Origin of the sequence: Clostridium sp. CCUG 7971 (genome assembly GCF_017590215.1) — a bacterium.
Classification (GTDB): domain Bacteria; phylum Bacillota; class Clostridia; order Peptostreptococcales; family Peptostreptococcaceae; genus Faecalimicrobium.
In genome coordinates this window covers 1-42,341 of sequence record NZ_JAFFPK010000012.1, presented here as the reverse complement: position 1 = coordinate 42,341, position 42,341 = coordinate 1, and the positions used below count along the sequence as shown (strand labels likewise).

Genomic DNA, 42,341 nt, shown 5'->3' with positions numbered 1-42,341 from the left:
AAACCATAAAGCTATTTTTTTATACAAATGGATAAAAAAATATTATATTGGACATACTACAAAAGAATTAGATTATAGGGAGGATTACATATGTCAACAGTAAACTTTGAAGAAGTAAAAACTAAATTTATAAATGCTGATTTAGACGAAAAAATACGCATATATACTACAACAGAAGGATTAACAGTACCTCAATTTAGAGAGTTACTAAAATATTATCCAATACAACATTTATCAAAATTAGAAAAAGCATTAGGATAATAGCTTATAATAAAAAATTATTAGATTAATATAAAAATAAAAGGAAGTCAAACTGACTTCCTTTTATTTTTGTTAACTTTTAATATTTTTATTAACATAATTATAAATTCTTTCATTTCCTAAATCTATAAATCCAGTACTTATATATTTTATTATATTCTCAACATCTATGGCATTAAGGTATTCATAGGGAATTGATAAACTATATCCTGTAGAAGACAGTAGATTTTTTAATTTGATTTTTTGGCTTATAGGTGGCTTTTCTGGCACGACCTTATGCTTTCTTTTCTTACTGTTATGTAAGTTTTCATTTTGAATGTCAATTAAAGTTTCTATATAACTAATGTAAGATTCTTTAAAATCTTTACCATCTAAAGTTTTTTGGTCTAATATATCATTTATATCACCATTAGATAAAATATTATCTGCAAACTTATCTGCGGTTAACTTACCAGTTATAATTCCTTTTTGGTATTTTCTAAGTACTTTCTTTGTGTAGCTATAAACTTTGCTACGAGTTTCTAGGTCAAGCTGCTCGATTTGCATAAAAACACTCCTTCTATTTGAACATCAAGATAATTTGATAAACATTTGTTTAAAAGATTTGATATTTTTATTATTGACAAGTATAAAAAATATTATAATTGTAAAAATTACAAATATATGTAAAAGGAGTGATAAGATATGATAAATGGCATAATAAAGCTATTTTATTCAGAGGTCGTAAAGACTAAAATGAAGGGGATGTCATCTAGTGATTATAAAATAAGGGATGAGTATAAAGAAATTAAAAATATAAGTTTGAAAATAGATAGTATGTTTTTTAAATGCTTAAAATTTATAATGGGTTCAATAATTCTTATATTATCATTTAATATAAATGTTATATTTGGTATAGGTACATTTTTAGTTGAGGTTGCTTACATTGTTTACAAAAAAATGTTAGAACAACAAGTAAAGATGAGTATAGATACTTTAAAAAATAATATAAATAGTATAGAACTTCCAAAAGTAAACGGTGTTACAGAGAGAAGTAAATCCCAAATTAATATACTAATAACACTTTTAGTAATTGGACTTTTAACTAGTTTTAATTGGTCTGTGGTCATTAGTTTTATAGTTGTTTTTATATTTACTATAAAAGACATATATAGTAATATTAAATAGACCAATAAATTAGGGGGGAGGCGCTAACATGAGTAATACTAATAATGATAATTATAAAATGAAAAATATAGTAGAAATATCAGCCATGGTAACGGAATCCTCAGATTTTTTGCTATAAAAGATAAAATAGTGGAAAAGATGCTTGAAGTTGTTCATCCAACTAAGGCATGTGTTAATTTATTTTACAAAAATAACTATCAACATGCCTATTTAGTGTGTTCTGAAACATTAGAATATATACCGCAGGTTTTTCCTGTTAATAGTCCAAGAGGGGTAAGGATAGATTTCTCAGAATATCCTGTATATGTACAAGAATCAGTTAAAGAAAAGAAAATAATATATATAAAAAATGTATTTGAAGATAATCGAGCTATAAATGAAAGAAAATTAGCAAAATCCGAAGGATATATAGGAAGAATAGTTTTTCCGTTTATAATAAATAAAGCAGTCGTAGGATTTATGACTTGTTTTTTAACTGAAGAAGATCATATAACTGAAGCAGATGTAGACTTTATATCATCAGTTGCATCTTTAATAGCGCTATCAATAGAAATAACGACTAAAAATAATTCTACATTATTATTAGTACACAAGTTAAGAGGAGCAATAGCATCTATAAATGAAGCTACAAAAAAGCTTTATCTTAACAATAATATAAATGGATTCTTAGAACACTTAAGTAAACAAGCATGTAATATAACTAATAGTAAAGAAGCTTTAATAATTATAGATGAAAAAGAGTTTAAGCATAAAGTATGTAATTATTATAGTATTGAAGGTAAAAATGAAACTAATATATATCCAATAATTGATGAAATATTATCACAAGATTCTATGGGGTATTACAGAAATAATATAAAATCTAAAAATGATTCTAAAATTAAAAGTTATATATTTGCTAAATTAAAAAATAAAGATGAAATTATAGGATGTATAGTTTGTGCAAATAGCCAAAACTATACTAGTGATGATTTAAATATACTAGGAGTACTAGCAAAGCAAATATCAGTTGGTGTACAACTTTATGAATATAATATAGAAGAAGTTAAACACAAAGTACTTGCAAATGAATTAAATTTATTGAATAGACAGCAAAAACTTATAATGGATAAAAGTGAAATGGATGTTACAAATGAAAAAGAATTAAACTTTTATCATAATCCAGCAAGAGTAGTAGGAGGAGATTTCTACTATGCAATGAGAGTTGACGAACATAATGTATTTTATATAGTAGCAGACGTTATGGGACATGGTATAGTCTCAAATTACGTTGTAGCTATGATAAAGGGAGCATTTAAAGTATTATGCTATCAATATAAAAAAGCATCAGATGTAATGACAAATTTAAATAAAATATTATATGATGAATTTGATAAGATGGGTGTATTTACAACCTGTTTAATAACTTTATTAAATACAAAAGAAAATACAATAACTGTATCGAATGCAGGGCATTATAGCCCTATAATTATAAAAAATGATGGCTCTATAGTTAGAGATATAAAATGTCAAAAGGGTATACCAATTGGAATAATGGATGATGCACACTATAGTGATAATGTTATAAAAATAGATGATTATCCAATGGTTTGTATGTATACAGATGGGGTATTAGAAATAAATAATTCATCAAAGGAAGAATACTCTATATTTAGACTTGAAAAGTTTATGCAAAATAATTTTAAATACAGTAAAGATGTTATAGTAGAAAAATTAAAAAAAGAACTAAAAGAGTTTTCTAATAAAGATCATTATGATGATGATATACTAATAGTAATGCTAAAAGATAAATAGGGGGAAAATACCTATGGATACAGAGATACTTTTAATAAATGCAAGTCCAAGAAAAAATAGCAACTGCTTTTCAATAGCAGATAGAATAAGTAAAGAATTAGAGAAAAACAATATAAGTTATAAAATATTTAATATATATGATATGGATATTGAATATTGCACAGCTTGTGGTTTTTGTGACAAAAAAGGATATTGTAAATTCAAAGATGATATGACACCAATGTATGGTATGTTTGATAAAGCAAAAGGAGTTATAGTTATAAGTCCTGTACATTTTGATAGCGTATCAGCAAAGTTAAAAACAGTAGTAGATAGAACTCAAGCTATATATGCAAGTAAATATATACTAAATAATTCTATGATAGATAGAAGTAAAAAACGTATAGGAATGTATATAGCTGTCGGTGGAAGTAAGCCTTACGAAAGTCAGTTTTTAGGTGGACAAATAGTAATGGACTTTTTCTTTAAAAGTGTAAATAATAAGTTATTATATAAACTTTATTTAAATGATACAGATAAACTAGGATATAAAGAGAATAATGAATTTAAAACAAAATTAGATGAAAATATAAGTAAATATATAAAAGACATAAAAGAGCTTGATTAATCAGGCTCTTTTAGATATTAGGAAATTTAGATATAAGGAGAAATTATGCTTAGATATTTAACTAGTGGAGAATCACATGGAAAAAGTTTAATTTCAATATTGGATGGAGTTCCATCAAATATTGAGTTAAACATAGATGAAATAAACCGTGAACTTCAAAAAAGACAATGTGGATATGGTCGCGGCGGTAGAATGAAGATAGAAAAAGATAAAATAAATATATTAGGTGGAGTTAGAGGTAAAATAACTTTAGGAGGTCCTATTTCTATAGAAGTAAAGAATAAGGACTATGAAAACTGGATAAAGTTTATGAATCCAATGGATAAAGTAGATTTTGAAAGTAGAAAAGTAAGTAATGTAAGACCAGGACATGCAGATTTAACTGGATGTTTAAAGTATGATTTTGATGATGCAAGAAATGTACTAGAAAGATCTAGTGCTAGAGAAACTGCTAGTAAAGTTTCTGTTGGAGCAATATGTAAGCAAATACTTAAAAATTTTGATATAGATTTTGCTTCTCATGTTGTTCAAATAGGTAATGCTAGAAATAATAATATATATGATTTTGAGTATATAAAAAATAATGTAGATAACAGCGAAGTAAGATGTGTAAATAAAGATATAGAATTAAAAATGATAGATGAAATAACTAAAGTTAAATCTGAAGGTGATACTTTAGGTGGAGTTATAGAAATAAGAGTTAAAAATTTAATACCAGGACTAGGATCTTATACTCAATTTGATAAAAAGATTGATGGAGAACTAGCTATGCACTTAATGAGTATACAAGCTATTAAAGGTGTTGAAATTGGTATTGGATTTGACGTGGCATCATTACCTGGTTCAAATGTAATGGATGAGATATATCACAATAAAGAAGAAGGAATAAAAAGAAAAACAAATAGATTAGGTGGAATCGAAGGCGGAATGACAACTGGAGAAGAAATAGTAATAAGATGTGCTATGAAGCCTATTCCAACATTATATAAACCACTTGATTCAATAGATATAAATTCACTTGAAAGCTATAAGGCAAGTACAGAAAGATCTGATAATTGCGCAGTTCCTGCATGCAGTGTTGTTTGTGAAAATGTTGTAGCTTTTGTCATTTGTAAATATTTTTTAGATAAAATAGGTGGAGATAACTTAGCAGATTTAAAAGCAAATTATAATTCATATATAAAAAGGCTAGGTGAAAGAGGATGGAAAAAATAACAAACTCTGTTTGTAATGTAGCAATAGATAACAGTTATAAATATTTTAATGAAGTAGTATGCTATTTTAATGAAAAAAATAATTGCAGTATTAATGATATATATGACAATATATTGATAATAACTGACCAAAATGTATATAATCATCAATTGGATAAATTAATAGATAATATAAATGCTAAATCAATATACGAATATATAATTCCATCAGGTGAAGATTCAAAATCATTATCAATGTATGAAGAAATAATGAAATATTGTGTAAGAATGAATTTATCAAGAAAGTCAGTTATAGTAGCTTTAGGTGGAGGAGTAGTTGGTGATTTAGCAGGATACGTTGCATCTACTTATATGAGAGGAATAGATGTAATTCAGATTCCAACTAGTTTACTTGCACAAGTTGACTCATCAATTGGTGGAAAAACAGGAATAAACTTAGATAATTTTAAAAATATAATAGGAACTTTTTATCAACCTAAACTTACATATATAAATGTAGATGCTTTAAAAACTTTAAACGAAGAAGAGTTTTTAAGTGGAATGGCTGAAGTTATAAAATATGCAGTAATTTATGATTATAAATTTTTAGATTACTTAATAGAAAATAGCAAATCAATACTAAATAGAGAAAGTGAACACTTATATTATATAGTTAAAAAATGTGCAAGTATAAAAGTAGATGTAGTAGGAATCGATGAAAAAGAAGGTGGACTTAGAAAAATATTAAACTTTGGTCATACATTTGGTCATGGAGTAGAGAAACTTTGTAAAATAAGTCATGGTTATGCAGTAAGTATAGGCATGAATATGGCTTTTAAATTATCACTAAAAGAAAGTATTATATCAAATGATTATTATGAGTTATTTGTAAAAGTATGCAATAAGTACGATTTACCTTTAACTTTTAAAATGGAAGATGGTATTGATTCATCAAATAATATAGAAGAAGAAATATTAAATATAATGAAAAGCGATAAGAAAAATAGTTTTGGTAAAATTAATTTAGTTTTACCTATAGATTTAGGTAAAGTAGAAGTAATAGATAGTATAGAAGAAGATAAAATACTACAAATAATAAAGGAGTGCCATAATGCTTAAAGGAAGTTTTGAACTTATAGGGGATAAGTCTATATCTCATAGAGCTATAATGTTTTCTTCAATATCAAAAGGACACAATAGAATAAGTAACTTCTTAATGGGACAAGATTGCTTAAGCACAATATCTTGTTTTAGAAAAATGGGAGTAGGTATAAATTTTGAAGGAAAAGATGTAATAGTAAAAGGAAATGGACTTTATGGACTTAAAAAGCCAATAGATATTTTAGATGTAGGAAATTCAGGTACTACAATAAGACTTATAATGGGTATACTTGCAGGTAATGAATTTGACGCAACTTTAGTAGGTGATGAATCTATAGGTAAAAGGCCTATGAAAAGAGTAACAGATCCACTTAAGAGTATGGGGTGTAAAATAGAAGGAAGAGATGATGGAAATTTAACTCCTATAAAAATATATGGAGGAAACCTAAATTGTATAGATTATAAAATGCCAGTTGCATCAGCACAAGTAAAGTCAGCTATAATACTTGCAAGTCTTTATGCAAATGGACAAAGTATTATACATGAAAAAGCAAGAAGTAGAAATCATAGTGAAATAATGCTTAAATCATTTGGTGCAAATATAAGTGTAGAGGATTTAAAAATAAATATTAACCCAGTTGAGGAACTATATAGCCAAGATATTTATGTTCCAGGTGATATTTCATCAGCAGCATTTATAATAGTTGGAGCATTAATAACTAAAGGTTCAGAGGTATTAATAAAAAATATTGGCCTAAATGAAACTAGAACAGGGATAATTGATGTAGTAAAATCAATGAATGGTAATATAGAAATATTAAACAAAAGATTAGTAGGCGGAGAAGTCGTTGGAGACTTATTAGTAAAATATAGTGATGAACTACAGTCAACTACAATAGATAAAAATATAATACCAAAATTAATAGATGAAATCCCAATAATAGCAGTACTAGCAAGCCAAGCTGAAGGAAGTACTATAATAAAAGATGCAAAAGAATTAAAAGTAAAAGAAAGTAATAGAATAAAAGCTACAGTAGATAACTTAAAGAAAATGGGCTGTAATATAGAAGAATTAGAAGATGGAATGGTTATAAATGGAAAATGCTCTTTAAAAGGAGCGAAAATAGAAACATTTAAAGATCATAGAATAGCTATGGCATTTTCAATTGCAAATTTAATATCTGATGGAGAAGTTAAGTTAGATAATAAAGAATGCATTGATATATCATTCCCAGGATATTTTAATTTATTAAAAGAATTATGCAAGTAAAAATAAATTATATAAAGAATAAAATTAAATACTAATTAACAAAATAGTATAAAAGGATTTTTTATAATGCAATAGAAATGTTTTAATAGAGAAATGATTTTTAATATACAAAAGTGTAGAAAATAATTTGATTTAGTAAGAACTTTTATGTATAATTGTATAGTGTATACAATAATTAACAAATTAACAAATTAACAGGAGGAATTTATTATGAAATTACCAATAGCATTATCAAATAGACATGTTCATTTATCTCAAGCAGATATAGAAGCTTTATTTGGAGCAGGTCATGAGTTAACTCACTTTAAGCCATTATCTCAACCAGGTCAATTTGCATGTGACGAAAAAGTTGATTTAGTGGGGCCAAAAGGAACTTTAAAAGGTGTTAGAGTTTTAGGTCCAGCTAGACCTAATACACAAGTTGAAATATCATTAGCAGATGGATTCGCTTTAGGAGTAAAAGCTCCAATAAAAGAATCTGGAGATATAGCAGGAACTCCTGGAGTTAAATTAGTAGGACCAGCTGGAGAAGTTGAATTAACAGAAGGTGTAATAGTAGCATCTAGACATATACATATGAGTGATGAAGATGCTAAAGCTTTCGGTGTAACTGACAAGCAAATAGTAAAAGTAAGAACTTTCGGACCAAGAGCTGTAGTATTTGAAAACGTGTTAGTAAGAGCTAATCCTAACTTTGCGTTAGAAATGCACGTAGACGTTGAAGAAGGAAATGCTGCTGGTGTTAGAAATGGTGAAGAAGTAGAATTAATAGCTGAATAATTATAAATAAAAGGTATGTGAATTTCACATACCTTTTTTAATTTATTTTACTTTTTTAAGGTGTCTCCATATTCAATCCCGTAGTTATACATTTGTTCAAGTAAAGGAATCATTTTTTCACCTATTTCAGTTAAGCTGTATTCAACTTTAGGTGGAACAACGGGATATACCTCTCGATGAACCAAACCATCATCTTCAAGACTTCTTAATTGATTTGTTAACATTCTTTGAGTTACATCAGGTAACTTTCTTTTAAGTTCGCTGAACCTAAGACGTCCATTACTTAGGTACCATAATATTAATAATTTCCATTTACCAGAAACTAGCTTATGAAATAAAATCATTGGGCATGTAGCATACTTTGCACAGCGATTATTCATATGGCATTTATGATGAAAAGCTAAAGATTTATTCATGAACATATACCTCACTTAAAAATACATATAATTATATTGAATATGTAAATGCTTTACCATATTATAGCACAAAATAAGTATACAGTATACTTTTATATACTATATATACAAAATGTTTCTATATATAAAAAAAGTACCTACTTGTAATAGTAAAACATGAAGATTATTATAAGAGTATGAATACCAACAAAATATAAAATCTAATTAATTTATGAATGTTAAAGATTCTCAAGGAAAAATAAGTTTATATACTTTTCGTAATATGATAACATATTATGGAATAATATAAACTTTAATGTAGAAAAAAGGAGAACATAACAATGAATAAAAAGATAGCAAATATGATAGATCATACAATACTAAAGGCAACAACTACAAAAGAAGAAGTTGTTAAGATATGTAGTGAAGCAAAAGAATATGGATTTTTCTCAGTTTGTATAAACCCAACTCAAATAAAACTTGCAAAAGAAGAATTACAAGGAAGTGATGTAAAGGTTTGTACAGTAATAGGGTTCCCTTTAGGAGCTAATACTCCAGCTGTTAAGGCTTTTGAAACTAAAGATGCAATAACTAATGGTGCAGATGAAGTAGATATGGTTATAAACATAGGTGCTTTAAAAGATAAAAACTACGATTTAGTTTATGAAGATATAAAAGCAGTTGTAGATGCAGCTGATAAAAAAGCTTTAGTAAAAGTAATAATAGAAACTTGTTATTTAACTGATGAAGAAAAAGTAAAAGCTTGTGAATTAGCTGTAAAAGCAGGAACTGACTATGTAAAAACTTCAACAGGATTTGGAACAGGTGGATCAACTCCAGCTGATATAAAACTTATGAGAGATACAGTAGGTTCAGAAATAGGTGTTAAAGCGTCTGGTGGAGTAAGATGTGAAAAAGATGCAATAGCTGTAATAGAAGCTGGAGCAAGTAGAATAGGAGCAAGTGCATCTATAGCTATAGTAAGTGGAGATAATGCATCTGGAAGTGATTATTAAGAAATTTGATGAAAAATGTAAAAAAACATAATTAATTTGGTTTAGCTTAAAATTTTGTGGGTATATATGATAACATAACAGGAAAAGTGTTAAAATATAAATTTTTTTTAAAATTAACTTAAATATATTATTTATACTAATAAATAAGAAGGATTTTCTCCAAAAGTATAGAATTTTTTTGTATAAAATATTTATGTATTGGGGGATTAATGTGCTTTGAAGTACGTTATATCTAAAGTGCAAAAGTATTTATAATTACCACTTAATTTATTTAAGTACAATTGGAGTAATATAAGGAGGATACATAATTATGGCTAAATTTATGAAAACAGTTGATGGAAATACAGCTGCTGCTCACGTATCTTATGCGTTTACAGACGTGGCTGCTATATACCCAATAACTCCATCTTCAACTATGGCTGAAGTAGTTGACGAATGGGCAGCACAAGGAAGAAAAAATATATTTGGACAAAAAGTTAAGGTAGTTGAAATGCAATCAGAAGCAGGAGCTGCTGGAGCATTCCATGGTTCATTACAAGCTGGTGCTTTAACTACTACATTCACAGCATCACAAGGTTTATTATTAATGTTACCAAATATGTATAAAGTTGCAGGGGAATTACTTCCCGGAGTATTCCACGTAAGTGCTCGTGCTCTTGCATCTCAAGCATTATCTATATTCGGTGATCATCAAGACGTTATGAGTGCTAGATCAACGGGATGTGTATTATTAGCGTCTGGATCAGTTCAAGAAGTTGCAGATATAGCGCCTGTTGCTCACTTAGCAGCTATAGAAGGTAAATTACCTTTCATACATTTCTTCGATGGATTTAGAACATCACATGAAATTCAAAAAGTTGAATTATTTGAAAACGAAGATTATGCAAAATTATTAAATATGGAAGCTGTTGAAGCGTTTAGAAATAAAGCTTTATCTCCAAACCACCCAGTTACTCGTGGTACTGCACAAAATGATGATATATACTTCCAAACAAGAGAAGCTTCAAACAAATACTACAATGATATAGTAGGAATCGTTGAAAAGTACATGAATCAAATGAGTGAATTAACTGGTAGAAAACATGGATTATTTGACTACTACGGAGCAGAAGATGCTAAGTATGTATTAGTAGCTATGGGTTCTGTAACAGAAGCGATAGAAGAAACAATAGATTACTTAAATGCAAAAGGAGAAAAAATAGGTTTAGTTAAGGTTCACTTATACAGACCATTCTCAACTAAGCATTTATTAGAAGCGATACCAGCTTCAACTGAAAGAATCTGTGTACTTGATAGAACTAAGGAACCAGGTTCAATTGGTGAGCCATTATACTTAGATGTACGTTCTGCATACTATGAAGTAGAAAATGCACCAAAGATAATTGGTGGAAGATATGGATTAGGATCAAAAGACGTTACTCCAACAGATATAAAAACTGTAATAGAAAACTTACAAGCAGATGCTCCTAAGAATCAATTTACAGTAGGTATAGTTGATGATGTAACTAATACATCATTAGAACAAGCTGAATCTATAAAGATAGCTTCAGAAGGAACTGTAAGATGTAAGTTCTGGGGATTAGGATCTGATGGTACAGTTGGAGCTAATAAGCAAGCTATAAAAATAATAGGGGACCACACAGACAAATATGCACAAGCTTACTTTGCATATGACTCTAAAAAATCTGGTGGTATAACTATGTCTCACTTAAGATTTGGGAATGAACCAATAAGAGCGACATACTTAATAGATGAAGCTGACTATATAGCATGTCATAATCAATCATATGTTAACCAATATGATTTATTAAAAGGACTTAAAAAAGGTGGTACATTCGTACTTAACACTATATGGGATGCTCAGCAATTAGAAGAACATTTACCAGCAAAAATGAAGAAATTCATAGCTGAAAATGAAATAAACTTCTACACTGTAAATGCTGTTAAAATAGCACAAGAAATAGGTCTTGGAAATAGAATAAACATGATAATGCAATCAGCATTCTTCAAGTTAGCTAATATAATACCTCAAGAACAAGCTGTAGAATACTTAAAAGATTCTATAAACAAAGCTTACGGTAAAAAAGGTGAAAAAATAGTTAACATGAACTATCAAGCAGTTGAACAAGGAGCTGACTCTATAGTTAAAATAGACGTACCGGCATCTTGGTCACAAGCAACAGATGAAAAGAAAGATGAAGTAATTGAACCTGACTTCATTAAGAATATATTAAGACCAATGAATGCACAAGAAGGTAATAATCTACCAGTAAGTGCTTTCAATGGAATGGAAGATGGTACATTCCCAAGCGGAACTGCAGCTTATGAAAAACGTGGAGTTGCTGTAAACGTACCAGAATGGATAGTGGATAATTGTATTCAATGTAACCAATGTGCTTATGTATGTCCACATGCATGTATAAGACCAGTATTAGTTAATGAAGAAGAATTATCTAATGCACCAGAACACTTCAATACTAAGAAGGCTATGGGTAAAGGATTAGAAGGATTACAATACAGAATTCAAGTAAGTCCAATGGATTGTACAGGATGCGGAAACTGTGCTGACGTTTGTCCAGCTAAAGGTAAAGCATTAGTTATGGAACCACTTGGAAGCCAAGAAGTTGAAGTTGAAAACTGGGCATTTGGTGTAGACCCAACTAAGGTAGCTCCAAAAGGAGACGTAATGAATGTAAACACTGTTAAGGGAAGTCAGTTCAGACAACCATTAATGGAATTCTCAGGCGCTTGTGCTGGATGTGGAGAAACTCCATACATCAAGCTAGTTACTCAATTATTTGGAGATAGAATGATGATAGCAAATGCTACTGGATGTTCATCAATCTGGGGAGGATCAGCTCCAGCAACTCCATATACAGTTAACCATGAAGGTAAAGGTCCATCTTGGGCAAACTCATTATTCGAAGACAATGCTGAATTCGGATATGGTATGAAAATAGCAGTTGAACAAATAAGAAATAAAATAGCTGACGTTATGGAAGAGCTATTAACTATGGATATATGTGAAGAGTCTAAAGCAGCATTTACTAGCTGGTTAGAAAATAAAGAAGATTCACAAGGGTCTTCAGTTGCTAGCAAGAAAGTAGAAGCATTATTAGCAGATGCTCATCATATACAAAATGAAGAAGTTAGAGCTTTAGTTAAAGAAATAGAAAGTAGAAAAGATTACTTAGTTAAGAGATCTCAATGGATACTTGGAGGAGACGGATGGGCTTATGACATCGGATACGGTGGATTAGATCACGTTCTTGCAAGTGGTGAAAATGTAAACGTACTAGTATTTGATACAGAAATCTACTCAAATACAGGAGGTCAAGCTTCTAAATCAACTCCAGTTGCTGCAATGGCTAAGTTCGCTGCTGCTGGTAAGAGATCTAAGAAGAAAGATTTAGGTATGATGGCTATGAGTTACGGAAACGTATATGTAGCACAAGTAGGTATGGGTGCAGATAAGAACCAATTAATGAAGGCTGTAATAGAGGCTGAGGCTTATGATGGACCATCATTAATAATAGCTTATTCTCCATGTATATCTCATGGATTAAAAGAAGGTATGGGAAGAGCTCAAGCAAACATAGAGCAAGCTGTTAAAGCTGGATACTGGCATTTATACAGATACAACCCAACATTAAAAGCACAAGATAAGAATCCATTTACTTTAGATTCTAAAGAACCGACTGAAAGCTTCAAAGATTTCTTAATGGGACAAGTAAGATACTCTGCAATAGCTAAACAATTCCCAGATATAGCTGAAGAATTATTCACAGCTGCTGAAGAAAACTCTAAAGAAAGATACAACAACTATAAGAGATTAGCCGAAAATTTCTAATAAATAATAGTTTAATATAAAGAGTGGGATATTAAGCCCACTCTAAATAAAAATAAAAAACACTAGCCTTAATAGGTTAGTGTTTTTTATTTTTATTTGGAAAAGTTATTATCTATAACATAAATATAATAAGAAATAATAATTGACTTATCAACTATAGTGCACTACTATTATAGTGTAAATTGATAAGTCAATTATTAAAGGAGAATATTATGGTTTCAACATTAGGAAGTTATATCTCTATATTAAACAGACAAAAAAAAATATATGTTAATTCTATTTTTAAGCACTATGGACTTGGATATTCCTCCTGTGTGTTTTTAATTTTTATTTCTACAAATGAAGGCATAAATCAGAAAGAACTTTGTAAGAGGTTAGTAATTGATGAGGCTCTTGCAACTAGAACTGTGCGTGATTTAGAAAAACAAGGGATGATTCTAAAAAGGAAAGATCCAGAAAAACCACGTTCAAATACTTTATATATTACAGAAAAGGGATGGGAATTAGTTCCAAAACTCAAAGAAGTTTTTTATAACTGGTGGTTAAGTATAACCGACAACATTGATGAACAGCAAGTTGAATGGCTAGTTTCACAAATACAGTATATGTCTGAAAAAGCGAGGGAGATTAATAGAACTAATTGCAATAAGGATTATAAAGGGGATGAGTAAAGATTGCATTTAACAATTAGAGAACAAGAAAAGCTGATGATTGTTGTAGCAGCAGAAGTTGCAAGAAGAAGAATGAAAAAGGGAATAAAGTTAAATTATCCAGAAGCAGTAGCTTTAATAACTGATGAGATACTAGAGGGAGCAAGGGAAGGTAAAACAGTAACAGATTTAATGAATTTTGGTACGACTATTTTATGTAGAAGTGATGTAATGGAGGGGATACCTGAAATGATTTCTACAGTTCAAGTTGAAGCGACATTTCCTGATGGAACTAAGCTAGTTACAGTACATAATCCAATACAATAATGGAAAGGAGTGTAAATATATATGGTACCAGGAGAATTAATAATAAAAGAAGGAAAAATAGAGTATAACAAAGGCAAGAATGCAATAGCAATTGAAGTTATTAATACTGGTGATAGGCCAATACAAATAGGATCTCACTATCATTTTTATGAGGTAAATGAATTTTTAAAATTTGATAGAGAAAATTCATATGGTAAAAGATTAGATATACCTTCAGGAACAGCTGTAAGATTTGAACCAGGAGATAAAAAAGAAGTATACCTAATTAATATAGGGGGATCTAGAATGATTTATGGTCTACGAAACCTAGTTGATGGATCTTTAGATGGGAAAGGAGAAAGAAAATGAGCTTTAAAATAGATAGAAAGCACTATTCAGATTTATTTGGACCAACTAAAGGTGATAAGATAAGGCTTGGAGACACAAATTTGATTATTGAAATAGAAAAAGACTTTACAGGATATGGAGATGAATGTAAGTTTGGTGGAGGTAAAGTTTTAAGGGATGGAATGGGACAAAGTGCAACTGAAGGTAGAGAAAATCCAATGGTTGCAGACCTTATAATCACGGGTGCCATTATTGTAGACTATACTGGAATATACAAGGCAGATATAGGTATTAGAGATGGAAAAATATTTGCTATTGGTAAGGGTGGAAATCCACATACCATGGATAATATTGACTTTATAGTTGGAGCAAGTACAGAAGCTATGGCAGGTGAAGGAAGAATTATTACAGCGGGAGCTATAGATACCCATGTACATTATATAAGCCCAAATGAAATTAATGTAGCATTAGAAGGTGGTATTACAACGCTTATAGGTGGTGGAACTGGACCTGTAGATGGATCTAATGCTGTTACATCTACACCAGGAGCATGGAATATTTATCGTATGCTACAGGCAGCAGAAGCTTTTCCTATAAATTTAGGTTTTTTAGGAAAAGGAAGTGGAGCAAATATAAAAGTTACTGCTGAACAAGTAGAAGCGGGAGCTTGTGGTATTAAGGTTCATGAAGATTGGGGAGCAACAAGGTCGGCGATAGATTATTCATTAAAAACAGCTGATAAATATGATGTGCAAGTGGCAATACATACAGATACATTAAATGAAGGTGGTTTTGTAGAACATACAATTGAAGCTATAGCAGGAAGAACTATTCATACTTATCATACTGAAGGTGCAGGTGGAGGACATGCACCAGATTTATTAAAGGTTGCATCACAATTAAATGTAATACCAGCTTCAACAAATCCTACAAAGCCTTATACAATAAATACTATAGCTGAACATTTAGATATGCTAATGGTTTGTCATCATCTAGATCCTAAAGTACCAGAAGATATTGCATTTGCAGACTCAAGAATAAGACAGCAAACTATTGCAGCAGAAGATATATTACAAGATATGGGCGTATTTAGCATTATGAGCTCAGATTCAATGGCTATGGGAAGAATAGGCGAAGTTGTAACTAGAACATGGCAAACAGCTAGTAAGATGAAACTGCAAAGAGGAATTCTTCAAAATGATTCAGAAGAAAATGATAACAATCGAGTTAGAAGATATATAGCAAAGTATACAATTAATCCAGCATTAGCTCAAGGTATAAGTAAGTATGTTGGTTCTGTAGAAGTTGGTAAAATGGCAGACTTAGTTATTTGGGAACCTCAATTTTTCGGAGTTAAACCTCATTTAGTATTAAAAGGTGGAATGGTAAATAGAGCTATAATTGGAGAAAGTAACGCATCAATTCCAACATGTCAGCCTGAAATTTACAGAGAATGCTTTGCTGCAAATGGAAGAGCTAAGTATTCAACATGTGCTACATTTGTTTCTAAGTATGCTTTTGAAAATGGAATAAAAGAAAAATTAGGGTTGCAAAAACTAGTATTACCGGTTGAAGGAATAAGAAATTTAACTAAAAAAGATATGAAGTTAAATAATGAAACTCCAAAGCTTGAGGTAGATCCACAAACATATGAGGTAACTGTGAATGGAGAGTTAATAACCTGTGATCCTGTAAAGGAAGCACCTTTAGCACAAAGATACTTTTTATTTTAGAGGGGGAAAATGATAATGATTTTTAATGAAATAGTAGGTAATATTAATAAAATATCTAATTTAGAAGACTTTCATATGGAAATGATATATTTAAATAGTGAAGATTTACTTAAAAGGATATTAAGAGTAAAATCTGATCATAATCGAGAATACGGAATATCGTTAAAAAAAGGGAAAAATCTAAAGGATGGAGACTTGCTTTATAACGAAAATAATAAACTTATTGTTGTAAAAGTAAATAGTGAAGATGTTTTAATTATTAAACCATCTAATATTACTGAAATGGGAATCATAGCACATAATCTAGGCAATAGGCATTTGCAAGCACAATTTGAAGATGGAAAGATGATAGTACAGTATGATAGTTTAGTTGAAGAAAAGTTAAAGAAAGATAATCTAAATTATTCAAGAGAAAAAATTAAGTTAAAGAAGGCATTTAGACATGTTGAATTTGGACATACACACTAATATGCAATCAAAAGATATTATAGATATGCTAAGAATCGTGCAAATGTGTGACTCAAACTTTCCAATCGGATCATTTAATCATTCTTTTGGAATGGAAACTTATTTAAGAAGCGGTAAGATAAATGATATAAATACAATGAGAGAATGGCTTGATATATTTTTAAGTAATCAGCTTGTATATAGTGATGCATTAGCAATTAGAATGTTATATGAATATTTGAAAAAAAATGAATTAGATGAAATTTGGAAATTGGATAGGCTTATAACAGTCCAAAGTATTAGTAAGGAAACTAGAAATGGATCTAAGTTAATAGCAAGTAGAATGACTAAAATTTTTCTAGAACTATATGAATCAGAATTTGTAAGAAATTATGAAAATAAGATTATTAATGGGGAAGTTTTCGGACATCCTGCAATAGTATTTGGATTGGCCATGTATACTTTGAAAGCGTCAGAAGAAGAAGCTATTATTTTCTACATGTATAGTACTGTTTCGACGCTTATTCAAAATGCAGTCAGGGCTATACCAATAGGGCAAAAGGACGGACAATTATTGATTAAAGAATTTAGTGAAAAATTTAAAATTTTATATAAGAAAGTAGAGAATATGGATTATAGCTTTTTTGGATGTAGCACTCCTGGAATAGAGTTATCTCAAATAAATCATGAAGTATTAGACTTTAGGTTGTTTATGTCATAAAAGAAAGTTATGGATAGTATGAAAGGGTGGGAGATAAATGAAACCAGTAATAATAGGAGTTGGTGGACCGGTAGGTAGTGGAAAAACATTACTAATAGAAAGACTTACTAGAGTAATGAATTACAAATATAATTGTGCGGTTATAACTAATGATATCTATACAAAGGAAGATGCAAGATTCTTAGTTAAAAATTCTGTTTTACCTGAAGAAAAAGTTATAGGAGTAGAAACAGGAGGATGCCCACACACCGCGATTAGAGAAGATGCTTCTATGAACTTTGCAGCGATAGAAGAACTAAAAAATAAATTTAATGATTTGGATATTATTTTTTTAGAAAGTGGTGGAGATAACCTAGCGGCTACGTTTAGCCCAGATTTAGTTGATTTTTCCATTTATATAATAGATGTTGCCCAAGGTGAAAAGATTCCAAAAAAAGCAGGTCAAGGAATGATTAAAAGCGATTTGTTTGTTATAAACAAAATAGATTTAGCTACATACGTTGGAGCAGATTTGGAAGTTATGAGAAAAGATACATTAGTTTTTAGATCTGAAAATAGTTTTATATTTACCAACTTAAAGACAGATAACGGATTAGATAAAGTTTTAAGTTGGATTAAGAACAATTGTTTATTAGAAGGAATAGATTAATATGAGTGATAGTGAGTATGCTGGAGAATTAGAAATAATACTTAAGAAGAGAGATAATGAAATAGTATTAGCTAAGAGATATTTTAATGGTTTAGTAAAAGTATCTCCTACTATTTATCTTGATAGAGAAAAAATACCTACATATTTTCTACTTCAACTGGGAGGAGGCTATGTAGAAGGGGAAAAATATAAGAATGTAATTACTTTAAAAAAAGGTGCCAGGGGAATCATAACAACTCAAGCACCCACAAAAGTATATAAGTGTCCAAATGACATAAAAACAGAACAAGATACAGTAATTAAATTAGAAGAAGATAGTATTTTAGAATATATTACAGATACAGTAATATTGTACAAGGATTCTATATATAGACAAATAAATAATATATATATGAATGAAAGTTCAACCCTTATATATACAGATGGGATTACTTCAGGATGGTCGCCACAAGGAGAATTATTTCAATATAGTAGTTTACAGCTAAAGACACAAGTATATGTAGATAATAAAATTGTTTTATTAGATAATTTATTGGTAAATCCAAAAGAAAATGATGTTACTCAATTAGGGTTCTTTGAAGGATATCCAAACTTTGGTACATTACTTGTAATTAATAAATATATAACAGAAAATATAATTGAAGAGTTGAGAGAAAAGGTTAAGCAATTAGATTTAAATATTAGTTTTGGTATATCAAAATTAGAGGTGAATGGATTTATATTAAGAGTATTGGGAAATTTAACTCAAAATATTGAGTCTGTAATAAAAACATGCCATGACTATATAAGAGAAAAACTCTTAGACTCTAATGAATTTATTATTCGTAAATACTAGTATAGATATGGGGTGCATTAAATGTTAGGGATAGTATTATTATATGTAGGGATTGTTTTGATAAATAATGGTATGACAAGAATATATAATGTAGATGAAAAATCAGCATCAATAATGAATATTTTCATAGGTTTATTAGCAGTAATAATTGATGTCATATTTGTAATTCAAGGTGACTATTTTGCTGCTGGTACTGGGTTGCTATTTGCATTTACATATTTGTTTACAGGCATTAATGGTATATTTGATTTGGATAAAAGACCATATGGTTGGTATAGTCTGTTTGTAGCAATAAATGCAATATCATGTGCACTTTTAAGTTTATCTGATGGAGATTTGAGATTCTTTATAATTTGGATATTATGGGGAATACTATGGTCAACTACCTTTATAGAAATAATACTAAAAAAGAATTTAGGTAAACTTGTTTCTTATTTAGCTATATTTGAAGGAATATTCACAGCATGGATACCAGGATTTTTAATGTTAATTAATAATGGTAGTTAAGTTGATGAATTATGATATAAATTGGAATAGAGTTTAAATGAATTTACTTTAAAAATTTAAATAAACAAGAGAAATCTAGTTTGAAAGTTTATATTGTAGAAGCTTTCAGACTAGATTTTTTATTATAAAAAACTTTATTAATTTACAAAGTAGGGTATATAGTATATGATAAATTATATTATTGAAGTAAATTAAATATAACAAAATAGTATACAATATATTGCTATATTTATAAACTGGAGGAATTAATATGAGCAAAAAGCATAGTATATATGTAGTCTTAATAGTGATACTATTAATTATGATAGCATCTTTTGTAAATAATAAAAATAATGAAAATAATGAAAATACTAACGAAAAAAATAGAGCAGAAGATATAGAACCATTATCTAAAAAGCACGCTATAAATATATTAAAAGCTGAATATGGAGACTATATATTAGCTAACGAAGATGATATAAAAATAAAAGGCGATGAATATATTATAGATGTTTCTGTTTACATAGAAGATGATGAACCACATGAAGATTTAGGAGAACATGAACATGAGCAAAGCTTAGGTGTTCATAAAATTAATATGTACACAGGAGAATTAATAATACCAGATGAAAGTACAGAAAATAAGTAAAATAAGTGTGTATCAAATGTGGAAGTTTTTATAATTAATGTACACTAAAACTAAATATGATATAATAAATGACATATATAAGTAGTTTGGAGGTATATAGTTGAAAACTTTAGAAAATGAAATGAAGTACTTACAATTGTTATCAAAACAGTATCCTAGCATATCAAAAGCTAGTACTGAAATTATAAATTTAGAAGCAATATTAAATCTGCCAAAAGGAACAGAACATTTTTTAACAGACATACATGGAGAATATGAGCCATTTGTACATGTTCTAAAAAATGGTTCAGGTGTTGTAAAAAGAAAGATAGAAGAGTTATTTTCAAATACTATGAGAGAAAGTGAAAAAAAAGCTTTAGCGACACTTGTATATTATCCAGAACAAAAACTAGAATTAATAGTAAAAGAAGAAGAAAATATAGATGATTTTTATAGAATAAATATATACAGACTTATAGAATTATGTAGGTATGCATCTAGTAAATATACAAGATCTAAGGTTAGGAAACTTCTACCTAATGATTTTAAATATATAATAGAAGAACTTCTACATGAAAATATCGATAGTAAGCACAAGCAAGAGTATTATAAGAGTATAGTAGAGACAATTATAGAAATAGATAGAGCTAAGGAATTTATAATAGCTGTATCAAAAGTAATACAAAAGCTAGTAGTAGATAGATTACACATACTAGGAGATATATATGATAGAGGTCCAAGACCAGATATAGTTATGGATACATTAATGGATTACCATAGTGTTGATATACAATGGGGGAATCATGATATATTATGGATGGGAGCAGCAGCAGGACAAAAAACTTGTATAGCAAATGCTCTTAGAATATCTGCAAGATATGCAAATTTAGATATAATAGAAGATATTTATGGAATAAACCTATTACCACTAGCTACTTTTGCAATGGATGTTTACAAAGATGATCCTTGTAATAACTTTATGCCTAAAATAAGTGATGAAGATGTATCAAGTACAGAAAAATCGTTAATAGCAAAAATGCACAAGGCAATAAGTATAATTCAATTTAAGCTTGAAGGACTAGTTATAAATGAAAGACCAGAGTTTGACATGAAACATAGACTGCTTCTTAATAATATAAACTATGATGAAGGAACAATATCATTGAAAGGAAAAGTTTATAAATTGAAAGATTCTAATCTTCCAACAATAGATAAGAATAATCCATATAAGCTTACAGAAAAAGAAAGTTTAGTTATTGAAAAATTAGTATCATCATTTAAAAATAGTGAAAAACTTCAGAAACATGCTTCTTTCTTATTCTCAAAAGGAAGTATATATTTAACTGCTAATTCAAATTTATTATTTCATGGATGCATACCTTTAAATGAAGATGAAAGTTTTAAACGTATGACTCTACAAGGACAAGAGTATAGTGGTAAGGCGTTAATGGATAAAATGGAAGCTTTAGCAAGAGAAGGGTACTTCTTTAAAGAAAAAACAGAACAAAAACAGTATGGTATGGATATAATGTGGTATCTATGGACTGGTAAATGTTCATCTTTATTTGGAAAAGATGATATGACAACTTTTGAAAGATACTTTATTAATGAAAAAGAAACTCATAAAGAGAATAAAAATCCATATTTTAAGTTAAGAGAAGATGAGAATATGTGTAGAAAGATATTTAACGAGTTTAATTTAGACTTTGAAGAATCTCATATTATAAATGGTCATGTTCCTGTAGAAAGTAAAAATGGAGAAAGTCCGATAAAAGCTAATGGAAAAATTCTTGTTATAGATGGAGGATTTTCAAGAGCTTATCAAAATAAAACAGGAATAGCTGGCTATACATTAATATATAACTCTAAAACTTTACAGCTGGTATCTCATGAGCCATTTACATGTGCAGAAGAAGCTATAGTAAATGAAAGTGATATATTATCAACAACAATAGTTGTAGAGCATAAAGTAAATAGAAAAACTGTAAGAGATACAGATGCTGGTAAAAAATTAGAAGAAGAGGTAAAAGATTTAAAATTACTTTTAATGGCATATAAAAAAGGTTTAATAAAAGAAATTCAGTAAATAGGAGTCGAAAGGCTTCTATTTTTTATGCAAAAATCACAATAGTAGTATGAAGTTGTAAAATTAAGGGAAAAATTAATAATAATCTAAGATGGAGGTAGCTTATGAATTTATTAAAAGATAGTAAAACTAAAGATAATTTAATGAGAGCTTTTGCAGGAGAAAGCCAAGCGAGAAACAGATACACTTTTGGAGCAAGCCAAGCCAAGGGCCAAAATTTAGCATTAATAGGACAGGCATTTACTTATACTGCAGATCAAGAAAGGGCACATGCTAAAGTATTTTATAATCATTTAAAAGATCTTTCTGGTCAAACAATATTTATAGACGGTGGTTATCCAATAGATATATATGATAATATATCTCAAACTCTAAGAGCAGCTCAACATAATGAATATGAAGAATGGGAAGATGTTTATAAAGAATTTGCTAAGGTTGCAATGGAAGAAGGATTTACAAATGTAGCAAATTCTTTTAACAAAATAGCAGAAATAGAAAAGATACATGGAGACAGATTTGGTAATTTTGCTGATAAGTTAGAGTCAAACACGCTTTTTAAAAGTGATAAAGAAGAACAATGGATATGTTTAAACTGCGGCCATGTACATACAGGTAAAGAGGCTCCAGGAGTATGTCCTGTATGTTCTCATCCACAAGGATATTTTATATTATACTCAAACTCTCCATTTGAAAATTAACATTACAAATTATGGTATGAAAAAGTTTTCAAAACTATTGACATAGATTTATTAATATTATAAAATTAAATTTATAAAATACGAAATGAATTTAATTAAAATAAATCGATAAAATGGATTGTTACTGATTGAGCAGGCAATACCTAAGTTAGGACACGAAGTTTTTGTGTCTTGATTTAGGTATTTTATTTTTAAAAGATTGAAATTATGGGTATAAATAATAGAAATTCAATTAAAAGAGGTGAGTAAATATCTATGATTATTGAAAAAATTTATAACAACAATGTAGTATTGGTTATAGATAAGGAAAGTAAAAAAGAACTAGTGCTCACTGGATGTGGAATAGGGTTTCAAAAAAAGATAGGACAAGAAATTGATAAAAGTAAAATAGAAAAAAAGTTTATTACAGAGGATGATACCTTTAAACAAAAGATAATAAAATTAGCAAGTGAAGTAGATGAAAAAGTATTTGATACTAGTTCTAATATAATAGAATATGCAGAGAAATTTTTAAATACTGAGTTAGATGATTATATATACGCATCATTAACAGATCATATATCATTTGCTCTTAAAAGATTTGAAGAAAATATAGAGATAAAAAATGATTTACTATATGAAATAAGAAGAATTCATAAAAGAGAGTTTGAAGTTGGAAAATGGGCAATAGATTATATTAATAAACAACTTAATGTGAAATTTCCAATAGATGAAGCTGGATTTATAGCAATGCATATAGTTAATGCAAATTATAAAGAAAGTACAAGTGAATCATTTTTAATGACTAAAATAGTTAAGGATATACTTAATATAATAAGGTATTATTATTCAGTTGAATTTGAAGAAGATGATTATAACTATGATAGATTAATAACTCATTTAAAGTTTTTTGCAACAAGACTAATTAAAAAAGAAATATTAGATAACAAGAATAATGAACTTATAGATGTAATAAAATTAAAATATGAAAGTGCATATAATTGTGCATGCAAAATAAAACAATTTATAGAACAAAATCATGAGTATATTGTAAGTGAAGATGAAATACTTTACCTTACATTGCATATAAATAGAGTTATATCAGCAATAAAAGATAATGAAAATTAAATACTTAAACTAATATAGTAAACAATAAAAGATTGTTACTGGTTAAGCAGGCAAGACTTAAGTTTATAAATATGTATTTAATAGTTTAGGAATAGTGTTATTAATTAAGGAGAATATTACATAGTAATATTATCTTTAATTAATAGCGTAAATTCCAGCTATTTATACTTATTATAAATTTAAGTCTTTTTATATTTAAAAAAATTATAGGAGGATAACTATGAAAAAATTATTTGGTGTTTTACAAAAAGTAGGAAAAGCATTAATGTTACCAGTTGCATTACTTCCAGCAGCGGGTATACTTCTAGGTGTTAGTAATGCGCTAGCAAACCCACAACTAATACAAATGATGCCTTTTCTAGACAATACAACTTTCCAACTTATAATTAAAATAATGGAAAAGTCAGGTGGAATAGTATTTGATAATTTACCTTTATTATTTGCAGTAGGTACTGCAGTTGGTTTAACTGAAGGTGAAGGTGTTGCAGGATTAGCTGCAATTGTTGGTTTATTAATAATGAATACATCTATGGGAATTATGGCTGGAGTAACTCCAGAATTAGCTGGGGCTGTTCCTGGCTTAAAAGGAAACCCAATGTATACAATGGCTCTTGGAGTTCCAACTCTTCAAACTGGAGTTTTTGGCGGTATTATAATAGGTATAATTGCTGCAGGACTTTATAAAAAGTTCTACAAAATTGATTTACCTCAATATTTAGGATTCTTTGCAGGTAAAAGATTCGTTCCAATAGTAACAGCAGCAAGTGCTATATTAATAGGTATAATATTATCATTTATATGGCCTCCAATACAAAATGGATTACTTTCATTCTCTAAAACAGTAATAGAGGCAAATATAACAATAGCAGCATTTTTATTTGGTATAGTTGAAAGAGCATTAATACCATTTGGTTTACATCACGTATTTTATAATCCATTCTGGTATCAATTTGGTGAATATACAAATAATGCGGGTCAACTAATAATGGGTGACCAAAGTATATTCATGGCTCAACTTAAAGATGGTGTAGCATTTACAGCAGGTACTTTTATGACTGGTAAGTTCCCATTCATGATGTTTGGTCTTCCAGCAGCAGCGCTTGCTATGGTTCATACTGCTAAGCCAGAAAAGAGAAAGTTTGTTGCAGGTATAATGGCATCAGCAGCCCTTACTTCATTCTTAACAGGTATAACTGAACCAATAGAATTCGCATTTTTATTTGTAGCTCCAGCATTATTTGCAGTTCATTGTTTATTTGCAGGATTATCATTTATGTTAATGCAATTATTAAATGTTAAGATAGGTATGACATTTTCAGGAGGTCTTTTAGATTTCTTACTATTTGGAGTTTTACCAAATAGAACTCCATGGTATTTAGCAATACTAGTAGGATTAGGATTTGCAGTAGTTTACTACTTCGGATTTAGATTTATAATAACTAAGTTTAACTTAAAGACCCCAGGTAGAGAAGATGATATAGAAAAATCAGAAGGTGCTGTATTAAATAATAGTGAGTTAGCAGCAGGAATATTAGAAGCTTTAGGAAATAAAGAAAATATAAAAAGCTTAGATGCTTGTATAACTAGACTTAGAGTAGCAGTTGATGATATAGAAAAAGTTGACCAAGATAAATTAAAATCACTAGGTGCAGCAGGTGTTATGGTAATAGGTAATAACATTCAAGCTATATACGGACCTAAATCAGATACATTAAAATCAGAAATAAATGAGATAGTATCAGGAAAAGTTAAAGTAAATAAAAAAGTAGAAGAGCCAGTAATAGAAGTTAAAGAAGAAAAAATAGACTCTAATGAAGAAATATTATCATTAACTAATGGTGATATATTAGATATATCAAAAGTTCCTGATGAAGTATTTTCAACAAAATTAATGGGTGATGGATTTGCTATAGATTCATCTGATGGAAATATATATTCACCAGTAGATGGTAGTGTAGAGGTAATATTCCCTACAAAGCATGCTGTAATAATAAAATCAAAAGGTGGCAGAGAAGTACTTATACATTTAGGAATAGAAACTGTTAAGTTAGAAGGTAAAGGCTTTGAAATGTTTGTTGAAGTAGGGCAACAAGTTAAAGCTGGAGATAAATTAGTTGAAATGGATTTAGACTATATTCGTGAAAATGCAACATCAACAATAAGTCCGGTAATATTTACCAATTTAGAAGAGGGCGAAAAAGTTAAAGTAAAAACAGGTAAAACATTCGCTAAAGAAAGCAATAGAGTAAATATAACTAAGTAAAAAAAGAAAATTGACAAATATTTAGAAAACCTAGCGAATACGCTAGGTTTTTTGACATTAAAGATGAAATGGAGTATAATTAACGAGTAAATTTAATCGTAGAATGATGATTTAAAATGAGGTGGAAAGTGTGGATAATATAGTGATACAACCCGTATTAGTAGGTGGAGATATAAACTGCTATAGCGTGGCAAGAGCATATCATGAAGCATATGGAGTAAAATCTATAGCCTTTGGTAGATATGCATTAGGAGCAACTAAAGATAGTAATATAATAGATTTTAGAATAGACCCAAGAATAACGGAAGAAAAAGAATTTATACAAGTTTTACTAAAAACTGCAGATGAATTATCAGCGCCTAATAAAAAGCTAATATTAATGGGATGTACGGACGAATATGCAGAGTTAATAATAGACCATAGAGATATACTAAAGGAAAAATACATAGTTCCTTACATAGATAGTGAACTAAAAAATAAATTAATAGAAAAAGAATTATTCTATAATATGTGTGAAGAAAAAGGATTAGATTATCCTAAAACTTTTATATACTCAAAAGGTGATAAAATAGAAGACTTTGGATTTAACTATCCAGTAATAATAAAGCCATCTGATAGTGTATTATATTGGCAGTTCCCATTTGAGGGTATGAAAAAAGCATATGTTGCTAATAATGAAAAAGAATTTATAGAAATTACTTCTGCAATATATAGTGGTAAGTATGATAAGAACTTAATAATACAAGACTTCATACCGGGTGACGATTCAAATATGAGAGTTTTAACTTGCTACTCAGATCAACATGGTAAAGTTAAAATGATGTGTTTAGGACATGTATTATTAGAAGAACATACTCCAAAAGGTATAGGAAATCATGCTGCTATAATTACAGAGTATGATGAAGCTTTAATGGAAAAGTTTAAAGCATTCTTAGAAGATATAAATTATACAGGTTACTCAAACTTTGATATAAAGTTCGATACAAGAGATAACACATATAAGGTGTTTGAAATAAACTTAAGACAAGGTAGAAGTAACTACTATGTTACAAGTTCAGGAAATAACATAGCAAAATATATAGTAGAAGACAGAGTATACAATAAAGAATTAGATTTAAAAATTCAAAAAGATGCTTTCTTCTGGCATGTTATACCTAATAATGTAGTTTATAAATATGTAAAAGATCAAAAATTAGTAAATAAAGCTAAGAAATTAGTAAGCGAAGGAAAAAGTGCAACTTCATTTGGATATGAAAAAGACTTAAAAGGAAACTTTAAGAGAAGATGGTATATATTCTTATACAATATAAACCAAATGAGGAAGTTTAAAAAATACTGCAAATAGATTGGTGATGTATATATGAAAACTAACAAGACAGTTGGAGTAATGGGTGGACTAGGCCCGATGGCTACAGTTTATTTTTATGACATGGTAGTTAGATTAACAGATGCAAGCTATGACCAAGACCATATAGATATGGTTATAACTAATCGCGCAACAACACCAGATAGAACAGATTTTATAATAGGTAAATCTGATAAATCTCCAGCAAATATACTTATAGAAGATGCTAAGAAATTAGAGGCATTTGGATGTAGCTTTTTAGTAATAACTTGTAATACAGCACACTATTTCTACAATGAAATATCAAGTAGTGTTAGTATACCTACTTTAAATATAATAGAAGAAACAGTTAAATATGCTCATGAAAAAGGATATAAAAAACTTGGGATATTGGCCACGACTGGTAACATTCAGACGAAGTTATATCAAAATATGTGTGAAAAGTACAGTATAGATTATTTAGTATTAGATGATAATAGACAACAGTATATAATGGATATAATTTACAAAGATATTAAAAGTGGAAAACCTGCAAACATGGGCAAATTTAATTTAGTTGTAGATTATTTAAAAGAAAATAATTGTGATGGAGCTATACTTGGATGTACAGAGTTATCAATACTTAAAAATGATAATGATTTAGATAATGACTTTTATATAGATTCATTAGAAGTATTAGCAAGAAGAACTATAGTAAAATCTGGTAAAGTTGATAAATGCAATGATAAAATAATAGTATAAAAATTTATAATTTCTAAAATATTTAAAATAGAGTAGTTAAAACTACTCTATTTTTGAATATAAAAATTCGCTTTAAAATCTAATTATTATAATAAGTAACATATTTAACAATTATTTGTAAAACAAATTTTATAAATAATATGATATACTACATACGAAAGAAAACTTATGAGGAGGGGCTAAAATATGAAATTATCAAATATAATGAATGAAGTTAAATTTTCTTCAGTTAAGCCTTGGAATGAAATAAAAGATACTAAAATAAAAGACTTAGCTTACAATTCTTCAAAATGCGAAGATGGATATATATTTATAGCAATAAAAGGAGAAACAGTAGATGGGCACAAGTATGCAAGTGATGCATATAAAAGAGGTTGTAGAGTATTTATATTACAAGATGATGTAGAACTTAATGATGATGCCATAAAACTAATAGTAGAAGATAGTAGAGTTGCTTTATCAAAAATGTCAGCTAACTATTTTGGTAATCCATCAAAAGAATTAAAAGTTATAGGAGTAACAGGAACTAAAGGAAAAACTACTATAACAAATTATATAAGTGAAGTTTTAAATAAGTCAGGTGTAAACACTGGAGTTATAGGAACTAACGGTACATTTTATAATGGGATAAGTGAAAAAACAGTAAACACAACACCAGAAAGTTATGAACTTCATAGGATATTTAGAACTATGCTAGATAACGGTGTAAAATGTGTATCTATGGAAGTTTCATCAGGTGGAATAATGATGGAAAGAGTTAAAAATGTAGACTTTGATATAGCAATATTTTCGAATTTATCACCAGATCATATTGGGCCAAAGGAACATCCAACATTTGAACACTATTTAGATTGTAAAGCTAGATTATTTACATTAGCTAAACATGGAATAATAAATATAGATGATGAACATGCAAAAGATATAATTAAAAAAGCTACATGTGATATAGAAACATTTGCAATAGAAAAGGATGCTAATTTAGTAGCTAAAAGTATAGAATACTCAAGAGCTTTAGATTCTTTAGGAGTTAGCTTTAAATGCGAAACTAAAAATGACAGCTTTGATGCTTACATATGTTCACCTGGGACATTTAGTATATATAATGCATTAGCAGTCATATCTGTATGTAGATACTTAAATGTTAAGCAAGACGTAATGTTAGATGCCCTTAAAAATGCAAAAGTAAAAGGAAGAGTTGAAGTATTACCAATACTTGAAGATGCGACTATAATAATAGACTATGCTCACAACGGAGTAAGTTTAGAAAATATACTACAAACACTTAAAAAATACGATCATAATAGAGTAATATGTTTATTTGGGTCAGTTGGTGGAAGAACAGAATTAAGAAGAAAAGAACTTGGAGATGTTGCAGCGAGAGAATGTGATTTATGTATATTAACAAGTGATAATCCAGACTTTGAAGATCCGATGAATGTTATAAAGGATATAGCTGAATCATTTGAAAATACAAATTGTGAGTATATAGTTGAGCCTGATAGAAAGATAGCTATAGAAAAAGCTATAGAAATAGCTCAAGAGGGTGACATGATAGTATTTGCAGGAAAAGGACATGAGGAATATCAATTAATAAAAGGTGAGAGAGTACCATTTAGTGAAACTGAAATAGCTATAAATGCAGCTAAGAAAAGAACTAAGTCTAAAGATACAAGTGTATTAGCATAAGATAAAATTTATATAGTATTAACATATAATGAAAGAATTTTAGTTAAAATAATAATTAATATTCTTTCATTATTTAAATATAGGGGAGAGGCATATGAAAAATATAGTTAATGCATCATGGTTAAAAGATAATCTAGATAATGAAAAATTAGTTATAGTAGACTGTAGGTTTAATTTAATGGATAAGGACTATGGAAGAAAAAGCTATGAAGAGGGGCATATAAAAAAGGCTGTAAGAATAGATTTAGAAACACAGCTATCAAGTGAAGTAAAAGAGTTTGGAGGAAGACATCCACTTCCTACGATAGACGAACTTAAAGAAACTTTTGAAAGTATAGGTATAAGTAATGATTCTATAGTTATTGCTTATGATGAAGGGGATTTAGCAGGACCATCAAGGCTTTGGTGGATATTAAAATATATGGGTCATAAAAATGTTTACATATTAGATGGAGGGATTAATTCTTTTAAAGAATTAAATGGAGAAATAGTTACTGATGTTACTAGAGTAGTAAGAGGTAACTTTGACATATTAATTAATGAAAATATGATAGTTGATATGTCCTATGTAAAAGAAAAACTTTATAATAAGAACGTAGCAATAGTAGACTCTAGAGAAAATATAAGATATATTGGAGAGTGGGAACCTGTAGATAAAAAGGCTGGACATATACCAGGTGCGCTAAATTATTTCTGGCTGGATATATTAGATAAAGGTGAAAATTCGATAAAAATAAAATCAAAAGAAGACTTAAGTGTTCTTTTTGAAAAATTAAATGATTATGATGAAGTTATAGTTTATTGTGGTTCAGGTATAACAGCATGTCCAAATAGTCTAGCACTTACAGAAATAGGAATAAAACACAAAGTCTATCCAGGAAGCTTTAGTGATTGGATAAGCTATGATGATAATAAAGTAGATACTAAGTAAAGATAATTATATAGACTTAAAAAAGGGAAAGGTAAAATACTTTCCCTTTTTTTAAAGGAGGGATTTATGGGTAAAGAAACTATACTTTTAGCATTAATTGAAAAAACTAGCTTAACAATAGTTTTATTTATAATAATATGTAAAATAAAAAACTTTAAATATATATTTCAAAAGGATTCATATAAATTACAGGACTTAATTTTTATATCAATGATATTTACAGCATTAGCCATACTTGGAACTTACAACGGTGTAAATGTTGAAGGGTCTCTTGCCAATACTAGAATAATTTCTATAGTATCTGGAGGAATTTTATTTGGACCATTTGTAGGAGTATCATCAGGAATTATATCAGGATTTCATAGATTTATTATTGATATTAATGGAATAACATCTATGCCATGTTTTATATCTAGTATAATTGCAGGATTATTATCAGGATATGTTAGCAAAAAGGTAGTAGATAAACATAAATGGTTTTATGGAATTATATGTGGGGTAATAGTAGAGAGTATAACAATGTGTTTAATATATTTCTTATCAAAGCCAAGTGATATAGCTATATATATTATAAGACAAATTTATGTTCCAATGATAGTTGGACAAGTTGGTATAGGTTTTTTAGTATCAATTGTAAATGATATAAGAAAAGAGAAAGAAGAAATAGCAGCATTTCAGTCAAAACTTGCACTTGATATAGCTAATAAAACTCTACCTTACTTTAGGTCTATTAACTTAGAGTCTCTCCAAAAGATATGCACTATAATAAAAGAAGAAATAAATTCAGACGCTGTAAGTATAACAGATACTAAAGGTGTATTGGCATATGTAGGTGTAGGAGAAGATGTATATAAAGATGATAATATAGAACTTAGCAATATAACAAGAGAGGCAATGGAAGAAGATAAGATATTAAATGTAAAAGTGGATAAAAATGAATATTCTTTAAGTGAGAAGGTAAATCTTAAAACCGCACTTATTATACCTCTTAGAGATTCTCAAGGAGTTATAGGGAGCTTAAAAATCTACTATACAGAAAAATATGATATGAGTTATTCTAAAAAATCTTTAGCTATAGTTTTATCTCATATTATTTCAACTCTTATGGAAATATCTAAAATTGAAGAAATAAAAACTGCTAAAAACAAAGCTGAAATAAAGGCATTACAAACTCAAATAAATCCTCATTTTTTATTTAATGCATTAAACACAATAACGTCTTTTATCAGAATAAATCCAGATAAAGCAAGAGATCTTATAATTAATTTATCAACATATATGAGATACAATTTAGAAGTAAATAGTAATTTAATAGCTATTAATAAAGAGTTAGAACAAGTAAAAGCATATGTAGAAATAGAAAAAGCAAGATTTGGAGACAAATTAACTGTAATTTATGATATTGATGAAGATATAGATGTGAAAATGCCAAGTTTAATAATACAGCCATTAGTAGAAAATGCAATTATACATGGAATAAGAGAAAATGGTGGATATGGAATTGTAACAATAAGTGTAAAAAAGGAAAAAGACAATACTAGAATTTGTGTTGAAAATGATGGTGTTACAATAGAAAGTGATATAATAAATAAGGTATATAAGGGTAATATGCCAGAAAACAAAATTGGATTATATAATGTGCATTTAAGACTTAAATTAATTTATGGACAAGGTTTAAAAATAAATCAATTAGAACCTGGAACTAAAATAGAATTTATTATTTAGGAGTTTTAGTATGAAAGCGATAATAGTTGAAGATGAATTTCCAGCAAGAGAAGAACTTAAATATTTTATAAATAACTTTAGCAATATAGATATTGTAAGTGAATTTGATAATGGTGTAGATGTATTAAAATTTATGCAAAAAAATAATATAGACGTAATATTTTTAGATATTAATATACCTATGTTTGATGGTATGTTATTAGCTAAAACTATAAATCAGTTTAAAAATAAGCCGAAGATAGTATTTATTACAGCATATAAAGAACATGCAGTAGATGCTTTTGAGTTAGATGCTTTTGATTATATATTAAAGCCATACTCAGAAGAAAGAATAGTTTCTACTTTAAATAAGCTATGTCAAGTAGAGTTTTTAAAGCTGGAGTCTGAAAATAGACAAGTTAATTTATCTAATATAACTCTTTGGAAAGAGAATAAATTAGTAGTTATAAATACAGATGATATATATTATTGTGAAGCTAGAGAAAGAGAAACTCTAGTTTATACTAAAGAAAACGAATATATATCTAAAAAATCTATATTAGAATTTGAAAAGAAATTACCTTCAGATAAATTTTTCAAAGTTCATAGATCTTATATAGTAAATATAACTAAAATTAAAGAAATAATACCATGGTTTAATTCTACATATAAACTAAAATTAAATGATATAGACAATGAAGTTTATGTAAGTAGAAGTAAAATTAAAGAATTTAGGAAAGTTATGAACATATAATTGTATTTCATGTAGAAATTTTGCATCTCATGTTGAAAAACTACTTATTAAAATGAAAAAACGTTATTATTTAATAGAATTAATAATGAAATAATAAAATTTTAATAAGGGAGAAAAGGGTATGATAACATTTATAAGTTGTTTAGCAATTTTAATAGCTGGATACTTTATCTATGGAAATGTAGTTGAAAGATCAGTAAGATTAAGTGATGCAAGTTCTACACCAGCAGTTAAATTAGAAGATGGTGTAGATTATATGCCAATGCCTTGGCATAAAGTATTTTTAATACAATTTTTAAATATAGCAGGTACAGGTCCAATATTTGGAGCTATAATGGGAGCATTATTTGGTCCAGTTGCATTTTTATGGATAACGTTTGGTACTATATTTGCAGGAGGAGTACATGACTTCTTCTCAGGTGTTATATCTATGAAACATGATGGTACTTCTGTTTCTGAAATAGTTGGTATTTATTTAGGAAAAAATATGAAAAATGTTATGAGAGTATTCTCTGTAATATTATTAATATTAGTTGGTACAGTTTTCGTAACATCTCCAGCAGGATTATTAACATCTATGACTGGTATAGATAAAAATATATGGGTTGTTTTAATAATAATATACTACTTATTAGCTACAGTTTTACCAGTTGATAAGGTTATAGGTAAAATATATCCAATATTTGGAGCATCGTTATTATTCATGGCAATAGGTTTAGCTGGTGCTATGATAATAGGTCACTTTAAGGGAACAATGGTAATGCCAGAAATGAATTTACAAAACATGCATCCAGAAGGATTATCTATATTCCCATTCTTATTTACTACTATAGCTTGTGGTGCTTTATCAGGATTCCATGCTACACAATCACCTATGATGGCAAGATGTATACACAGAGAAACTGAAAGTAAAAAAGTTTTCTATGGGGCAATGGTTGTTGAAGGTATAGTTGCTTTAATATGGTGTGCTGTTACAATAGCATTCTTTGGAGATAGTTTATCAATACAAAGTGCTTTAACAGAGTTTGGTGGACAATCAGGAGTAGTAGGAGTATTATCTAAAGAATTATTAGGTCCTATAGGTTCAATTTTAGCAGTACTTGGTGTTGTTGCTTGTCCTATAACAAGTGGAGATACTGCATTTAGAAGTGCTAGACTTACTATAGCTGATGCATTTAAGATAAAGCAAGAAGGATTATTAAGCAGATTTAAGTTAGCTATACCACTATTTGTAGTTTGTATATTCTTAACTACAATAGACTTTAACGTAATCTGGAGATACTTTGCTTGGTCTAACCAAACATTAGCAACTATATTCTTATGGACAGCAACAGTATACTTACTTAAGAATAAAGCTAATTACTGGATGACTTTAATACCAGCAACATTTATGAGTGCTGTATGTATGGCATATATATTACAAGCAAAAGAAGGATTTAGATTAGATGCGATGTTATCTAATGGAGTAGGAGTAGTTGTAGCTGTAGTATTATTTGTAGCATTTATGGTAAGCAAAAAGAATATAAAAGTAAATGATGAGTTTGATAAAGTAGCTCAATAATTATATCAAAAGAGTGTCTCAAAATGATTTTTATCATTCTGTAGGCATTCTTTTTATATGAAAAGATTAATATTTATTTTAGATAGTTTTTTATTACTAAGGTATATATTAACAAACAAAAAGCTTATAGCAATTGCTATAAGCTTTTATATTATACGTTAAATCTAAATAATATAACGTCTCCATCTTTAACTATATATTCTTTTCCTTCAAGTCTTACAAGACCTTTTTCTTTAGCAGCAGTCATAGTACCAACAGTTACTAAATCATTAAATGCTATAGTCTCTGCACGGATAAATCCTCTTTCTATATCAGAGTGGATTTTTCCTCCAGCAGCAGGCGCTTTTGTTCCTACTTTTATAGTCCAAGCTCTAACTTCTTGAGGTCCAGCTGTTAAGTAAGATACAAGGCCTAGTAAAGCATAAGAAGACTTTATTAACTTATCAAGACCAGATTGTTCAAGTCCTAGTGTTTCTAAGAATTCCATCTTTTCTTCATCAGTATCAAGTTCAGCTATCTCTGCTTCTATTTGAGCACAAACAACAACAACTTCAGCACCTTCAGTTGATGCGAATTCTCTAACTCTAGCAACATATTCATTATTTTCAGCTTCATCAGCTAAATCATCTTCACATACATTTGTAGCGTATATTACAGGCTTAGATGTAAGTAAGTTTAATGAATCAACGAATTTTTGTTGATCTTCAGTAAAGTCCATAGTTCTTACACATTTACTATCTTCTAAAGTAGCCATTATTTCTTTTAAGAATTCAAGCTCTGAAGCCAACGATTTATCGGCTTTAGCAGCCTTAGTATTTTTTTGTATTCTTCTTTCTAATATTTCGATATCAGAGAATATTAACTCTAAGTTTATAGTTTCGATATCTCTTAAAGGATCAACACTTCCATCAACATGAACAACGTTAGGATCTTCAAAACATCTAACAACATGAACTATAGCATCAACTTCTCTTATATGTGATAAGAATTTGTTCCCTAAACCTTCACCTTTAGAAGCTCCTCTAACAAGTCCTGCTATATCACAGAATTCTATAGCCGTTGGAACTATTTTTTTAGAATCGTATAACTCCTTTAATTTATCTAATCTTTCATCTGGAACAGCAACCACACCAACGTTTGGCTCTATTGTACAGAAAGGGTAGTTTGCAGATTCAGCTCCTGCTTGAGTTATTGCATTAAATAATGTACTTTTACCTACATTTGGTAGACCTACTATACCTAATTTCATAGTCATCGTCCTCTCTTTTTATGATATTTATATGTTTATGACAGTTATACTATCAAAAATTATATTATAAATTTAAACAACCTATTACCAGGTGAAACCTAGTCAATAAGCTACTTTAATAAATTTACAAAAATCTATTTTAGACATACATATTGATTATACATCATATATATAATAACTGTAAACTAGGCTTTTATCAAAGCTAATTAAGTGATTACATCTATTTAAATCATTTTAGCAATATAGATGTAATTAGTTTTAAGCAATAGACCTACTTTATAGGATATTTAAAATAGAATTTATATATTGGGGTTGATATAATGTGGATTTCAATAGCTCTATGTATATCTTTAGCTTTAAGTTTTATATTTAATGGTTATATTGAAAATATATTTATAGTTTTAACCACAGCATTATTTTATAAGCAAATAATAATAAATAAAGAATATAAATATATGGTTATAGCTCTTATTATTGCTTTCATTGGTACAAATTTCATGATAACTTTTGGTTTTAGGAACTATGTAAGCTTTAAAGATGTACAAGAGTTAAGAGAAAAGGAAAAAACTTTAGTATTATTAGTTTCAGAAGGGGAAGATAAAAATTATAATCTAAAGGAAAGAGCAACACAAATTTATTATGAGAAAGGTTATAAGTCACTTTTAACTAGTACTAAAAATCTATATGATTATAAAAGTTACTATAATAAATTAGGATCTAGTAATTTTAAAGGTCAAGCTGAAGAGATAGCACAAAAACTAAGATATAATTTAGGAGAAGGATATGAAGTAGCAAATTCATATATGTACTCAATGCCATACTTTGAAGATTCAATGGAGAATATTGTATCAAAAGGTTATAAAAAAATTATAATTTGCCCTTTATTTATGACAGAAGGTAAAGATTATGAAATATTTAAGCAAAGATATGAAAAACTAAGTTTAACTTCTCATAATTTAGTGGGTATAGATATATTAGAGCCTTTTTACAAATCAAATAATTTAGCAATGGTTTATAAAAATGAAATATTAAAAAATATAAGAAATGAAGGAAAAGATGCAGGTGTTTTATTAATAGGTTTGCATAATAAAAATAATTTAGAACAAGATATATTATTTAGAGAAAAAATAAAAAATTACATAGAATTAGAACAAAAAGATTTAGATATTCAAATAAAATTACCACTTTTAGAAAATAATAAAGACGACATAATAAAATCAGGAGAAGAATTACTAGAATATGGAATTAACACCTTGTATGTTGTTCTACCTACATGTACAATTGATACTATGTATACAAAACATTTAGTAAGTAGCATACTTGAAAACTTAGATATGGGAAATACTAAGTTTTACTATATAAATCCTGACAAAAAAATAGATGCGATAGTAGATGAACTTTTCACAAGAATATCATTGATAAAACAAATAGGAGGATAAGATGGAAAAAGACATTAAGAAAATAAACTTAGGTAATAATATTAACCTAACTCTAATACCGGCTAAAAAATTTAAATCTAATCTTGTTAGTATATATATCCAAAGATTATTGGATAAAAATGAAGTTACAAAAAATGCATTACTTCCAAGTATCATAACTAGCGGGTGCGAAAAATATCCAAGCTTAAGAGAAATATCTAATAAACTAGATGATTTATATGGTTCAGCAATGCTTTCGGATGTAAGTAAAAGAGGAGAGCGTCAAGTTATAAGCTTTAAAATGTTAAGTACTAATGAAAAGTATTTAGATGAAAAAATACTTAAAAGTTCATTGGAATTTTTAAATGAGGTAATAAATAAACCTTTAGTAATTGATGGAGGATTTAAAAAAGAGTATTTAGATGTAGAAAAAGTAAACTTAAGAGATAGAATACAGGGTATTATAAATGATAAAGGAAGGTATGCCCTTGAAAGAGCATTTGAAGAAATGTGTAAAGACGAAAGATTTAGTATAAGTGAATATGGTTATGAAAATGAAATTGATGAAATAACTCCTAAAGATTTATATAATCATTATATAGAAATATTAAAAACATCTCCAATAGACATAGTGATAGAAGGAGATTTTAGTGAAAAAGAAATAATTGATATAATAAATAATACTTTTACTTTTGAGCGAGGTAATATAATAGACATACCAAGAGAAGATTATAAAAAGCAAGTAGACGAAGTTAAAGAAGTAATTGATAAAATGGATATAACTCAAGGTAAATTGGTTATAGGGTATAGAACTAATGTAGATTTTAGTGATATTAAAAAATATTATTCTTTAGTTGTAGGATGCAACGTACTAGGTGGAGGACCTCACTCTAAGATGTTTATAAATATAAGAGAAAAAGAAAGTTTATGCTACTATATTTACTCTTCTATTGAAAAATACAAAGGAATATTATTTGTATCATCAGGTATAGAAACTAAAAACTATGAAAAGACATTAGAATTAGTTAAGAAACAAATAGAAAGCTTAAAAGCTAAAGAAATATCACAAGAAGAATTAGATAATAGCAAAAGTGCATTAATAAACTCTATGAGATCTTTAGCAGATAGTATAGGTGGAATGTCTGATTTCTATTTTGCACAAGGAATGAGTAAAACAAATTCTACAGTAGAAGATATAATTAATTATATATCAGATGTTTCAGTAGAAGATATAGTTAAATCTTATGAAGATTTACAACTTGATACTGTTTATTTCTTAAGAAACTAAGTGAGGTGACATAAATGGAGAAAATAGTTAATGATATATTAAAAGAAGAAATTTATTATGAAAAATTAGAAAATGGACTAGATGTCTATTTTATGCCAAAGCATGGATTTACTAAAAAATATGCAATACTAGCAACTAATTATGGATCAAATGAGCTAGAATTTATTCCAATTGGTGAAGATAAAAAAGTAAGAGTAAATGAAGGTATAGCACATTTTCTCGAACATAAAATGTTTGAACAACCTGATGGAGGTAATGCATTTGATAAGTTTTCTAAATGGGGAGCAAGTGCAAATGCTTTTACAAATTTTACAATGACAGCTTATCTTTTTTCTGCAACAGAAAATTTTTATGAGAGTTTAGAACACTTAATAGACTATGTTCAAACTCCATATTTCACAGATGAAAATGTAGAAAAAGAAAAAGGTATAATTGAACAAGAAATAAAAATGTATAATGATGATCCAGATTGGAATGTTTATTTTAACTGCTTAAAAGCATTATATGTAAATTATCCAGTTAGAGTTGATATAGCAGGTACTGTTGAAAGTATTTATAAAATAGCTAAAGAAGAATTATATACTTGTTATAATACTTTCTACAATCCAGGAAATATGATGTTATTTGTTGTAGGAGATTTAGAAGAAGAAAAAGTAATGGAAGTTGCAAAGAAAGTTAATCATTATGATGTAGCTAAACTTTCAAATAAAATAGAAAAGTTTTATCCTGAGGAACCAGAACATGTTAATAAAAAAGAGATTATTGCTAAATTCCCAGTTTCTATGCCATCTTTTAATATTGCATTTAAAGATAATAACGTAGGTATTAAAGGAAGTGAACTTTTAAGAAAAGAAATAATTACTGAAATATTAATAGATATGATATTTAAAAGAGGAAGCTTATTATTTGAAGATTTATATATGAAGGGTCTTATAAACGACAACTTTGGAGGAGGATTCTCTTCTCAAATCGATTATGGATTTACAATAATTGGTGGAGAATCTAAAGATCCAAGAGCTGTTAAAAATACAATACTTGAATATATACAAAAATATAAATATGAAGGTTTAAGTAAAGAAGAATTTGAAAGAGTTAAGAAGAAAAAAATAGGTAGCTTCTTAAAGTATTTTGACTCTGTAAACTTTATTGCAAATAACTTTATATCTTATAAATTTAAAGAAATAAATTTACTAGATTATTTAGATGTATTAAAAGAAGTAACCTTTGATGAAGTAGTAGAAAGATTAAATTCTCATTTGAAAGAAGAATACTGTGTAATATCTATAGTAGAACCTAGTGAAAAATAAATTAAATAAAAAGCAAGGATGTTAAAAAGCACCCTTGCTTTTTTATTACAATAAAACTAAATTTTTTATTACAATAAAACTAAATTTATTATTGTTTTTTATACATATTACTTAAATTATTATTATCAATAATAATAGTTTTATTAGGCTATTTTGATAATAATATATAAAATTTTTATAATTTTTTTATATAGCTATACTGTAGTGATATCAATAGTTAAAACTTATATGAAAGACAGGAGAATGCAATATCATTAATTGACAAAAGATACAACTTCAACATATAATCAAGTTGTAGGTAACAAAAAACTTAAATAAAAAAAGAAGTTGTTTCTTTTGAATAGAGGTGAGTGTTTTGAGTAATATATATAAAAATATTAAGAAGAATTATGTATTTTTAATATCATTAATACTATCAATATGTGTGGTTGTAACGGGTATAATTTTACCAAATGAGTTTAGGAACATATCTAACAGCATATTTAAGATAATAATAAATAATTTTAGTTTCGTATATATAATAGCAATGCTTTTACTTGTACTGTTTGCTTTATTTTTAGTATTTAGTAAATATGGAAATATAAGACTTGGAAAAGATGATGATAGACCGGAATTTAGTAATCTATCTTGGTTCTCAATGTTATTTGGAGCTGGTATGGGTATTGGATTAGTATTCTTTGGAGCTATAGAACCTATGAAGCATTTTATAGCACCAATAGGAGCGAGTTCAGGATCTAATGAAGCTGTAAAGTTTGCTATGCAACAATCGTTTATACACTGGGGGCTTCATCCATGGGCAGCATACTCTATAATGGGATTGGCACTTGCATATTTCCAATTTAGAAAAGGTGCTCCAGGACTTATAAGTAGTATATTTTTACCGATACTAGGTGAAAAGGGTGTAAAAGGACCAATAGGTAAAACTATAGATATATTAGCAGTCTTTACTACTGTAACAGGAATAGCTACATCTCTAGGTATGGGTACTATGCAAATTGCTGGAGGATTAGAATATGTATTTAATATAGAAAATACTATCAAAGTACAAATTATAATTATAGCAATTGCAACTGTACTTTATATATTAAGTTCTACTAGTGGATTAGATAAAGGAATAAAAATATTATCTAATATAAACTTAAGCTTAGCAGGATTTATATTAATAGGAGCTATATTGATAGGACCAAAACTTGCTATGTTAAATAATTTCCAAAATGGAATGTTTGCATATGTAACAGAATTTGTATCTCAAAGTTTGTATATGGATTCAAGTAAAGAATGGATCGGACAATGGAGAGTATTTTATTGGGCACTTTGGATAGCTTGGATACCTTTTGTAGGAATATTTATAGCAAGAATTTCTAAAGGTAGAACAATAAGAGAGTTTATAATAGGTGTAACATTAGTACCTGCATTAGCTTGTATAATTTGGTTTACTGTATTTGGTACACTTGGAATAAATTTAGGTGCAGATTTTGCAACTACAGCTACTAAGGTAACTGAAGTAGCATTATTTGAAGTATTTTCTAAGTATCCATTTGGACAAATTTTATCTATAATTGCAATGGTACTTCTTTGTACGTTCTTTATATCATCAGCAGACTCGGCTACTTATGTCTTAGGTATGTTTACATCAGATGGAGATTTAAACCCAAGTGGTACTAAAAAGATAGTTTGGGGAGTTGTTCAAGCTACATTAGCAATAGCTCTTTTATTATCAGGTGGGCTTGAAACTTTACAAACCGTTTCAATAGTATCGGCATTTCCATTCACAATAATAGTACTACTTAGTATGGTATCGATTATTAAGGCATTAAGAGAAGAAGTAAAGGAAAATAAATTAAAATCTAAAAAAGAAGTATCTGAAAAATCTAAAGTTAAAAAGCTAAAAAATGCAATACAAAATTATATGATGTAATAAAGTTGAATATAAAATTAAAAACTAATATAAAAGTACAGGCTATAA

Annotated in this window: 38 protein-coding genes; 35 read left to right on the top strand and 3 right to left on the bottom strand. The window is 28.4% G+C overall.

What is annotated here, in order from left to right; genetic code table 11:
* Positions 1-90: 90 nt before the first annotated feature.
* Positions 91-261: a hypothetical protein gene (locus JWF52_RS02185; protein ID WP_147568456.1), complete on the top strand. Its 171-nt coding sequence runs from the start codon at positions 91-93 to the stop codon at positions 259-261.
* Positions 262-333: 72 nt separating this feature from the next.
* Here the strand turns inward: JWF52_RS02185 and JWF52_RS02180 are convergent, their stop codons facing one another.
* The gene (locus JWF52_RS02180; protein ID WP_208331710.1) at positions 334-807 is read right to left on the bottom strand and encodes a hypothetical protein; all 474 of its coding nucleotides are present in this window, start codon (positions 805-807) and stop codon (positions 334-336) included.
* Positions 808-945: 138 nt separating this feature from the next.
* Here JWF52_RS02180 and JWF52_RS02175 point away from each other — a divergent pair, with 138 nt between their 5' ends.
* From JWF52_RS02175 to pduL, 7 genes are all read left to right on the top strand, one after another.
* On the top strand, positions 946-1,428 hold the full coding sequence (locus JWF52_RS02175) for a hypothetical protein (RefSeq protein WP_208331709.1): 483 nt from the start codon (positions 946-948) through the stop codon (positions 1,426-1,428).
* Positions 1,429-1,566: 138 nt separating this feature from the next.
* Entirely contained in the window at positions 1,567-3,222 is a 1,656-nt protein-coding gene (locus tag JWF52_RS02170; protein WP_286183964.1) for a SpoIIE family protein phosphatase, read from the top strand.
* A gap of 13 nt (positions 3,223-3,235) precedes the next feature.
* On the top strand, positions 3,236-3,829 hold the full coding sequence (locus JWF52_RS02165; protein ID WP_208331708.1) for a flavodoxin family protein: 594 nt from the start codon (positions 3,236-3,238) through the stop codon (positions 3,827-3,829).
* Between the two features lie 45 nt (positions 3,830-3,874).
* Positions 3,875-5,044: a chorismate synthase gene (aroC, locus tag JWF52_RS02160; RefSeq protein ID WP_208331707.1), complete on the top strand. Its 1,170-nt coding sequence runs from the start codon at positions 3,875-3,877 to the stop codon at positions 5,042-5,044.
* Positions 5,032-6,141 carry a 3-dehydroquinate synthase gene (gene aroB, locus JWF52_RS02155; protein ID WP_208331706.1) on the top strand — a complete coding sequence of 370 codons (1,110 nt, stop codon included), beginning with the start codon at positions 5,032-5,034 and terminating at the stop codon, positions 6,139-6,141. The genes aroC and aroB overlap by 13 nt, the downstream gene beginning before the upstream one ends.
* Positions 6,134-7,393, top strand: a complete 1,260-nt coding sequence (aroA, locus tag JWF52_RS02150) for a 3-phosphoshikimate 1-carboxyvinyltransferase (RefSeq protein WP_208331705.1) — start codon at positions 6,134-6,136, stop codon at positions 7,391-7,393. Before aroB ends, aroA begins: the two co-directional genes overlap by 8 nt.
* 210 nt (positions 7,394-7,603) lie before the next feature.
* Positions 7,604-8,173, top strand: coding sequence for a phosphate propanoyltransferase (pduL, locus tag JWF52_RS02145; protein ID WP_208331704.1), 570 nt, complete (start codon positions 7,604-7,606; stop codon positions 8,171-8,173).
* 47 nt (positions 8,174-8,220) lie between these two features.
* Here the strand turns inward: pduL and JWF52_RS02140 are convergent, their stop codons facing one another.
* Complete coding sequence (locus tag JWF52_RS02140; protein WP_208331703.1) at positions 8,221-8,553, bottom strand: winged helix-turn-helix transcriptional regulator; 333 nt, start codon at positions 8,551-8,553, stop codon at positions 8,221-8,223.
* Positions 8,554-8,909: 356 nt separating this feature from the next.
* Between JWF52_RS02140 and deoC the strand changes: the two genes are divergently transcribed.
* The 23 genes from deoC (at position 8,910) to JWF52_RS02025 (ending at position 35,113) form a co-directional block, all read left to right on the top strand.
* On the top strand, positions 8,910-9,584 hold the full coding sequence (gene deoC, locus JWF52_RS02135) for a deoxyribose-phosphate aldolase (RefSeq protein WP_208331702.1): 675 nt from the start codon (positions 8,910-8,912) through the stop codon (positions 9,582-9,584).
* A gap of 310 nt (positions 9,585-9,894) precedes the next feature.
* Positions 9,895-13,434: a pyruvate:ferredoxin (flavodoxin) oxidoreductase gene (gene nifJ / locus JWF52_RS02130; protein ID WP_208331701.1), complete on the top strand. Its 3,540-nt coding sequence runs from the start codon at positions 9,895-9,897 to the stop codon at positions 13,432-13,434.
* Between the two features lie 212 nt (positions 13,435-13,646).
* Entirely contained in the window at positions 13,647-14,105 is a 459-nt protein-coding gene (locus tag JWF52_RS02125; protein ID WP_208331700.1) for a MarR family winged helix-turn-helix transcriptional regulator, read from the top strand.
* Positions 14,106-14,108: 3 nt separating this feature from the next.
* Positions 14,109-14,411, top strand: coding sequence for an urease subunit gamma (locus tag JWF52_RS02120; RefSeq protein ID WP_208331699.1), 303 nt, complete (start codon positions 14,109-14,111; stop codon positions 14,409-14,411).
* 21 nt (positions 14,412-14,432) lie between these two features.
* The gene (gene ureB, locus JWF52_RS02115; protein WP_208331698.1) at positions 14,433-14,759 is read left to right on the top strand and encodes an urease subunit beta; all 327 of its coding nucleotides are present in this window, start codon (positions 14,433-14,435) and stop codon (positions 14,757-14,759) included.
* Complete coding sequence (gene ureC / locus JWF52_RS02110) at positions 14,756-16,471, top strand: urease subunit alpha (RefSeq protein ID WP_208331697.1); 1,716 nt, start codon at positions 14,756-14,758, stop codon at positions 16,469-16,471. Before ureB ends, ureC begins: the two co-directional genes overlap by 4 nt.
* Before the next feature lie 15 nt (positions 16,472-16,486).
* Entirely contained in the window at positions 16,487-16,939 is a 453-nt protein-coding gene (gene ureE, locus JWF52_RS02105; RefSeq protein ID WP_208331696.1) for an urease accessory protein UreE, read from the top strand.
* Positions 16,914-17,639 carry an urease accessory protein UreF gene (locus JWF52_RS02100; protein WP_286183962.1) on the top strand — a complete coding sequence of 242 codons (726 nt, stop codon included), beginning with the start codon at positions 16,914-16,916 and terminating at the stop codon, positions 17,637-17,639. Before ureE ends, JWF52_RS02100 begins: the two co-directional genes overlap by 26 nt.
* A gap of 37 nt (positions 17,640-17,676) precedes the next feature.
* Entirely contained in the window at positions 17,677-18,288 is a 612-nt protein-coding gene (gene ureG / locus JWF52_RS02095) for an urease accessory protein UreG (RefSeq protein WP_208331695.1), read from the top strand.
* Position 18,289: 1 nt separating this feature from the next.
* The gene (locus JWF52_RS02090) at positions 18,290-19,123 is read left to right on the top strand and encodes an urease accessory protein UreD (protein ID WP_208331694.1); all 834 of its coding nucleotides are present in this window, start codon (positions 18,290-18,292) and stop codon (positions 19,121-19,123) included.
* A 21-nt stretch (positions 19,124-19,144) separates the two neighbouring features.
* A complete protein-coding gene (locus JWF52_RS02085) occupies positions 19,145-19,630 on the top strand; it encodes an AmiS/UreI family transporter (RefSeq protein WP_208331693.1) in 486 nt (161 codons plus the stop codon).
* A 250-nt stretch (positions 19,631-19,880) separates the two neighbouring features.
* On the top strand, positions 19,881-20,258 hold the full coding sequence (locus JWF52_RS02080) for a hypothetical protein (protein ID WP_208331692.1): 378 nt from the start codon (positions 19,881-19,883) through the stop codon (positions 20,256-20,258).
* A gap of 121 nt (positions 20,259-20,379) precedes the next feature.
* The gene (locus tag JWF52_RS02075; RefSeq protein ID WP_208331712.1) at positions 20,380-22,323 is read left to right on the top strand and encodes a fructose-1,6-bisphosphatase; all 1,944 of its coding nucleotides are present in this window, start codon (positions 20,380-20,382) and stop codon (positions 22,321-22,323) included.
* 104 nt (positions 22,324-22,427) lie between these two features.
* Positions 22,428-23,021, top strand: a complete 594-nt coding sequence (gene rbr, locus JWF52_RS02070; protein ID WP_208331691.1) for a rubrerythrin — start codon at positions 22,428-22,430, stop codon at positions 23,019-23,021.
* Positions 23,022-23,276: 255 nt separating this feature from the next.
* Positions 23,277-24,128 carry a BglG family transcription antiterminator LicT gene (gene licT, locus JWF52_RS02065; protein WP_208331690.1) on the top strand — a complete coding sequence of 284 codons (852 nt, stop codon included), beginning with the start codon at positions 23,277-23,279 and terminating at the stop codon, positions 24,126-24,128.
* Positions 24,129-24,348: 220 nt separating this feature from the next.
* Positions 24,349-26,391 (top strand): glucose-specific PTS transporter subunit IIBC, encoded by a 2,043-nt coding sequence (gene ptsG, locus JWF52_RS02060; protein WP_208331689.1) that lies wholly within the window; start codon positions 24,349-24,351, stop codon positions 26,389-26,391.
* Positions 26,392-26,521: 130 nt separating this feature from the next.
* Positions 26,522-27,736, top strand: coding sequence for a carboxylate--amine ligase (locus tag JWF52_RS02055; RefSeq protein ID WP_208331688.1), 1,215 nt, complete (start codon positions 26,522-26,524; stop codon positions 27,734-27,736).
* 15 nt (positions 27,737-27,751) lie between these two features.
* Positions 27,752-28,477, top strand: a complete 726-nt coding sequence (gene cuyB / locus JWF52_RS02050; RefSeq protein WP_208331687.1) for a cysteate racemase — start codon at positions 27,752-27,754, stop codon at positions 28,475-28,477.
* A gap of 186 nt (positions 28,478-28,663) precedes the next feature.
* Positions 28,664-30,163 carry a UDP-N-acetylmuramoyl-L-alanyl-D-glutamate--2,6-diaminopimelate ligase gene (locus JWF52_RS02045; protein WP_208331686.1) on the top strand — a complete coding sequence of 500 codons (1,500 nt, stop codon included), beginning with the start codon at positions 28,664-28,666 and terminating at the stop codon, positions 30,161-30,163.
* A gap of 94 nt (positions 30,164-30,257) precedes the next feature.
* Positions 30,258-31,094: a sulfurtransferase gene (locus JWF52_RS02040; protein WP_208331685.1), complete on the top strand. Its 837-nt coding sequence runs from the start codon at positions 30,258-30,260 to the stop codon at positions 31,092-31,094.
* 66 nt (positions 31,095-31,160) lie between these two features.
* Complete coding sequence (locus tag JWF52_RS02035) at positions 31,161-32,819, top strand: LytS/YhcK type 5TM receptor domain-containing protein (protein WP_208331684.1); 1,659 nt, start codon at positions 31,161-31,163, stop codon at positions 32,817-32,819.
* Between the two features lie 10 nt (positions 32,820-32,829).
* The gene (locus tag JWF52_RS02030; RefSeq protein ID WP_208331683.1) at positions 32,830-33,552 is read left to right on the top strand and encodes a LytR/AlgR family response regulator transcription factor; all 723 of its coding nucleotides are present in this window, start codon (positions 32,830-32,832) and stop codon (positions 33,550-33,552) included.
* Positions 33,553-33,673: 121 nt separating this feature from the next.
* Positions 33,674-35,113 (top strand): carbon starvation CstA family protein, encoded by a 1,440-nt coding sequence (locus JWF52_RS02025; protein WP_208331682.1) that lies wholly within the window; start codon positions 33,674-33,676, stop codon positions 35,111-35,113.
* Positions 35,114-35,264: 151 nt separating this feature from the next.
* Here JWF52_RS02025 and ychF read toward each other — a convergent pair whose 3' ends face one another.
* Positions 35,265-36,362, bottom strand: coding sequence for a redox-regulated ATPase YchF (ychF, locus tag JWF52_RS02020; protein ID WP_208331681.1), 1,098 nt, complete (start codon positions 36,360-36,362; stop codon positions 35,265-35,267).
* Positions 36,363-36,682: 320 nt separating this feature from the next.
* Here ychF and JWF52_RS02015 point away from each other — a divergent pair, with 320 nt between their 5' ends.
* The 4 genes from JWF52_RS02015 (at position 36,683) to JWF52_RS02000 (ending at position 42,293) form a co-directional block, all read left to right on the top strand.
* On the top strand, positions 36,683-37,801 hold the full coding sequence (locus tag JWF52_RS02015; RefSeq protein ID WP_208331680.1) for a ferrochelatase: 1,119 nt from the start codon (positions 36,683-36,685) through the stop codon (positions 37,799-37,801).
* Between the two features lies 1 nt (position 37,802).
* Entirely contained in the window at positions 37,803-39,068 is a 1,266-nt protein-coding gene (gene yfmF / locus JWF52_RS02010) for an EF-P 5-aminopentanol modification-associated protein YfmF (protein ID WP_208331679.1), read from the top strand.
* A gap of 14 nt (positions 39,069-39,082) precedes the next feature.
* Positions 39,083-40,375: an EF-P 5-aminopentanol modification-associated protein YfmH gene (gene yfmH / locus JWF52_RS02005; RefSeq protein WP_208331678.1), complete on the top strand. Its 1,293-nt coding sequence runs from the start codon at positions 39,083-39,085 to the stop codon at positions 40,373-40,375.
* A gap of 346 nt (positions 40,376-40,721) precedes the next feature.
* A complete protein-coding gene (locus tag JWF52_RS02000; RefSeq protein WP_353654856.1) occupies positions 40,722-42,293 on the top strand; it encodes a BCCT family transporter in 1,572 nt (523 codons plus the stop codon).
* The last annotated feature ends 48 nt before the right edge of the window (positions 42,294-42,341 follow it).

Bases quoted from the DNA above. Each gene is read 5' to 3' on its own strand.
- JWF52_RS02185 (WP_147568456.1), top strand. From the start codon at position 91: ATGTCAACAGTAAACTTTGAAGAAGTAAAAACTAAATTTATAAATGCT.
- JWF52_RS02180 (WP_208331710.1), bottom strand. From the start codon at position 807: ATGCAAATCGAGCAGCTTGACCTAGAAACTCGTAGCAAAGTTTATAGC.
- JWF52_RS02175 (WP_208331709.1), top strand. From the start codon at position 946: ATGATAAATGGCATAATAAAGCTATTTTATTCAGAGGTCGTAAAGACT.
- JWF52_RS02170 (WP_286183964.1), top strand. From the start codon at position 1,567: ATGCTTGAAGTTGTTCATCCAACTAAGGCATGTGTTAATTTATTTTAC.
- JWF52_RS02165 (WP_208331708.1), top strand. From the start codon at position 3,236: ATGGATACAGAGATACTTTTAATAAATGCAAGTCCAAGAAAAAATAGC.
- aroC (WP_208331707.1), top strand. From the start codon at position 3,875: ATGCTTAGATATTTAACTAGTGGAGAATCACATGGAAAAAGTTTAATT.
- aroB (WP_208331706.1), top strand. From the start codon at position 5,032: ATGGAAAAAATAACAAACTCTGTTTGTAATGTAGCAATAGATAACAGT.
- aroA (WP_208331705.1), top strand. From the start codon at position 6,134: ATGCTTAAAGGAAGTTTTGAACTTATAGGGGATAAGTCTATATCTCAT.
- pduL (WP_208331704.1), top strand. From the start codon at position 7,604: ATGAAATTACCAATAGCATTATCAAATAGACATGTTCATTTATCTCAA.
- JWF52_RS02140 (WP_208331703.1), bottom strand. From the start codon at position 8,553: ATGAATAATCGCTGTGCAAAGTATGCTACATGCCCAATGATTTTATTT.
- deoC (WP_208331702.1), top strand. From the start codon at position 8,910: ATGAATAAAAAGATAGCAAATATGATAGATCATACAATACTAAAGGCA.
- nifJ (WP_208331701.1), top strand. From the start codon at position 9,895: ATGGCTAAATTTATGAAAACAGTTGATGGAAATACAGCTGCTGCTCAC.
- JWF52_RS02125 (WP_208331700.1), top strand. From the start codon at position 13,647: ATGGTTTCAACATTAGGAAGTTATATCTCTATATTAAACAGACAAAAA.
- ureB (WP_208331698.1), top strand. From the start codon at position 14,433: ATGGTACCAGGAGAATTAATAATAAAAGAAGGAAAAATAGAGTATAAC.
- ureC (WP_208331697.1), top strand. From the start codon at position 14,756: ATGAGCTTTAAAATAGATAGAAAGCACTATTCAGATTTATTTGGACCA.
- ureE (WP_208331696.1), top strand. From the start codon at position 16,487: ATGATTTTTAATGAAATAGTAGGTAATATTAATAAAATATCTAATTTA.
- JWF52_RS02100 (WP_286183962.1), top strand. From the start codon at position 16,914: ATGTTGAATTTGGACATACACACTAATATGCAATCAAAAGATATTATA.
- ureG (WP_208331695.1), top strand. From the start codon at position 17,677: ATGAAACCAGTAATAATAGGAGTTGGTGGACCGGTAGGTAGTGGAAAA.
- JWF52_RS02090 (WP_208331694.1), top strand. From the start codon at position 18,290: ATGAGTGATAGTGAGTATGCTGGAGAATTAGAAATAATACTTAAGAAG.
- JWF52_RS02085 (WP_208331693.1), top strand. From the start codon at position 19,145: ATGTTAGGGATAGTATTATTATATGTAGGGATTGTTTTGATAAATAAT.
- JWF52_RS02080 (WP_208331692.1), top strand. From the start codon at position 19,881: ATGAGCAAAAAGCATAGTATATATGTAGTCTTAATAGTGATACTATTA.
- JWF52_RS02075 (WP_208331712.1), top strand. From the start codon at position 20,380: ATGAAGTACTTACAATTGTTATCAAAACAGTATCCTAGCATATCAAAA.
- rbr (WP_208331691.1), top strand. From the start codon at position 22,428: ATGAATTTATTAAAAGATAGTAAAACTAAAGATAATTTAATGAGAGCT.
- licT (WP_208331690.1), top strand. From the start codon at position 23,277: ATGATTATTGAAAAAATTTATAACAACAATGTAGTATTGGTTATAGAT.
- ptsG (WP_208331689.1), top strand. From the start codon at position 24,349: ATGAAAAAATTATTTGGTGTTTTACAAAAAGTAGGAAAAGCATTAATG.
- cuyB (WP_208331687.1), top strand. From the start codon at position 27,752: ATGAAAACTAACAAGACAGTTGGAGTAATGGGTGGACTAGGCCCGATG.
- JWF52_RS02045 (WP_208331686.1), top strand. From the start codon at position 28,664: ATGAAATTATCAAATATAATGAATGAAGTTAAATTTTCTTCAGTTAAG.
- JWF52_RS02040 (WP_208331685.1), top strand. From the start codon at position 30,258: ATGAAAAATATAGTTAATGCATCATGGTTAAAAGATAATCTAGATAAT.
- JWF52_RS02035 (WP_208331684.1), top strand. From the start codon at position 31,161: ATGGGTAAAGAAACTATACTTTTAGCATTAATTGAAAAAACTAGCTTA.
- JWF52_RS02030 (WP_208331683.1), top strand. From the start codon at position 32,830: ATGAAAGCGATAATAGTTGAAGATGAATTTCCAGCAAGAGAAGAACTT.
- JWF52_RS02025 (WP_208331682.1), top strand. From the start codon at position 33,674: ATGATAACATTTATAAGTTGTTTAGCAATTTTAATAGCTGGATACTTT.
- ychF (WP_208331681.1), bottom strand. From the start codon at position 36,362: ATGAAATTAGGTATAGTAGGTCTACCAAATGTAGGTAAAAGTACATTA.
- JWF52_RS02015 (WP_208331680.1), top strand. From the start codon at position 36,683: ATGTGGATTTCAATAGCTCTATGTATATCTTTAGCTTTAAGTTTTATA.
- yfmF (WP_208331679.1), top strand. From the start codon at position 37,803: ATGGAAAAAGACATTAAGAAAATAAACTTAGGTAATAATATTAACCTA.
- yfmH (WP_208331678.1), top strand. From the start codon at position 39,083: ATGGAGAAAATAGTTAATGATATATTAAAAGAAGAAATTTATTATGAA.